Annotated in this window: 57 protein-coding genes and 1 riboswitch (1 of these 58 cut by a window edge); of the genes, 15 read left to right on the forward strand and 42 right to left on the reverse strand. The window is 57.5% G+C overall.

The annotated features are described in order from the left end of the window. From FKP33_RS09940 to FKP33_RS09975, 8 genes are all read right to left on the reverse strand, one after another. Positions 1–601: DNA-deoxyinosine glycosylase (locus FKP33_RS09940; protein ID WP_258313427.1), on the reverse strand; the 601-nt coding region annotated here is incomplete at its 3' end. Positions 602–665: 64 nt separating this feature from the next. Next, on the reverse strand, positions 666–1,568 hold the full coding sequence (locus FKP33_RS09945) for a DMT family transporter (protein ID WP_141334810.1): 903 nt from the start codon (positions 1,566–1,568) through the stop codon (positions 666–668). Positions 1,569–1,784: 216 nt separating this feature from the next. Then, entirely contained in the window at positions 1,785–3,002 is a 1,218-nt protein-coding gene (locus FKP33_RS09950; protein ID WP_141334812.1) for a class I SAM-dependent methyltransferase, read from the reverse strand. 267 nt (positions 3,003–3,269) lie between these two features. After that, positions 3,270–4,043 carry a sporulation protein gene (locus FKP33_RS09955; protein WP_127605108.1) on the reverse strand — a complete coding sequence of 258 codons (774 nt, stop codon included), beginning with the start codon at positions 4,041–4,043 and terminating at the stop codon, positions 3,270–3,272. A 96-nt stretch (positions 4,044–4,139) separates the two neighbouring features. Further along, on the reverse strand, positions 4,140–4,838 hold the full coding sequence (locus FKP33_RS09960; protein WP_373423860.1) for a serine/threonine protein kinase: 699 nt from the start codon (positions 4,836–4,838) through the stop codon (positions 4,140–4,142). Positions 4,839–5,132: 294 nt separating this feature from the next. Continuing rightward, positions 5,133–5,402, reverse strand: coding sequence for a hypothetical protein (locus tag FKP33_RS09965; RefSeq protein WP_054798306.1), 270 nt, complete (start codon positions 5,400–5,402; stop codon positions 5,133–5,135). A gap of 82 nt (positions 5,403–5,484) precedes the next feature. Beyond that, a complete protein-coding gene (locus tag FKP33_RS09970; RefSeq protein ID WP_127605110.1) occupies positions 5,485–6,531 on the reverse strand; it encodes a flavin-containing monooxygenase in 1,047 nt (348 codons plus the stop codon). Between the two features lie 28 nt (positions 6,532–6,559). Next, positions 6,560–7,732 (reverse strand): cation diffusion facilitator family transporter, encoded by a 1,173-nt coding sequence (locus FKP33_RS09975; RefSeq protein WP_127605112.1) that lies wholly within the window; start codon positions 7,730–7,732, stop codon positions 6,560–6,562. 209 nt (positions 7,733–7,941) lie between these two features. Between FKP33_RS09975 and FKP33_RS09980 the strand changes: the two genes are divergently transcribed. Next, complete coding sequence (locus FKP33_RS09980; protein WP_054798307.1) at positions 7,942–8,298, forward strand: DUF3889 domain-containing protein; 357 nt, start codon at positions 7,942–7,944, stop codon at positions 8,296–8,298. Between the two features lie 87 nt (positions 8,299–8,385). On the opposite strand, the gene FKP33_RS09985 is transcribed toward FKP33_RS09980, so the two are convergent. Continuing rightward, positions 8,386–9,231, reverse strand: coding sequence for a DUF72 domain-containing protein (locus FKP33_RS09985; RefSeq protein WP_141334814.1), 846 nt, complete (start codon positions 9,229–9,231; stop codon positions 8,386–8,388). A 182-nt stretch (positions 9,232–9,413) separates the two neighbouring features. Here FKP33_RS09985 and FKP33_RS09990 point away from each other — a divergent pair, with 182 nt between their 5' ends. Further along, positions 9,414–10,277: an EcsC family protein gene (locus FKP33_RS09990; RefSeq protein WP_141334816.1), complete on the forward strand. Its 864-nt coding sequence runs from the start codon at positions 9,414–9,416 to the stop codon at positions 10,275–10,277. 191 nt (positions 10,278–10,468) lie between these two features. Here FKP33_RS09990 and FKP33_RS09995 read toward each other — a convergent pair whose 3' ends face one another. Further along, positions 10,469–11,824, reverse strand: coding sequence for a DUF2252 domain-containing protein (locus tag FKP33_RS09995; RefSeq protein WP_141334818.1), 1,356 nt, complete (start codon positions 11,822–11,824; stop codon positions 10,469–10,471). Positions 11,825–11,997: 173 nt separating this feature from the next. After that, complete coding sequence (locus FKP33_RS10000; protein WP_141334820.1) at positions 11,998–12,405, reverse strand: 6TM ABC transporter family protein; 408 nt, start codon at positions 12,403–12,405, stop codon at positions 11,998–12,000. Positions 12,406–12,682: 277 nt separating this feature from the next. On the opposite strand from FKP33_RS10000, the gene FKP33_RS10005 reads away from it, so the two are divergent. Both FKP33_RS10005 and FKP33_RS10010 read left to right on the forward strand, forming a co-directional pair. Beyond that, entirely contained in the window at positions 12,683–14,356 is a 1,674-nt protein-coding gene (locus FKP33_RS10005; RefSeq protein ID WP_127605120.1) for a glutamine--tRNA ligase/YqeY domain fusion protein, read from the forward strand. A gap of 119 nt (positions 14,357–14,475) precedes the next feature. Continuing rightward, entirely contained in the window at positions 14,476–14,967 is a 492-nt protein-coding gene (locus FKP33_RS10010; protein ID WP_127605122.1) for a DinB family protein, read from the forward strand. 197 nt (positions 14,968–15,164) lie between these two features. On the opposite strand, the gene FKP33_RS10020 is transcribed toward FKP33_RS10010, so the two are convergent. The 5 genes from FKP33_RS10020 to FKP33_RS10035 form a co-directional block, all read right to left on the reverse strand. Next, positions 15,165–16,430 (reverse strand): MFS transporter, encoded by a 1,266-nt coding sequence (locus FKP33_RS10020; protein WP_127605126.1) that lies wholly within the window; start codon positions 16,428–16,430, stop codon positions 15,165–15,167. 121 nt (positions 16,431–16,551) lie between these two features. Continuing rightward, positions 16,552–17,061: an SRPBCC family protein gene (locus tag FKP33_RS10025; RefSeq protein ID WP_127605128.1), complete on the reverse strand. Its 510-nt coding sequence runs from the start codon at positions 17,059–17,061 to the stop codon at positions 16,552–16,554. Between the two features lie 156 nt (positions 17,062–17,217). Beyond that, positions 17,218–17,808, reverse strand: a complete 591-nt coding sequence (locus FKP33_RS10030) for a TVP38/TMEM64 family protein (RefSeq protein WP_141334822.1) — start codon at positions 17,806–17,808, stop codon at positions 17,218–17,220. Positions 17,809–17,870: 62 nt separating this feature from the next. Next, positions 17,871–18,023 (reverse strand): hypothetical protein, encoded by a 153-nt coding sequence (locus tag FKP33_RS27075; protein ID WP_181410105.1) that lies wholly within the window; start codon positions 18,021–18,023, stop codon positions 17,871–17,873. Positions 18,024–18,152: 129 nt separating this feature from the next. Further along, on the reverse strand, positions 18,153–19,907 hold the full coding sequence (locus FKP33_RS10035; RefSeq protein ID WP_141334824.1) for an ABC transporter ATP-binding protein: 1,755 nt from the start codon (positions 19,905–19,907) through the stop codon (positions 18,153–18,155). A gap of 310 nt (positions 19,908–20,217) precedes the next feature. Here FKP33_RS10035 and FKP33_RS10040 point away from each other — a divergent pair, with 310 nt between their 5' ends. Beyond that, the gene (locus tag FKP33_RS10040; RefSeq protein WP_141334826.1) at positions 20,218–20,853 is read left to right on the forward strand and encodes a DsbA family oxidoreductase; all 636 of its coding nucleotides are present in this window, start codon (positions 20,218–20,220) and stop codon (positions 20,851–20,853) included. A gap of 108 nt (positions 20,854–20,961) precedes the next feature. Here the strand turns inward: FKP33_RS10040 and FKP33_RS10045 are convergent, their stop codons facing one another. The 3 genes from FKP33_RS10045 to FKP33_RS10055 all read right to left on the reverse strand — a co-directional run bounded on the left by FKP33_RS10045 (position 20,962) and on the right by FKP33_RS10055 (position 24,322). Continuing rightward, positions 20,962–21,321 carry a response regulator gene (locus FKP33_RS10045; protein ID WP_054798312.1) on the reverse strand — a complete coding sequence of 120 codons (360 nt, stop codon included), beginning with the start codon at positions 21,319–21,321 and terminating at the stop codon, positions 20,962–20,964. A gap of 38 nt (positions 21,322–21,359) precedes the next feature. Further along, positions 21,360–22,334 (reverse strand): HD-GYP domain-containing protein, encoded by a 975-nt coding sequence (locus FKP33_RS10050; RefSeq protein WP_127605134.1) that lies wholly within the window; start codon positions 22,332–22,334, stop codon positions 21,360–21,362. A gap of 145 nt (positions 22,335–22,479) precedes the next feature. After that, positions 22,480–22,562, reverse strand: a riboswitch (cyclic di-GMP riboswitch). Positions 22,563–22,762: 200 nt separating this feature from the next. Then, positions 22,763–24,322, reverse strand: a complete 1,560-nt coding sequence (locus FKP33_RS10055; RefSeq protein ID WP_181410106.1) for an AraC family transcriptional regulator — start codon at positions 24,320–24,322, stop codon at positions 22,763–22,765. A gap of 302 nt (positions 24,323–24,624) precedes the next feature. Here FKP33_RS10055 and FKP33_RS10060 point away from each other — a divergent pair, with 302 nt between their 5' ends. Further along, positions 24,625–25,017 carry a hypothetical protein gene (locus FKP33_RS10060; protein WP_141334830.1) on the forward strand — a complete coding sequence of 131 codons (393 nt, stop codon included), beginning with the start codon at positions 24,625–24,627 and terminating at the stop codon, positions 25,015–25,017. 68 nt (positions 25,018–25,085) lie between these two features. Here the strand turns inward: FKP33_RS10060 and FKP33_RS10065 are convergent, their stop codons facing one another. The 6 genes from FKP33_RS10065 to FKP33_RS10090 form a co-directional block, all read right to left on the reverse strand. Then, the gene (locus FKP33_RS10065) at positions 25,086–25,526 is read right to left on the reverse strand and encodes a Dps family protein (protein ID WP_127605140.1); all 441 of its coding nucleotides are present in this window, start codon (positions 25,524–25,526) and stop codon (positions 25,086–25,088) included. A 35-nt stretch (positions 25,527–25,561) separates the two neighbouring features. Then, positions 25,562–26,011 (reverse strand): Fur family transcriptional regulator, encoded by a 450-nt coding sequence (locus tag FKP33_RS10070; RefSeq protein WP_054798661.1) that lies wholly within the window; start codon positions 26,009–26,011, stop codon positions 25,562–25,564. A gap of 322 nt (positions 26,012–26,333) precedes the next feature. After that, complete coding sequence (locus tag FKP33_RS10075; protein WP_141334832.1) at positions 26,334–27,164, reverse strand: winged helix-turn-helix domain-containing protein; 831 nt, start codon at positions 27,162–27,164, stop codon at positions 26,334–26,336. Further along, positions 27,137–27,535: a Fur family transcriptional regulator gene (locus FKP33_RS10080; RefSeq protein WP_054798516.1), complete on the reverse strand. Its 399-nt coding sequence runs from the start codon at positions 27,533–27,535 to the stop codon at positions 27,137–27,139. The genes FKP33_RS10075 and FKP33_RS10080 overlap by 28 nt, the downstream gene beginning before the upstream one ends. 272 nt (positions 27,536–27,807) lie before the next feature. Next, positions 27,808–28,443 (reverse strand): SdpI family protein, encoded by a 636-nt coding sequence (locus FKP33_RS10085; RefSeq protein ID WP_141334834.1) that lies wholly within the window; start codon positions 28,441–28,443, stop codon positions 27,808–27,810. Then, positions 28,436–28,717, reverse strand: coding sequence for an autorepressor SdpR family transcription factor (locus tag FKP33_RS10090; RefSeq protein WP_174817556.1), 282 nt, complete (start codon positions 28,715–28,717; stop codon positions 28,436–28,438). Before FKP33_RS10090 ends, FKP33_RS10085 begins: the two co-directional genes overlap by 8 nt. Before the next feature lie 249 nt (positions 28,718–28,966). On the opposite strand from FKP33_RS10090, the gene FKP33_RS10095 reads away from it, so the two are divergent. Continuing rightward, on the forward strand, positions 28,967–30,607 hold the full coding sequence (locus FKP33_RS10095) for a stalk domain-containing protein (protein WP_054798513.1): 1,641 nt from the start codon (positions 28,967–28,969) through the stop codon (positions 30,605–30,607). A gap of 124 nt (positions 30,608–30,731) precedes the next feature. Here the strand turns inward: FKP33_RS10095 and FKP33_RS27080 are convergent, their stop codons facing one another. The 3 genes from FKP33_RS27080 to FKP33_RS10105 form a co-directional block, all read right to left on the reverse strand. Then, positions 30,732–30,893, reverse strand: a complete 162-nt coding sequence (locus tag FKP33_RS27080) for a hypothetical protein (RefSeq protein WP_181410107.1) — start codon at positions 30,891–30,893, stop codon at positions 30,732–30,734. A gap of 67 nt (positions 30,894–30,960) precedes the next feature. Further along, entirely contained in the window at positions 30,961–31,194 is a 234-nt protein-coding gene (locus FKP33_RS10100; RefSeq protein WP_181410108.1) for a hypothetical protein, read from the reverse strand. A 615-nt stretch (positions 31,195–31,809) separates the two neighbouring features. Beyond that, positions 31,810–32,253 (reverse strand): aminoacyl-tRNA deacylase, encoded by a 444-nt coding sequence (locus FKP33_RS10105; RefSeq protein WP_141334838.1) that lies wholly within the window; start codon positions 32,251–32,253, stop codon positions 31,810–31,812. Between the two features lie 98 nt (positions 32,254–32,351). Between FKP33_RS10105 and FKP33_RS10110 the strand changes: the two genes are divergently transcribed. Continuing rightward, positions 32,352–34,505, forward strand: coding sequence for a YhgE/Pip domain-containing protein (locus tag FKP33_RS10110; protein ID WP_127605147.1), 2,154 nt, complete (start codon positions 32,352–32,354; stop codon positions 34,503–34,505). Here FKP33_RS10110 and FKP33_RS10115 read toward each other — a convergent pair. After that, a complete protein-coding gene (locus FKP33_RS10115; protein WP_141334840.1) occupies positions 34,502–34,990 on the reverse strand; it encodes a GyrI-like domain-containing protein in 489 nt (162 codons plus the stop codon). The genes FKP33_RS10110 and FKP33_RS10115 overlap by 4 nt on opposite strands. Positions 34,991–35,018: 28 nt before the next feature. After that, positions 35,019–36,983, reverse strand: a complete 1,965-nt coding sequence (locus tag FKP33_RS10120) for a dihydroorotate dehydrogenase (protein WP_141334841.1) — start codon at positions 36,981–36,983, stop codon at positions 35,019–35,021. A gap of 329 nt (positions 36,984–37,312) precedes the next feature. Here FKP33_RS10120 and nagZ point away from each other — a divergent pair, with 329 nt between their 5' ends. Beyond that, positions 37,313–38,524 carry a beta-N-acetylhexosaminidase gene (gene nagZ, locus FKP33_RS10125; RefSeq protein WP_141334843.1) on the forward strand — a complete coding sequence of 404 codons (1,212 nt, stop codon included), beginning with the start codon at positions 37,313–37,315 and terminating at the stop codon, positions 38,522–38,524. An 82-nt stretch (positions 38,525–38,606) separates the two neighbouring features. Here nagZ and FKP33_RS10130 read toward each other — a convergent pair whose 3' ends face one another. Beyond that, on the reverse strand, positions 38,607–40,043 hold the full coding sequence (locus tag FKP33_RS10130) for an HD-GYP domain-containing protein (protein ID WP_141334845.1): 1,437 nt from the start codon (positions 40,041–40,043) through the stop codon (positions 38,607–38,609). 168 nt (positions 40,044–40,211) lie between these two features. On the opposite strand from FKP33_RS10130, the gene FKP33_RS10135 reads away from it, so the two are divergent. From FKP33_RS10135 to FKP33_RS10145, 3 genes are all read left to right on the forward strand, one after another. Beyond that, positions 40,212–40,466 (forward strand): hypothetical protein, encoded by a 255-nt coding sequence (locus FKP33_RS10135; RefSeq protein ID WP_127605157.1) that lies wholly within the window; start codon positions 40,212–40,214, stop codon positions 40,464–40,466. A 176-nt stretch (positions 40,467–40,642) separates the two neighbouring features. After that, positions 40,643–40,972 carry a hypothetical protein gene (locus FKP33_RS27085; RefSeq protein ID WP_181410109.1) on the forward strand — a complete coding sequence of 110 codons (330 nt, stop codon included), beginning with the start codon at positions 40,643–40,645 and terminating at the stop codon, positions 40,970–40,972. A 164-nt stretch (positions 40,973–41,136) separates the two neighbouring features. Then, a complete protein-coding gene (locus FKP33_RS10145) occupies positions 41,137–42,510 on the forward strand; it encodes a sodium-dependent transporter (protein WP_141334849.1) in 1,374 nt (457 codons plus the stop codon). 166 nt (positions 42,511–42,676) lie between these two features. Here the strand turns inward: FKP33_RS10145 and FKP33_RS10150 are convergent, their stop codons facing one another. The 9 genes from FKP33_RS10150 to FKP33_RS10190 all read right to left on the reverse strand — a co-directional run bounded on the left by FKP33_RS10150 (position 42,677) and on the right by FKP33_RS10190 (position 51,207). Next, positions 42,677–43,480 carry a sugar phosphate isomerase/epimerase family protein gene (locus FKP33_RS10150; protein WP_141334851.1) on the reverse strand — a complete coding sequence of 268 codons (804 nt, stop codon included), beginning with the start codon at positions 43,478–43,480 and terminating at the stop codon, positions 42,677–42,679. Positions 43,481–43,519: 39 nt separating this feature from the next. After that, positions 43,520–44,350, reverse strand: a complete 831-nt coding sequence (locus tag FKP33_RS10155) for an AraC family transcriptional regulator (protein WP_141334853.1) — start codon at positions 44,348–44,350, stop codon at positions 43,520–43,522. A 34-nt stretch (positions 44,351–44,384) separates the two neighbouring features. Then, complete coding sequence (locus FKP33_RS10160; RefSeq protein WP_141334855.1) at positions 44,385–45,620, reverse strand: NAD(P)/FAD-dependent oxidoreductase; 1,236 nt, start codon at positions 45,618–45,620, stop codon at positions 44,385–44,387. Between the two features lie 12 nt (positions 45,621–45,632). Next, a complete protein-coding gene (locus tag FKP33_RS10165; protein ID WP_127605167.1) occupies positions 45,633–45,953 on the reverse strand; it encodes a MocE family 2Fe-2S type ferredoxin in 321 nt (106 codons plus the stop codon). Positions 45,954–46,028: 75 nt separating this feature from the next. Then, positions 46,029–47,123, reverse strand: a complete 1,095-nt coding sequence (locus tag FKP33_RS10170; protein WP_127605169.1) for a fatty acid desaturase family protein — start codon at positions 47,121–47,123, stop codon at positions 46,029–46,031. Positions 47,124–47,410: 287 nt separating this feature from the next. Continuing rightward, complete coding sequence (locus FKP33_RS10175; RefSeq protein ID WP_127605171.1) at positions 47,411–48,589, reverse strand: NAD(P)/FAD-dependent oxidoreductase; 1,179 nt, start codon at positions 48,587–48,589, stop codon at positions 47,411–47,413. Between the two features lie 29 nt (positions 48,590–48,618). Beyond that, positions 48,619–49,038 (reverse strand): helical membrane plugin domain-containing protein, encoded by a 420-nt coding sequence (locus FKP33_RS10180; RefSeq protein ID WP_054797213.1) that lies wholly within the window; start codon positions 49,036–49,038, stop codon positions 48,619–48,621. Between the two features lie 356 nt (positions 49,039–49,394). Beyond that, entirely contained in the window at positions 49,395–50,615 is a 1,221-nt protein-coding gene (locus FKP33_RS10185) for a multidrug effflux MFS transporter (RefSeq protein WP_141334857.1), read from the reverse strand. 136 nt (positions 50,616–50,751) lie between these two features. Continuing rightward, complete coding sequence (locus FKP33_RS10190) at positions 50,752–51,207, reverse strand: MarR family winged helix-turn-helix transcriptional regulator (protein WP_127605173.1); 456 nt, start codon at positions 51,205–51,207, stop codon at positions 50,752–50,754. A 183-nt stretch (positions 51,208–51,390) separates the two neighbouring features. On the opposite strand from FKP33_RS10190, the gene FKP33_RS10195 reads away from it, so the two are divergent. Next, on the forward strand, positions 51,391–52,755 hold the full coding sequence (locus FKP33_RS10195; protein WP_141334859.1) for an MFS transporter: 1,365 nt from the start codon (positions 51,391–51,393) through the stop codon (positions 52,753–52,755). Positions 52,756–52,858: 103 nt separating this feature from the next. Here FKP33_RS10195 and FKP33_RS27090 read toward each other — a convergent pair whose 3' ends face one another. Beyond that, complete coding sequence (locus tag FKP33_RS27090) at positions 52,859–53,032, reverse strand: hypothetical protein (protein WP_164751724.1); 174 nt, start codon at positions 53,030–53,032, stop codon at positions 52,859–52,861. Positions 53,033–53,411: 379 nt separating this feature from the next. On the opposite strand from FKP33_RS27090, the gene FKP33_RS10200 reads away from it, so the two are divergent. Then, positions 53,412–54,716 (forward strand): phytoene desaturase family protein, encoded by a 1,305-nt coding sequence (locus FKP33_RS10200; protein WP_306439346.1) that lies wholly within the window; start codon positions 53,412–53,414, stop codon positions 54,714–54,716. A gap of 70 nt (positions 54,717–54,786) precedes the next feature. Continuing rightward, positions 54,787–55,722, forward strand: a complete 936-nt coding sequence (locus FKP33_RS10205; RefSeq protein WP_141334861.1) for an RNA polymerase sigma-70 factor — start codon at positions 54,787–54,789, stop codon at positions 55,720–55,722. Positions 55,723–55,824: 102 nt separating this feature from the next. Here FKP33_RS10205 and FKP33_RS10210 read toward each other — a convergent pair whose 3' ends face one another. Then, positions 55,825–57,019, reverse strand: partial view of an ABC transporter ATP-binding protein gene (locus FKP33_RS10210; protein WP_196426928.1) — the 3' portion only. The gene runs 725 nt beyond the window's last position; the window shows 1,195 of its 1,920 coding nt (coding positions 726–1,920); the start codon falls outside the window, past its right edge; the stop codon is at positions 55,825–55,827.

Raw genomic sequence — 57,019 nt, forward strand, 5'->3', positions numbered from 1 at the left:
CGAAGCTCATCGCCCGGGCCGGGCTGGACGACGGCAGCGTCCGGTACGTCCTGCCGTCGCCGGCCGGCAGCTTTGGGCGGACATGCCGCCGGAACAGCTCGGCCGCCGCGCTGCCGTTAAAAAACACATGCCGGATGCGCGGATGCATCCCGAACATCGCGGCGAAATCGTTCGCTTCCGGCCGGCGGATCGCCGCGTCCAGACTGCCCTCGCGCTCGCAGGTGCGCAGCACGTCCCACAGCGCCACGCCGCGCGATAGCGCGAACTGTACGCGCGCTTTATAGTCCGCATCCGGCTCACCGCCGTCCAGCAGCGCATACAAGAGCCGCCAAAAATGATTGCGCGGATGCCCGTAATACTGGCCTGCCAGCAGCGAAGCTTCGCCAGGCATCGAGCCAAGGATCAGGAGACTCGACGCGTCGTCGGCGAAGGGCGCCAGCCCGGTAAGGCGGGGGCTCCCCAACTGGGCATGCGTCCGGTCCATGGCTCCGGGCTCGTCCCCGGCGGGGCCTTGCCGCGGCTGCCCGCTCCCGGCTTCGCCGCGTGCCGGTGACAGTTTCCCGATCCCGCTCTCCGCTTCGCCGTCTCCGCAATCCTTCACCCGAATCCCCTCCTTCCATCGGACTTTCATCCGAGCTTCAACGGAGTTTCAACCGGCATCAAGCCTATCGTCCATCCGATGCTTCCAGCCCACCCGCTTGACGCACTTTAGCCGGCCGCATCGGTAAGTTCAGCACCAGCAGCCCGACTACAAAAATCGCAGCGCCGCCCAATATGTACTCCGTAATCGGCTCCCGAAAAAATAAATACGACCATAAGATCGAAAACAATACGCCGCAATTGCTAATGATGACGGCTACCGGGAAAGAGACTACGCGGAGCGCCTGCGAGAACCAGTAAAAGCTGAGGCCCGTAATAACCCCGAGCAAGGCCAGAGCCAAGATGGGGTACAAGCCGACCGGGCCCGTTAAGGATGCCTGGAACGGAAGCGGAAGCGCCATCAGCAGCGAGCACCAGAGAAACACCGAGAAGTTCATGTTGCCCGCATCCATCTCCTTGATCAGCATCCGCTGGCTTAATACGTGAAACGCCGTTCCCAAGCCCGAAATCGCGTAAAGCACCGTCGTCCACGCCCCTCCCTGCAGCAGAAGCGCGAGCGGCAGCCCGTTCCAGCTGATCAGGAGCACTCCGGCAATACACAGAAGCGCTGCCGCCCAAGCCCGGACCGTCAGTTTCTCTTTTAGCCAAACGGCGGAAACGACCAGCAGAATGATGGTTTGTATCGGCGTCACCAAAATATTTCCGTAAGAATACCCGATAGATAACGCGATATTTTCAAAAAAATAATTGCAGCACTTCCCCGCCGCCCCCAGCCAAATCCACTTCATATCGAAACGAATTTTGATTGGATGCCTTTTGATCCACAGAAATCCGCCCAGGAACACAACGCCCAACGCGAACCGCATGAACGTAATCGTCATGCTATCCAGCATCATCGAGGCCGTCTTTACCAGTATACCGACGAAGCTCCACGACAGCGTCGCAAGCAGCAGCAGCACGTATCCCACGCCATAGCACCTCTTCCCACTTTAAGCAACAGCCTCATTGTAGCATATTTACGTCGGTCACCCCGCTGCTTTTCTTCGCCCGCCGCAATAAAAAGGAGCCGCCAAGGCTCCGGCCAACCGTATGAAATTCCCCTGCATGCGGAGCGCTCGCTATTCGCTGCAAACTTTGGATGTGTAACCGCAAAGTCGACGAATAAGATCCCCTCGCCTGCTTGCCTACAAAGCTCCGTCTTGTCCGGAATTTATAGTCAACGCAGGCAGCTCCGACGCCAAAGCGCGCTCCAAATACGGATCGGCATGCAGAAAATCCCGAAAACCGGCATACTCCGCCGCCAGCTTTGCCCCTTCGTCCGGCGAGAGCGCGGCGGCGTTCTTGACGGCGCGGATGAGCAAATTTTTGGGCGTGTGCTCCAGATCGATGAACTCCAGCAGCTGCGTCTTATAACCGGCCAGCTCCAGCAGCTTGGCGCGCATCGCATCGGTCGCCAGCGCAGCGAAACGCTCCTTCAGTATGCCGTGCTGCAGCAGCGGCGCGAGAGCCTCGCTCTTGACTTGACGGAACAGCTCGTGCTGGCAGCAGGGTACCGACAAAATAACGGACGCTCCCCAGCGGACCGCCTTGTCGAGCGCGGCATCGGTCGCCGTATCGCACGCATGCAGCGTAACGACCATATCGACTTGACGCAGCTCGTCATATTGGGCGATATCGCCCACCAGGAAGCGGAGCCGGTCGAAGCCGAGCTTGTCCGCCAATGCGCCGCAGAACGCGATTACATCCTCTTTCAGATCCAGGCCGACGATGCGCAAATCCATTCCCCGCATCTCGTGCAGGAAGTGGTACAGCGCGAACGTCAAATACGATTTGCCGCAGCCGAAATCGATGATGTTCAAGGTTCGTCCTTGCGGCAGATGAGGCAGCACGTCGGCGATCATCTCGAGAAACCGGTTGATCTGCCGGAACTTGTCGTATTTCTTGGCCAGCACCTTGCCTTCGGCGTTCATAATGCCGAGCTCCACGAGAAACGGGATCTGCGTTCCCTCTTCGAGCACGTAGTTTTTCTTGCGATTATGCTCCGGCGGCCTTGCCGTATCGGCCTTCTTGGTCGGCGGCTTGCGCAGCACGGCCAGCTTGCCCTTCTTGCTGAGCAGCGCCTGATAATCCGCCTCGACCGCTTGCAGCAGCCCTTGCCTGAAGTCGTCCGTCAGCCACTGGACGAGCTTGCCGGTCGTTTCCGCCGGGGATACGTTCTCGTGCTTCACCTTCGGCCCGAAGAAGGCGCTGAACTGGTAATGCAGCTCCCCCTTCAGCATGACGGGCTTCACCGTCACCTTCGAGCAGCCGTCCGGCTCGTTGCGGCGGGGCTGGCTCAATGTCGCTTGAATTAGCGTGTTTTCTCTGACCAGACGGTCAACAATCTCATAAAGCTCCTGCATAGGCTGTCGTTATCTCCATTTCCGGATGTTCGTCGTTACTCATTATACCCCGGATGCCCTTCCTTCGAAAACTTCACGGTACAACAGTCCCCTCGTCAGCTTATTTCGTTGCCTGCTGGTGAGTCTGCCGTATGCAAACCCTGACATTCAAATTCCGGTCGGAGGCATCCCGTCCCTCTTGCAAAAAGTCCGCCTGCTTCCGCAGACGGACTTGTTTCGCGGCCTGCCTGCCTTCATGCAGGCGGGTCGGTTAAGTTTCGGTGTCCCCTAGCTGTATCGAGAGATCAATTCTTTCAATTTAGACGCGACCGTTTGCGCACCGTAACGCAGCTCGCTGCCCGGAATCGTCAAGCGGACGAAGCTCTCATCCAGCCCCAGCTCTTCGGCAAACATGCCGCGTAAGCCTCTTGCCCGGCGGTCGATTTGGAGGAACAGCTCCAAGTCGCCGCCTTTCGGGAAGAAGAGCACCTCCAGCTCATCAAGCTTCCCGCGGAAATGCGTCGTCGGCACGAATTCGAACTCCTGCACGAACGGCAGTCTTCCGCCGAGGCGCGGCGCATATTCGTTCTCCACCTCGCGCAAGCGGAAGCCGAGTACATCCAGCGCGTCCAGTACCGTTTGCATCTCCTGGCTCGGCGTCACTTGAATATAATCGCGGTCGGTCGGGTTGACAGCCATCTCGATATCCAATCCGGTTTCGACCCATACCGGCGCGTTGCGCAGCGTAACCGGGGTTTGCTCCGGCAAGCGGAAGCTGAACGGAATTTCTTTGCGCTCATCCGGCCGCAGCAGGAACGCGTCCGTCAGCAGAAACTTGCCGATTTCGGCTTCCCGTGTAACTTTATGGTCGTTTTCCTCTTTGACGTAGCTTGTTTTGATATACAAATAAATACGGTCGACCTGCTGCTCCGTGCTCCCGCCCTGTACGCGAACGACCCCGCTGATTGCACCGCCCACACTCACCTGCGACGAATCCAGTTCCGTATCCACCTTGGCGGATCCAATTCCTACGCTTGCCAGCATTTTCTTAAAAAAAGACATCGAGCAAAGCCTCCTCATCGTATATATCGAACGGCTGCCGCATGGACTGCCGATGGCCAACCTTAAACGTTCATACGAGCCACCCAAAAGTTGGTTTCACCCTTTGCGGCAGACTGTGCGCTTACACTTTTTCCAGACGCGGTATCCTTTGCGAACCGAATTCAACAAAAAATCGGGAAACTCCACACGCCGCACCCAAGGAAAATAAAAGCGATAGTAGGCGCGCTTCAGATCGTCCCACATCTCGCACGGCTCTTCTTTCAAAAAATCCGAAACGTCGACCACTTTCCCCCGGCCGTCCTGCTGCATCACATTTTTCCCATGTACATCGTGGGGATTCAGCCCTTGCTTGCGCGCATATTTCAACGCTTCGTCGATATCCTCGATCACTTGTCTTGGAATCGGGATCCCCCGGCGCATGCAGTTATACAAGGTGATGCCCGTCAACCGGCGCAGCACCAGATACCCGGCCCCCGCATGCAGGCATTCCGAGTACGCCGGATGCCGGCCCAGCCGCCGGTACACTTCCGCTTCCTCTTCCAGCCCCGGACGCCCCGGCGCATATACTTTCACTACCCAATCGGGCCAAGCCGGATGCAGCAGCACAGCCGCGTAATTACCGACGCCAAGCGTCCGCCAAGGTCCGGGCACCTCATACACGGTGACCGGTTCATGCTCCCGCTCGCTCGCAATGCGCAGCCCGGGGAGCAGCTCCTGCTCAATGCACTCGATCAAGGCCGCATGCTGCATCCGGTTGTCCTGTTCTCCCGCACGTATGCGTTTGCCCTCCTTCATAAGCGTACGCGTCTTCCTTTCCCGCCAATCCGCCTGGCGCCGTTACACGAATATCGTTCCTGCTCATTGTATCATACGTGCGAAATCGGCGGCAGTATGAAATCGGTGTATGGCCCATCGGTTAACGCCCAAGCCCCTTTGTCGAACAAGGTTGTAAGCGCAACCAACATTTCGGAGGGGGCCTCGCGATAAGACCAAAGACCGTTGGTTCGCCTTGTCCTGACAAAAAGCCGCCGCGGCGCAAAGCCGCGGCGGCGGTCTCTTGGTCGATGTCGGCGACGGTACGCCGAAGCCTCAGGATTGCGAAGGCTTCACGCTTTGGAGCGCCGCTTGGTCCTCTGCGAGCGACTCTTGCGCCAGCTGCATCGGCTGCTCTGCGTGCTCATGGCCGACGGCTTGCGCAATGGAGCGCTGCGCTTTGTCGACAGCCGTCTCGGCCTGCTCGATCATCTGCGCGGTCGGATGGGACTGGGCTTGCGTGACGGCATGGTGAGCTTTCTCCACTGAATTTTGCGCTTGGGAAATCGGATTTTGCGATTGTAAGCTGGAATCGTATCTGGACATCTCACACGCCTCCTTTCCACATTAATCGCTGTTAATGTGGGACAATTGGCGGTGTTTTATGCGAGCTATGGAACAATCTGCGCTAGATGCATATGCGTTCCACGACAAATTCCGCATCTTCTCCCACCCCGCCCACCAGTGCGGAGCCGCGGGAATGCTGCCAGGGCAGCCCGACATAGTACAGTCCCGGATGGGCGCCGATCCCTCGCTTATGTACCGGAAGCCCCTGCGCATCCACGGCACCCGGGATGAGGATCCAGGCGAAGTCCGGCCGAAAGCCCGTCGCCCAGACCACGTTCGCCGCGCGCTGCTCCGATCCGTCCTCGAACCGGATGATGTCGCCTTCGGCGCTGACGGTTCGAGGCATTAAGCGCACGTTCCCTCGCTTGAGACAGCGGGCAAGCTCTCGGCCGAATATGGGATCCTTCCGCTTCCGAAGCCAGTTCCCGATCCTCGAGTCCCGCGGTGCTCCCAGAATGCCGAGGGCGTCCATCCAGCCGAATACGCTTCGGCCGAGCACATCAAGCGGTATAAACTTGAGCGCGTGCGCCGCAGAGAATGCGACTTCTCGTCCGGATGCTGCGAGCTCCACGGCAATTTGGGCCCCGGAGTTGCCTCCGCCGACAACCAGCGCCGGCCCGGGCTGCAGCTGCTCCGGACGCCGGTAGACGCTGGAATGCAGCTGCACAACCGAGGCGGACAGTCCGCCCGCCAGCGGCGGCACGGCAGGTCGTTGAAAGGGCCCCGTCGCCACAACCACCTGATTGGCGGTAATTATGCCTTGATCGGTACGGATCTGATAGCGGGCGCCGGCGGTCTCAAGCGCTTGTACGGAGGTGCCAAGCTGAACCGGAAGGTCGAAGTCCGTCACATACGCCTGCAAATAATCGGCGATCTCGTCCTTCGAAGGGTAACCGTTCGGGTCCCCCTCCAAGCTTCGTCCCGGCAGGGCGCTGTACCATCGCGGCGTAAACAGCACGAGCGAATCATACCGATGCCGCCACGCATCGCCGACCGCTTCGTTACGATCGATGCAAAGGAACGATATACCCCTTTTTTTCAAATAATAGGCAACTGCAAGTCCAGCTTGACCTGCTCCAATGACAGCCACATCCACCGACTTATTCATGCATGACCGCTCCTTCTTCTACGCTGCGTTATACCTTCAACTCTTCGTGTCGAATGGTCGAGTTTTCAATCTGAATCGTCGCATGCCCGATGCCGAACCGCTGCTCAATGAGTTGTATGGCCTGCTGCAGAATATGCTGGCCGTCCGCCTGATCCTCGACGACCATATGGCAGCTCAACGAATCGAGCCCAGAAGTAATCGTCCAGACGTGCAGGTCATGGACGTCGATAACGCCGGCAATGCCTTGCAGCGTCTGCTGAACGTCCGGCAAACGGATCCGCGAGGGCGTACCCTCCATCAAGATGTGCACCGTTTGGTTGATGACGCCCCAGGCGCCTTTCAAAATGAGCAGCGCGACGACAACGCTGATGATCGGATCGGCCGCGTACCAGCCGAACGCCCACATCACGAGCCCGGCGACGATCGCTCCGACCGACCCGAGCGCATCGCCGAGAATGTGCAGATAGGCGCTGCGCAAGTTCACATTCTCGTGCACGTTTCCCTTGCGCATCAGCGCCAGGGCGCTTAGTAAATTGGCGAGGAGGCCGATCGCGGCGATGCCCATCATCGTGCCGCTGGCGACCTGGGGCGGATCGAGGAGGCGTTCGTACGCTTCCCACATAATAATGCCGGCAATGACGAACAAGGTTACCCCGTTGAACAGCGCCGCCAAAATTTCAAAGCGATAAAAGCCGAATGTCTTCGCCGGGGAAGCCGGCTTGGCCGCGAAGCCGATAGCGATCAAGCTTAAGACAAGCGAGCTCGCGTCGCTCAACATATGCCCCGAATCGGACAATAGCGCCAAGCTGCCCGTCCACAAGCCGCCGAAAAACTCCAGCAGCATAATGCCCGCCGTAATTATCAGCGCGATGGTCAACCCTTGCTTATTGCCTTCGCGCCCGTGGTCATGGTGGCCGCCGATACCGTGGTGGTGACCGTGGTGATGGCCGCCGCCGTGGGCATGCCCGTGAGCGTGACTTTTCTCGTGCCGATGGTCGTGATTGTGTGCGTGATCGTTGTTGTGTTCATGCTTGTGTTCATGGTTGTGTTCGTGATCCTGATCGTGTTTACACGCTTGATCGTTTGTATGATGGCCTTCCGGATCGTGACGGTGTTTCCCGTTAGCGTCTTCCTCCTGCCGGCACGCGTCGTTCGTTTTGCCGCTCGTCCCTCCGGACCGAGGAGAATGCTCATTGCCCATAAGATCAGCCTCCCTTGCTCCGTAGCTTCTGGTCACAGCATATGCAGAATCATTACCACTACATATGAGCATGTATTCATATATTATGATAAGAGGATATGGCTTCCCTGTCAAGATATACCTTCACATCCACGCTTGCAAAGAAGTATCCAGCTCCTCGCGCATGGATTCGGATCAAGTATTAAAAAATAGAAGTGGAGGTGCATCCTATGAAATCTACCCGTCTGTCCCTGCTGGCTTTGCTCATGGCCGCTATCCTTGTTCCGGAGCGGGCCGAGGCGACCCGCATACTTGAACCTTTCTTGCCGTCGTCCGTATCCGTAAGCCAGGAGCCGTCCTATGCGAAGTGGAGCCGCTTGGCCGTTCAGGAGGCTCAGAAGCGGCAATATCGCGTACTCGATTACCGGTACATCGGCCTCAAAGAACTGTCGCCTTACGCCGCGGAGCAGCAATTCAAACTGTGGGTGCAACAAAACGAAGAGCCGTTCTCCCTCTACGTCACCGTTCGCTACAACCCGAAAAGCGACAAGCTCATTCGGATCTCCACCAAAGAATCGCATCCTTAAGACGGCGGCATGCCCAATAGCCTGGCCATGGGCCAGGTTATTGGGCGTCTATGGAAGTCGCTCGCTCATTGACATGCACGGGCACACCTAAAACAAATCGAGCTGGCGCGGCGCAAGCGGCTCGGTCGGCATGCCGAGCAGCCGCATCAACTCCAACGCATTATGCGCGGCGTCTCCGCCGGAATTGTTGTTGAAGATGACGCAAATTTCCTTCGTCTGCTGCTGCAGACCGGTCAGATGCGCCTTCCACTCAAGCAGCTCGGACTCGCTGTAACGGTACAAATACCGCACTTCCCGCCAGTTTGGACCGCCGCCCTGATTCCAGTTGGCCGCGTTCCGGCCGTGCATCCGAACGATCGTCAGCGCGTCGTCGGTCGGCTGCAGCACCGTCGGGATGGACCCCACGCCGGCTTGAGGCTCGTCGCAAATACTATGGACCCAGCCTTCCTTCTTCATGAAGGCAAGCGTCTTCTCGCGCATGTCCGCCGTAAACCAGCTTTGATGGCGGAACTCCAGCGCCAGCGGGAGATCGCCCATCAGTCTTTTCGCTTGCCGGAGCAGCTCTACGTTCGTTCGCGTACAATCAAACCACGGGGGATACTGGAACATCACGCAGGTCAGCTTACCCGCTTCGACCACCGGTCTTATCGATTCGCAGAAGGCGCGGAACATCGATGCCGCGTCCGGGTAAGGGATGCTGCCCCTCGCGTGTCCCGTCATTCCTTGATACGCCTTGATAACGAACGTGAAGTCGGGAGGCGTATCACCGACCCAGCGCGCAAACTGGTCCGGCGATTGAACCGCATAGAACGAGCTGTCCACTTCGACGGTCCGGAAATAGCGGCTGTATACTTTTAGCTTATCCCGCGCTGCGGCGCCCTGTTCGTACAGCACGTCATGGTCGCCCCAGCCTGCAAGTCCGATTCGTATCATCGTTTCGCTCCTTTCCAAGGGCCCGCCCTCCGGTAACGGGACCGCCGTAATTAGCCGAATTCATCCGTCGCGTCATAACTTCTTCCTGCTCATATCGACGCTTGGGACCGATTCCATGTTCAGCGCATCCGGCTCCGCGCTATTTCGTAGTACTCTAGTAAGCAAAGGAGTGTGTATGTATCATGACGACCGATCCGATCCAGCCCTACCCGCATACCCCGGAATCCCGAGAAGCGCTGCTCGCCATGCTGAACGATATCGAGACTTGGGAGAAGAGCCAGAAAGACCTGTGGTTTTGGGAAAAAATCGGGCGCTTGCCCTTTCAGCTGCTCGACCGCTTAACGCCCCAAGCCATCCAGAAGAAACTGGCCCAGGCGATGGACGAAGTCGGCAGCTACGTGCAGAGCGGAGGCCGGTATCTCGTGTCGGAGAGCGGGGTTCTGAGCCGGCTTCAGGAAGAGCTTGCAGCATCCGATGAGGCTCGCGGAGAGGCGAAGGAAGCGCCGCTCACGCTCGCGGACGTTCCCGGCCTGCCGCTTGCGGTCATGAACCGCGCCGCGGCGAGCCTCACGCACAACCGCATAAAGCTGGCGACCGCGCAGGGCGCGACTACCGGCTTCGGCGGCCTGTTCACGCTTGCCATCGATATTCCCGCCATCCTCGGGCTGTCGCTCAAGACCATCCAGGAAGTAGCCATGGTATACGGCTATGATCCGAAGGAGAAACCGGAGCGCGTTTTCGTCATCAAATGCTTGCAGTTCGCTTCCGCCGACATCGTCGGCAAAAAAGCGGTGCTCGAGGAGCTTGCCGACTACGGCAACGAAAGCCGCAAGCCCGAATCGCTCTCGCAGCTGCAGGGCTGGCGCGAGGTGGTCGCCGCCTACCGTGACAACTTCGGCTGGAAGAAGCTGTTCCAGCTCGTTCCGATCGCGGGCATGCTGTTCGGCGCGGTGCTCAACCGCAGCACCCTGCAGGACGTCGCAGAGGCGGCCACGATGCTGTACCGCAAGCGGCGCATACTGGAAAGGCTGCGGCAGCAACAATAACGATGATCTAGGACCGTCCGGACACCTGCCCGCGGACGGTCCTTCTCCGGTTGCGCAGCGGCCCCGCTGAAGGGCGGCAGAAGGCTCATGGATACTTTCAAATCGCGTACAGCCGTTCCGCTATGACCACGCGTCATCGTCCCTCCACTTGTGCGGCTTACATCATCCCCCCGCCCTCGCCCCGCACCGCCTTACTCCTGCGCGGCATACACCGCCGTCCGCTCCTGCGCCCATTCCGCGAACAAGCGATAATCGGCTTCCACTTGATGCGCGTAAGCCATCGACCAGTCGGCCGCATAATCGCAGAACGCCTCCACATCGTTCCCGATCGCAGCCGCGATCTCGTCCTCGCTGTGATAACGCATCAGCCCATGGTCCACATCCGCGTCCGCCCGGGCGTGCAGCTTCGCGGTGATCCGCCCCATGCAGTCCAGCACATCGAACAGCTCGTCGGCGTTAACCAGCTTCTCAGCCTTCAGCTTCTTCTTATACGGCGATCGCTCGCGCGCGTAGAAGTGCCTGTCGTTCATCGTCATATACCCGAGGAACGGATCGGCTTCATGGTGCATCGCCTGCTGCGTCATCGTCACCCGCTTGCCCTGATGGCCGAAATAAGCCCAGAACGCCTCATGATACGGCAGAAAATAAGCCGGGACCGGTGTGCGCACTTCCTTCACCTCGATGACGTGATCGTCTGGAGCATGCTCGCCGCCTTCCCCTTCGATCAACACGTAGTACCGGTCGAGCCCGATGGAAGCTGTCCCGGAGCCATGCTTAAGCGCCACATCCTTGATCGCGTAGTAGCCATCCGGCCGCTTGGCTTGCTCGCTGAGCGTCTGCAGGTAGCCGGGCCAAGCCGACTCCAGCATCCGGCGCTCCTCCGCGGTCGGAGCCACAAGCTCCGCGGATTTCGTGAAGCGGCGGGCGGAACGCGTCAATGTCGTAATGCCCTCCAGAAATTGCGAGGCCGCCCGCTTTTCCGACTTTTTCAACAGCTTGCGAATCGGGCCATGCGTATGCTCCTTATCGAAAACGAGCGTACGCGGATCTTCCTTCCGTTTGGCAAACTGCCGAATCTGCTTGTCGTATGCGCCTGCATAACGGACAATCGCTTCGTGCTCCTCTGCGGGCGTCAACCCCTTCATCCGGCATACGAGCGAGATGCTCACGGACATCCGCAATATATCGTACAGGTACGAGCCCAGGTACCCTTCGTCAAAATCGTTCACATCGTAAACAAACCGGCCGTGCTCGCTGCGGAATACGCCGAAATTTTCAAAATGCAGGTCGCCTTGTATCCATGTCGGACGATCGGCGGGCGTATGATAAGGGAACCACTCCCGGGTCGTATCGAAATAAAACAGGTAAGCGCTGCCGCGAAAAAAAGAAAAGGCGCTGCCCGCCATTTTGGCGTACTTTTGCCGGCGCCCCGCTTCTCCTATTTGCATCAACTGTCCGTCAAATTCGTCGAATACCCGCTGCAGCATATCTTTGCGCAGCCGCCCGTGCGTCTCTTGAACGCGAGCGATCAATCGTTCAATCGTCATGAATAGGCTCCCCTCCGTTTCAGGCTATCGTAGCCGATGCTTCATCCTGGTGTCAATGCAATGCGGCAATGCCGTCTCATGCTCGCAACCCCCGGATCCACGCATCCAGCCCCTGACCGGCGGCTTCCCGCCCACACCTACGAAACCGCCGGTGCTCCCGGCGGTTTCTGGCCTTACATAGCAGACCACAGATTCCGAATTGCTTCTTCAATCGTATCCGTCAGGCGGTTGACGCTGTTGGTCAGCCGCTTCAGCTCGTCGCCTGCCGAAGCCAGTACGCCGGTTTGCTCGCGCAGTGCCCCTGTTTGCTCCTGCACGGCACGGCCGACGCCGTCCATGCTCCCGGCCACCGCCCACAGGGCGGCGACGACCCCTGCGATCCCCAGCAAAGCGACAAGCAGCCACAGCCAGCCATGCCGGTACCACGGCTTCCGGTAGGTTTGGCTGCGGATCGGAAGCGGGGCGTACGGGTGCGACGGTCGTCTCGTCTCGTGAAAATAGGTTGAATCCGGATGCCTCTCATATTCGAATGGCAGGTCTTCCTTGCCGGGCTGCCCGTTCGGTGTTTTATTCATAGTCAAGCGAATCCCTCCTCGGTAATAGCGTTCGCAACGGTACGGGAGTGTTAAACCGTTCGCAGGCCTCCTCCGTTTTTCAGGGGATGTGATGGAAAATTCAGGATTTTCTTTTTCCGTTTCACAAACCACGATTAGCCGGTACTCTTCATTTACCGCGTTGATTTTCATAGAAACCGGTTTCATCCGGATTCATACGGAAAAACATTATAATTGCCGCCGATTTTGTGTATTATAAGTAGTAATAGTTTTGGCATTTTTTCAGAGAAAGGTTGATACCACCGTGGAGACTACGAAACCGGCATCTGCTTCATCCACTAATTTCATTAAACAAATTGTGGCCGACGACCTGAAAACGGGGAAAGTCAGCGAAGTCGTCACCCGCTTCCCGCCGGAGCCTAACGGCTACCTGCATATCGGTCACGCCAAGTCGATCTGTTTGAACTTCGAGCTGGCCGACGAATTCGGCGGTCGGACGCATTTGCGTTTTGACGATACGAACCCGTTGAAGGAAGACACCGAGTATGTCGAATCGATCAAGGAAGATGTGAAATGGCTCGGCTTTGATTGGGAGAAGCTGTTTTTTGCTTCCGACTTTTTCGAGGAAATGTACGACCGGGCGGTACTGCTCATCAAGAAGGGCAAAGCCTATGTCTGCGATCTGACGGCGGATCAAATCCGGGAAACGCGCGGAACGCTGACCGAGCCCGGCCAAGAAAGCCCGTTCCGCAACCGCAGCGTGGAAGAAAACCTCGACCTGTTCCAGCGGATGCGCAGCGGGGAGTTCCCGAACGGCCAGAAGGTGCTGCGCGCCAAGATCGATATGTCCTCCCCGAACATCAATATGCGCGACCCGGTGCTGTACCGCATCTCCCATGCGCAGCATCATAATACCGGCGACAAGTGGTGCATTTATCCGATGTACGATTATGCTCACCCGCTGGAGGATGCGATCGAAGGCGTCACACATTCCATCTGTACGCTTGAGTTTGCCGACCACCGGCCTTTATACGATTGGGTCATCCGTGAATGCGAAATGGAGTGCGTCCCGCAGCAATACGAGTTCGGCCGCCTGAACATTACGAATACGGTCATGAGCAAAAGAAAGCTGAAGCTCCTCGTCGACGAGAAGGTTGTGGACGGCTGGGACGATCCCCGGATGCCGACGATCTCCGGCTTGCGCCGCAAAGGATACACGCCGGAAGCGATTCGCGAATTTTGCCGCGAGATCGGCGTCGTGAAGAGCAACAGCACCGTTGACGAGAAGATGCTCGAGCATTTCATCCGCGAGGACTTGAAGCTGAAGGCTCCCCGTACCATGGCTGTGCTGAACCCGCTGAAGGTGGTCATCACCAACTACCCGGAAGGGCAGACGGAAATGCTGGAGGCGGAAATTAACTCGGAGAACGAAGCGATGGGCGTTCGCCATATTCCGTTCTCGCGTGAAATTTATATCGAGCAGGACGATTTTATGGAGGAACCGGTGAAAGGCTACCATCGCCTGTTCCCGGGAAATGAAGTGCGCCTGAAGCACGCTTATTTCATCAAATGCGAGGAAGTCGTGAAGGATGCGGCGGGCCATGTGATCGAGCTGCGCTGTACGTACGATCCGGCAACGAAAAGCGGCAGCGGCTTTACCGGCCGCAAAGTGAAGGGCACGATTCATTGGGTCGAGGCCACGCAAGCGCGCCCGGCCGAATTCCGCCTGTACGAGCCGCTTATTTCCGATGCAACGGCCGGGGAAAGCGACGACTTCCTAAGCAACCTGAACCCGAACTCGCTGGAGACGGTGCACGGATTCGTGGAAGACAACATGAAGGATGCGAAGGCCCATGACAAGTTTCAATTTTTCCGCCACGGTTACTTCAATGTCGATTCGAAGCACTCGGACGCAAACAAGCTCGTGTTCAACCGGATCGTCTCGCTGAAAAGTTCCTTCGATGTGAAGGGCAAATAATTTTTAACAAAACTTAATGCGTTGTTCCCCTTTCTGCGAAAGGGTTCCGGGCGTTCTTATGGAAGGTAAACAAGCAGGGATCTTCACCAATCATTCCATGAAACGGGAGAGTGGATTGCATGTTTATTCAGAGCATTTCCGCCTTTGAACAAGAATGGAAGCACGAGAGCGCCTCAACCTTGAAAATATTCCGTGCGCTGACGGACGCCTCGCTTGCACAGGAAGTAGCTCCGGGACACCGCAAGCTCGGTGAACTCGCCTGGCACATCGTGACGACGCTCCAGGAGATGATGTCGAGAACCGGCCTGAAGTTCGAATCACCGGACGAACACACGCCCCAGCCTTCGTCCGCCCAGGCGATCGCCGACGCTTACGAGCGGGCGAGCCAAGCGCTGCTTGAAGCGGTGCTCGGGCAATGGACAGACGCCTCGCTGCAGGAGCAGGTCAATCTGTACGGCGAACCGTGGCCGAACGGGGTGACGCTGCACATTCTCGTCAACCACGAGGTGCATCACCGCGCGCAGATGACCGTCCTGATGCGTCAAGCCGGCTTGAAGGTGCCAGGCGTTTACGGGCCTGCGAAGGAAGAATGGCAGCCGGCTGCGCAGTAAGCCGTGCTTCCGGGTAAGGAAAACTTGCAAATCACCAAAAAAACCAGCGCCGTTCCTCGGGAATCGGCGCTGGTTTTTTTGGTGAGTCAACGGCAGTACACCGCACGCGTCGCAAGAAAGCGGCGGGCATGGGCTTTCGCCCTTGCAAGCGGTGCCGTCCCGACGCAGCCGAGACACGGCCCGCTGCGCCGTCCTTCTCAGGAGACGCCCGCATCTCCGGGCCGCCGCCGGCGCATGCGGTTCGCTTCGCGAACCGCCAGCCATCCGGCTAAAGCCAGCGACAGCACGCCGTACCACAGCACCATCTGCCGCAGCCCGATCGTGTCGAGCAGCAGGCCGGTGCTGAGCAGCACGGCTTGAAACATGACGCGGTCGAGCATACTGCGGAACGAGAAGAAGCGGCCGTGGTACGCTTGGGGGACGTCCCGTTGAAACAACGTCGCAGCCGCAGGAAAGAAGCCGCCCACCGCGAAGCCGAATACACCGAAAGCGAGCAGCGACCACAGCTTCACATGCGCGAATACAAGCAGCAGCTCGGCTCCGGCGACGAACAGCGCGAACAGGAACAACCGGCTAAGAAGCGAACCTTTCCGGGCGAAGCGTTTCACCAGAAAGCCGGTGAGAATGATGCTGGTGCCTTCAACGGCGTACAGCCAGCTTTTGACCCCGGGATCGTGCTGCAGCTCGCTGATATTGATGACCATCAGGTTGAAGCCGCCGATAAACACCGTCGGGATGATCGTCAGCAGCAGCACCGTCAAGACCGTCGGCTGCGTGCGCAGCAGCGGTACGATCGCTTTAAAACCGCGCTCGGCCGGACCTTCCGCCCGTTCGTCCATGGCTTCAGCCTCCCGCTTCCCTGGACCCGCCGGAATCCCGTACTCCGCCGCTGCCGGCGTGTCCCGCTCGCGCACCTGCAGGAAGAAGGTAGAGACGAGCAGCAGCGCATATGCGGCCATCGCCAGCATGTACAGTCCATACAACGACATGACCGACAGCAGAAGTCCTGCCAGTGTCGTGCCCAGAATACGCGCCAGTGTGCCGGCATTCATATGCACGCCGTTCAGCGCCAGCAGATCCCGATCCGTCACGATCAGCGGAATAACGGACTGCAGCGCGGGGAAATAAAACGCCGCCGAGGCCTGCAGCGACACGAAGAACACGACCATCCAGCCGATCGAATCCTGCTGCAGGGCGATGAACATGAAGCAGACGCTGAGCATGCGGCCTGCACTTGCGTACAGCAGCACCCGTTTCTTCGAGACGGTATCGATCACCCGACCGGCCAGAGGGCCGAACGCGACGCCCGCCAGCAGCCCTGCAATCAAGATCAACGATTTCACAAAATCCGAAGGCACCCGCTGCTGCATAAACTCGAGATTGGCAATAATCGACATCCATAAGCCGAGTCCTGCGATAAATTCCCCTGTGAGCACGATCCATACGTTCCGGTTTCTCCACATGATATGTTCATCCGCCCTTCCATGACTGCCCGACCGCAAGTCTGTACGTCCTAGGGTACCATAAACTCCGCTCCGCAAAAAAGCCCCGACCCGCCGTTTACGCCAGGTAGGGACTTCCTTGTCAAAAGGGACGCTTTGAAGAACGCTTCATGTCGCTATGAATTTTCTCTGTCGCCACGACCTGCTCCTCCGCCAGCCGCTTCACGACGGCATTGCGCTCTGCTAATAAGCGGCGCATGTACCGCTCCAGAAACCATGCGTCCGCCAACCAACCGAGCGGGCCGCAAGGCGACGTATAGTCGAACGTATCCGTCATCCGCGTCCCCTCCGCCTCGGGCATAAACGTATGCTCGTGGTAAAATCGCGCAAACGCCCCCTTCACCATCTCGTCGACGAACCGGTGCGGCTTGTCCATCTCTGTAATCTTAGCCGTCAATTGCTGACGCACGCCGAAGTGGACGGCCTCCCACGTCACGGTTTCGCCGAGCTCGATCAAACCGCTCGTCCTCCCGCCGATTGCCCGTTCTTGCGACCCCGACATAGACAGCATATGAACGTCGATGCTGCGGGCCAAATCGAAGCAAAGCTCCGGTGGGGCTTCGATAAACAATTCCATCCGAATGACCGGCATTCCCCTTGCCACCTCTTTTCCTTTCTTACCCGGCGTAAGGCGGAAGCCTGAAGGCGGCGATCCAGACGCACACCCGGCCCTCGTCTCCCCCGCGCCGGCTCGCGATAACGAAACGCCCTCCTCCTGACCGATCGGCCGACGGAAGAGGGCGCTTGCTCATTTCATATATTTAGACTCGACTTTTTTGCCAAGCAGCCACATGAGACCGAACACGCCCAAAATAAGCGCGATTTTCCAAGGCTGCTTAAGAACGTCGGCCAAGTCGTTGCCCGCCAGCGAAACCAGAAAAATCATGACCCCTTTACCTAAAGCGGTCGCCGTGAAGAACGTATGGAATGGCATCCGCGATAACGCCGACACGACGGTGACGACAGCCGACGGCGTAAACGGGAAACAGGCAAGCAAGAACACCGAGCAAAAGCCGTGCTTCTCCAGCCAATGAATCAACTGGCCCGTTCTCGGCAGCTTCCGTTCCAACAGCCCGCGCAGCCGGCCTCCGAACGTCCGCACGACAGCAAATACACAGGACGCTCCGCCTACAACCCCAATCCACGAAAGCAGCACCCCTTCGCCCAATCCGTAAGCGTTGACATTGGCAATCAAGATCGCGACGAGCGGCAGCACCGGGAAAAACGACTCGACAAGCGGCGCCAGGATGCCCGGAATCGGACCGAGCGCCTCGTACTGCTTCAACCACCCCTGAATATCTTCCCATGTCAGCGCGGATATCGCTTGCGTCCACTCCATGCCCGTTACACGACCACCTTCTGCTTGTACTACTTTACAATATAGCCGAAATTCGCGCCGAATCAAAGAGGCGGGATGTTGCCCGGAGAGGGCGTCACGTCAGGGTCAGCCGCCGGATCAACTCGGTCCAGGCGGTCTTCCGGCTTATGAGAGTACGCCTGCCGTAAACCGCCGTTCGCCGCCCCGAATACAGGCTTGGCACGAATGCCGCGCACGGAGCGACTGCTCTGCCGCGTGAATCAGAGCTTCTCCGCGCTGAAGGCGAAGCCGCATGCGGTAGCGCCTGCCATGGGCGGTCCGGACACGCCTTCAGCATGCGCCAGACTCCCTTCCCGGGCACCCGCTCAGCTCGGCCGGTCCTGCAAACGCAGCTGCTGCGAAGCGAATTCGCGGTACAGCGGGTGCGAGGCGAACAGCTCGTCGTGCGTCCCGACGCCGGTGACCGTCCCCTTCTCGACAAAAACGATTCGATCGGCGTCAATGACCGTAGACAGCCGATGCGCGATCACGAGCGTCGTTCGGCCCCGCATCAAATTGTGCAACGCCTGCTGCACCACGATCTCCGACTTGCTGTCGAGGCTCGACGTCGCTTCGTCGAGCATCAAAATTTGCGGGTCGCGCAGCAGCGCGCGAGCGATCGCGATACGCTGGCGCTGGCCCCCCGACAGCTTGAGGCCGCGCTCCCCGACCTCCGTCTCGTAGCCGCCGGGCAGCTGGCCGATAAACTCGTCGGCATACGCCATCTGCGCTGCCCGGTCGAGCTCCTCCGGCGTCACTTCCCGATCCAGCCCGTAGCTTATATTCTCGCGAATCGTTCCCTCCACAAGCGGACTCTCTTGCGAGACGTACCCGATCCGGCTGCGCCACGAAGGCAGCGCGTACCGATCGATCGGAACCTCGCCCAGCTTAATCGTCCCCCCAGTCGGGCTGTAGAATCGCTCCAGCAGCGAGAACAGCGTCGTCTTGCCGCTCCCGCTCGGACCTACGATGGCTGTAACCTTGCCTGGCTCCGCCGTGAACGTCACCTGTTTAAGCACAGCTTCGCCGCCCTTGTAAGCGAATGACACGCCTTCCAGCACGATCGGCAGGTCGGCTCTTTCAAGCGGAAGCCCCAAGACGGACTCCTCTTCCGCCTCAAGCGTCTCGATGATGCGTTCGGTCGCCCCTTTCGCCTTCTGGAACTGTGTGAAAAACTGCGTAATCTGCGTCGTAGGCAGCACGATTTGGAACAAATACAGCAGGAAGGCCACCAGCGCTCCCGCCGTCAGCGCGCCGGACGATACCCGAAGGCCGCCGTAACCGATGATCAGCACGAACATCAGCATCATGACAAAGGACATGACCGGCGCGATCCCGGCCTGCACCTTACCTTCGCGGATGCCGTAACGGAGCAGCTTCAATATGCCGCTGCTCCCGTTCTCAAACTCCCGCGTTTCCGCGTTAGAGGCTTTCACCAAGCGAATTTCCGACAGCACACGGGTCAGTACGGACGTGAAATCGGCCGTCTCATCCTGCAGCCCTTTGGAAATTTTGTACATTTGCCGGCCCAGCGGCACCAGGACGGCGGAAGCGAGCGGAAGCGCGATGAGCAGGAGCAGCGTCATTTTCCAATCCAGATAGAACAGCATCACGAGCGAGCCGACAATGGAGATGATGCCCGTGAAAAAGTTGGCCGAGTGCTCGGTGATCAGCCCCTTCAATACCCCGGTGTCGTTGGTCATGCGGCTGATCGTTTCGCCCGTCTGGTGTTCGTCGTAGTAGGAAACAGGCAGCTTGAGCAGCTTCTGCCACAACCGGTGCCGCAGATTGGAGACGATTTGCTGGCCGATCCGGCTGAGCAAATACGTGGAAATGCCGGCTGTAACCGCCTGCGCGATGAAAGCGAGACCGATGCCGGCCATTTGCACGGCATTCAGGTTCGCGAGCGAGAAGTTATCGACTACATGCTTCGTCAGCAGGGGAATCACGAGTCCCGAGAGCGTCGTGACGAGATTGAGCGAAAGCGCCAGCGCGAGCAGCGTCTTGGACGGCTTCGTCTGTAGAATAAGCCGGACGAACGGTTTCCAGCCGGCTGTCGATGGAGAGGTTTCTTGTGTCATATAAAGGAAATTCCTCCTTCAGATCGGGTGCTGAATGGTGCGGCGCTCTTAGTTCGCCCGATGCTTCCAGTGTACCAGTGCGGCGTGAACGATATATGAACAAGGCGTGCCGTCTGTCCGGCAATCGGCAGCAGACTGTGCGCGGGCGCGGGTGGGTAAATGCTACTCCCCAGCATGCCATACTCGCGGTCGAAACACAAAACTCACGAACGTGCTTCTGCTTGTCCCTGATTCTAATCTTATATTGCCATCCGCCCCTAAATGTCCCATACTAGAGTTACTTATGAAATTAAAGTGGAGGTGCTGCTTTATGCAAATAGACGTCTACTCCGATATGGTGTGCCCTTGGTGCCGGATCGGCAAGCAAAACTTAAAGGACGCTTTGGCCGCATGGTCCGGCGGCAAGGAAGCGACGATTCGCGTCCGCTCGTTCCAGCTTGATCCGTCGCTGCCGCCCGAAGGACTTCCCTTCCACGACGCGATGGGCAAAAAGATGGGCGGTCCCGCCGGGGTAGCGCAGGTGACGGAGCGCGTCACGCAAGCGGGCGCGGCGGTGGGCGTCACCTTCCGCTTCGATCGGGTGACCCGGATGCCCAGCACGCTGCTGGCGCATCGGCTCGTCGCGCTGCTGCCGGAGGATCGGCAAGCTGCGCTCGTAGACGGGATCATGAAGGCCTACTTCGAGGATGGCCAGGATATCGCGCAGCTGGAGGTGCTGCTGGCTATCGCCGCAGCCCAGGGACATGCCGCCGAAACGCTGCGCAGCCGCCTGGAGCAAGGCGAAGGCGCCGAGCGGGTGAACGCCGATCAGGAAGAAGCGGCTCGCATCGGCGTTACCGGCGTTCCCTTCTTCGTGTTCGATAACAAGTACGCGCTCTCCGGCGCTTATCCCGCTGAGCAAATGATCAAGGTGATGGAGCAAATCGTCTCCGAAGCACAAGGCTAAGCCGTTAGCCAGGCGCAGCCGTAAAACAAAAAAGCAGCCGTCGTTCCCGAAGGGAGGCTGCTTTTTTCCGTTATGAAAATCAAATCCCTTGTTCTGGCCGGCGATGCGCTAGCCCAAAATTTTGGAGATCGCTTCGCCTACCCGATCTTTCTGAAACGGCTTCACGATAAAATCCCTCGCCCCTGCTTGAATGGCCTGCAGAACCATCCCTTGCTGCCCCATTGCCGAGCACATGATGATTTTGGCGCCAGCGTCTATGCTCTTAATGTTCTTAACGGCTTCGATCCCGTCCATATCGGGCATTGTAATATCCATCGTCACCAGATCCGGGCGAAACTTCTCATAAGCCGCAATGGCTTCTATGCCGTTCTGCGCTTCGGCCACCACCTGGTGCCCGAACTCGGTTATCATCTGCTTCAGCATCATGCGCATGAAAGCTGCGTCATCCACGATCATAATGTTAGCCATCCGTTGTCTGCTCCTTCGAAATTAAAATGAACTGCCGATCAACAGCAGCCGGCAATCATGAGCGTAGGGTTGTCGGCTAATGAAACTTCTTGTCCCGTCGTCAGGTAGCGAACGACCGGCCGCTGCATATGATCGGTGATTTTCGTCACGATCGCGTTATCGCCGGTTTGCATCCGAATTTTCGTTCCTGGCGGGTACGAGGGAACGGCTCTTACGAAAGCCTTGACCACATCCGCGTTATAGTTGATGCTGCTCGTAGCCATGATGCGTTCCATCGCATCGTGAGGAGCCGCATCCTGCACCGAGATCAGGTTCTCGTACAGATTGCACACGCCGCAAATTTGCGCATACTCGTGAAAGGTTGCCCCGGAGATGCCGCGCGGGTATCCATGGCCGTCGAGGGTTTCATGATGTTGATACGCAATATGCGCCGACAGCAGACTGAATTCGCGAATGCCGCGGATCAGGTTGAAGCCGGCCTCGGGATGCCCCGTCTCTTGTTGCGCCGTCACTTTGCCGATATCGTGAAGCAAACAGCCTACCGCCAAATCGCGAAGCATCAGGTCGTTGTAACCGAGCGCCTTGCCGACCTGGAGCGCCAGCAAAGCCACGTTGACGGCATGAGCGTAAGGCTTCAGCTCTTCCGCAAGCGTTCTCGAAGGCACCGGGATGACGACCGGCCGGCTTTGAACTTCTCTGATCAGACGGCTGACGCCTGTCAGCACATTTCGGATGGGAAAAGCTTTTTTCGCCTTGACGGCGGCATAAGCCTCCTGCACGTTGTCGATGACATCCATCCAGGTGGGCATGTCCATCATTTCTTCCAAGGTGATCCCCTTGGACTCGGCGTCCTCAATGATCAATTGCTTGATGCCGACCTGGATCAGCTTCTCCAGATACCTCGGATGAATGGTGTTGTTGGCCGCAAGCAGCATGCGCCGCTTGTTGTCGTATACGGGCTGAGCCAGCATCATGGCTTGTTCGTTGTATTCGGTAATCGGGATAAATCTCATCAAGCTCACTTCCCTTTTCATCAAAGTCGATTGGTTTGTCCGATGCGCCGCCGTTGAAGTTCCTTACCGCTGCTCCTCGTTACTCGACCTTCAAAAAAGAAACTACCTCAGCCAAATATCAGGTAGTTTGTCGCGATCTAGCCTCGATGGCAGCCCAGCCGTCATAGCTTCCGCATTAGACCTGTGGCTTTGCGTCCTTATCTTTCAATAAGTTTGCCTTTACATAGGTTGTTAGAACTAATTTCCATATAAACTCTTAGCTCAGCATAGCACATACGAACTAATATTGTAAATAATGATCACTTTTTGTCGAACAAAAAAACCGCCCGAAGCGTCGGACGGTCCTGCCGTATAAAACTTATGCGTTCGCACTTTTGGTTTTTCTGCCTGGAGCCACGAATTATGTTGCGTTTCTGGCAATCGCCGGGTCAGGTATACTGCACCAAGTGGCTTACCATTTGGTCGACGAGGCTCTCGTGCACAGCGGCGTTGTTCATCAGCGGTTGGCGGGTGCGGATGAAGAAGCAGTTTTTCTTCGGGCGGTCCCGGTTCAGGCTCCGCCAGTGATGCTCCAGCTCCGCGCAGCGATCCTCCGAATCGGCAATATCGACCAGGAACACCACATGGTCGCTGTCAAGCTCGGACAGCTCCTGCACCGAAGCGACATCGAGAAAGCTCATGTTCCGGACAAGTGCCGGTGGCGTCACCTGCAGATCGTCGTAGAACAAATCTTTCATCTTCCGCATCTGCATGCCGAATACGCGAAACCCCAGACCCGAAGCGTTGACAAGCAGCACCGACTCGTCCCCGAGCCGTTTGCGCACCAGATAACGCGCATTCTCCGTCTTCACTTCGAAATAGGACAGCCAACGCTCGGCTACCGTCGATATGTCGAGCGCCCGGCTAATATCGAGCAGGCGTTCTTTCCAGGAATAACGCTTCCAGTCGAGCATGACGACCGGAGCGATGCGGGACAAGGCGCGATACACATCATCCGTTACCGGCGGGATGAAGATGAGCTCCGGTGCCTCCACCGCTACCTTGCGCAGTCCCTCCTCCGGAGCTTCCCACCACCCGCGTTCCAGAACGAGATGGGGAGTAATGCCGAGCACGGATAGATCTCCGAGGAAGATCGGCGCCAGACAGGCGATCTTCCTTCTCGCCGACAACGCATATTCGGTCGGAGACATCCCCATATGCTTCTTGAACAACCGGCTGAAATAGTACTCGTCCGGATACCCGACCGAATGCGCCACATCAAGGATCGGCAGCGAGGAATCCGCGAGCAGCGACAAGGACATGTCGAGCCTGATTTTCGTCATGTATTTGTGCGGACTCAGCCCTGTATGGCGGCGGAACGCCTGATAAAACCGGCTCGATCCGACCCCCGACAAACGCGCGATCTCCTCCATATCGAAAGGATTGTTATACCGCTCCACCATATACTGACGTGTCTGCTCGACGTAATCCAGCAGCTCCGCCTCCGGCTGTTTCGGCTTTTGAATTGTCGTCATGTAGGCCGCGGCTAATCCGTACAGATGCGATTGCAGCTGATAATAATGAGCCGCGTCGTCGCCGGAGTCTCCGATGAAATCTTGAATCCAGCTCCGAACTTGAGGAATGCGGAGGCGGATCAGCTCCAGACGTTCCGTGAATATCGGCAGCGGTGAAGCCGGTAAGACGTGGAGCTTCTTCGGCACGCATTGGAAGCGGATGACGACCAGAGCGGCCGTATGATTGGCCGACAAGTTATCGAACGTGCATGCGCTGCCCGGAGGAATGAGGAACAAATCGCCGCCGAGCACGTTGCCCGAAAGCCGCTGACCGCGAGCGCGCAGCGTGACGCGAATCTTATCCTGCTGTACGAAGCCGAAGGCGTATTCGTCCCCTGTCGAGACATCCGCTTGCGAACGGCATGGGATTTTCAACTCTTCCGTGCTCATATATTCGAACAAAAGCTGGTGCAGTTGGGTGCTGTCGTACAACATTCTGCATTCACATCCTTCCGCGTACATAGAAAATAGTAGTGATAATAAAAATCATTGTCAACAAGCTGCTAAATGTTACCTGGAGGGGCAGAAGACATGGATCACGATCGGCACGACAGTTCGGAGCGATCCCTGGCCCCTCGGCCTCGGGCAGGCAAGGAACGCTTCTGCCCCGCTTACGGCTCCCTATGTGTTATGATTGATCATACCTACGCTCGAACAAGGAGACGATGCCGATGCGATGGAAGGCCCTATACGCCTTGTTCCTTATCCTAGGGTCAGCGATGCTCGGAGGGTGCAGCGTGACACACTCCGTGTCTACCCCTGCCGTGAAGGAGCTGCGCCAAGATCTGCGGCAGCTGAGTCCATCGGTGCAGCGCGTTCACGTTACATTCACGCGCCCCAACCTGACCATCCGGGCCGACACGGCAGGGTTGCCGGACCCGGCTGTGCTCGAAGCGATGCTTGAGCGGGTGAAAGCTTTCGCCACTGTCGAGCACGTCAACGAAGCCGCCCATTCCGTGAAGTGGGAGCTGGAAGTGTCCTACGTTCACTTCACGGTGAACAGCGACGGCAACGCGGAGACGGCGGAAGCCGCCTACTTCGCCCGCTATTTCCGAACGTCCGACGCCTCCGACGATTCCCCGGACAACATCGAAGCCTATCGGACCTGGTACGAAATGAAGAAGCCGTAAGCGGAGCACGATGAAATCGGCTTCGCTTACGGCTGGCTGCGGGGCTCGCCCCCGTCAAACAGTAAAGCTTATTTGCCCAAGAACGAATTTAACATCCAAACGTGCTTCTCAAGCGCCGAGTGAATACCGAGCAGCAAATCGCCCGTCGTCTCGTCCTGAATCGATTCGGCGTATTCCATGCCCAGCTTCAATTCGCCGATAATCAGGCTGAAATCGTTAACGATCACCTCCACCATCTGTTCGGCCGATTCCTCTCCGGCGGCTTCCCGGACCGATGCGATTTCCAGACTCCCCGTCATCGTTGCAACCGGCTTGCCCCCTAAGGCGAGTAACCGCTCGGCCAGTGCGTCGACGTGCAGCCCAGCTTCTGTGTACAGTTCCTCGAACTTCGTATGCAGCGTAAAAAATTGCGGACCCTTCACATACCAATGATAGTTGTGCAGCTTTACATACAGCACCGTCCAGTTGGCAATTTGTTTGTTGATCATATCCGTCAGTTGGTTTCTCATTTAAAATTCCTCCTCTTATTTTTCAAATCGGCTTCTTAGATCGCAATGCCTCGCTCCGGCCGCTGCAGGACGGCACATGCCTTACAGGTACCCGTTACTTCCAGGAAAATACTGTGCGCCTGAAACCCCGGACTCACCTCGATGGACGGCAGGGGCAGCGCCCCCGTATAATCCGTCACCCTTCCGCATCGGACACAATACAGATGATGATGCGGAAGCACGTTCGTGTCGTAACGGGCGATTCCGGTTTGACGTACATAAAACTCCTTCAATAAGCCCAAATCGCGCAGCACCCGCATATTTTTGTAAATCGTCGTAATGCTGACGACCCTAGGATAATCGGCATAAATGGCTTCATATAATTCCTCGGCCGAAGGATGGGACAACCTGGCATACAGGTAATCCAAGATGAGTTCACGCTGCGCCGTCATCCGGATACCGGATGCTTTCAAGCGCTCGACCGCTTCTTCGATCGTCACGTTCATGGTATCCCGCCTTTCCATTCGCAATTGCTGTTACCCTCCCGGTGTCATACGGCTTTCCGATATCGATACCCCGTTCGTCGGCCAATGGCACACTTTATCCCGAATCGGCCCGGTAGAAATTACAGTGATCTGCAGCAGGCGAGCCTTGATTCGAAGTTAGTCCAGGTTGTTGCGTGTTCATGGTTCCAACCTCCTTTTATATTTAGACTCAGTCTAAATCTATAAATTGATAATACCATCGAATACCCGTCCGTTCATGAAGGAAAGATGATGTTTTCATGAAGATAGGATGAAGATCCTGCTAACAAGCGTTAGCGGACGATTACTCGTCCGCCAACCGGTAGCCGACACCGCGTACGGTGACAATATAGATCGGAGCCGCGGCGGGATCGCCGAGCTTTTTACGCAAGCTTTTGACATGCACGTCGACGACGTTGCTGCCGCCGAAATATTGACTGCCCCAGACGCGATCCATAATTTCCTCGCGGGTGAGAACGGCTCCACCCTCCTGCATCAGCAGAAGCAGCAGCTCGAACTCTGTTTTCGTGACTTCGACGCGCTTGCCGCCGCGGGAAAGCGTCATCTTCTTCGGATCGAGGGTCAAATCCTTAAACGTGTAGACGGCGCTGTTACCATTAGCGGTTGCAACCGGCGTCGTCACGGCTTCGGCTTGCGCCGCCGACAGCAGCTCCTCCACCCACTGTACGGCATCGGAAAGCGGCATCGGCCAAACGATCGTTTCGGCATTGGCCAAATCCGCAGCCGGCGCATTCTCCTGCACGAGCCACAGGAAGCGCGCGCGGCTGCGCGTATCGGCGACGGCCGCCTGCAGCTCGGCCAGCTCGCCCGCTTCCGCAGCCGCGGCTGCGTCAATGACGACCAGCTCGAGCGGCAGTCCGTCCATGACGGCCGGATCGAAGCGGTGAAAGACGAGCACATCCAGGCACCGCGCCGTCAGTTCGCCAACCAGTCCGCGCAGCCTCTCGGGGAACAGACTGATGACCGCAACCCGCTGCGTTTCGCTGCAATAAGCGCCAATGGCTGTTTCGACGGGTCGCCCCATCTTTTCTGCCGTTTGGCCCGGTGATTTGAACCCCGGATGCCCGATGTCCAGCGACGCCCGCTTCATGAATGAATTGTCGATTTTCTGCATGTCGGACACACCCCTTCGAACACCACGTGCGAATGATCGACCAAGTACGCCGTTTCCTGCTCGACCGCCTGAACCCAGGCGGCAGGCGTCTGGGCTAACACTTCATCGACGCGGCCGCATCGCTTGCATAAGATATGATGATGATCGTCGGTCCGGGCGTCATATCGGCTGGCCGCTTCCCCGAGCTTCAGCTCGCGAATCAACCCCATATCGGACAAATAGCGCAGGGAGTTATATACGGTGCCGTAAGCAAAGTTATGGCCTTTGTCACGCAGCCGTTCGATCACCTCCGCCGCCGTCGGGTGATCGTCGCTATGCTGCAATATGTCATAGATCGCTTTACGCTGCGTCGTTAAATTGAGCTTGGTCATTAGCGTTCATTCCCTCTGATTATATTTAGATTTAGTATAAATCCATAGTGGAATAAGGTCAATACACACCCGGCCGCGCGTGCCCCGCCACTGGCGCCGAACGCTGATCGCAGCGGCAGAAAGGCCATGCCCCATCAAGTCCGATCGACTTGAGAGCATGGCCTTTCTGCCGCGCATTTACTGGCGGGCACCCGCCGGACGGGCGCTGATGGTTTGCGGGCTTCTCTGCTTCACCTTCCGCCAATGAACCCGGGTCGAGGCCGGCAGATCTGCTAGCCTCTTGACTTTCTGTAATACATATAGGACCCGAGATAAGGGACGATCGTCGTCAAAGCGATGAGTCCGATGAAGAAAACGAATTTCACAGCGTCTGGCAGGAAAACGCTTAGCAGCAGAAGTACGCCGCCTGCCACAAATACTCTGCCGCTCAAATAGTGGGTTTTACGCCAAACCTCTTCGCTCGCAAGCGTCCAGGGGGTGCGGACGCCCATGAAATAATTCGTTTTGAACCGCGGCATATAGTTGCCCAGGACGATGAACACAATTCCTGCAAACGGCAGCGCAACATAGTTCATATTGAAGGTGAATCCGTATCCGTAAGCAATTGTAAAGGCATGCAGCACCAGCAGCCCGATCATAATCACATTCCGGATCACATTCACCGAAGACTGGAATTTGCCGTAGTTTTCTTTCTTCGGATCCAATTTCGGCAAATACGTAAGCAAGCTGTGGACAACGATCAAAATGCCAGGGACGAGAAACAAAGCAACCGCCTTGTGCGCATAGTTGTCCGGCTGTCCGTCAACGCCCCAATGAATCGGCATGAGATCCGGCCTCGACGGATACAGAACAATGCCGGCAACAATAGACGCCGCAAGAAGCAGCCAAATAAACCATGGTTTATTCATGATGATCCTTCCCTTCCGGTAGTTGTTGGAATTGCAGCACCCATTTCAACAAATCTTGAAATACCGTCGTGTTCAGCGAGTAGTAAATATGCTGGCCTTCACGTTCGTCCCGGACCAGATCCGCTTGCTTCAATAAACTCAGATGGTGGGAGATGCTCGGTTTCGTCATCTGAAATTGATTGGCGATCTCGCCGGCCGTCAAATCCTTTTCCTTCAGCAGGTCGAGGATTTTCCTTCGAGTCGGGTCGGATAACGCTTTAAAGGCTTGATTGATCGACATCGGCACACCTTCTCTTGCAATTTAAAGTTAAATATTTAGATAAATATCTAACTATCTAGCTGTTTTTAATATACCTTTTGACGTCCAGCCTTGTCAATGCAATAAATGCCTACTCTTCTTCCCAACTCCGAATCCCCCGGCAACCCCCGACTTTATTCCTAATTTATGAGGAGATAAAAGGGGTTTTTGCGTAGAAAAGCGAATAGATAACAACATATGAAGCCAGTCACACAGGAGGTTCACATGAAACCGATGTTACGTTCATTGAAGCTGCTGCTCGTCTTTGGTATCGCCCTCGCTTTATTCGCAGTCGTTCCCGCCCCGGCCCAGGTCAAGGCGGAAACGTTCTATTACATCGCCTATCCGAAAGGAACCGTTGGTCTGAAGAAGCCGACCGTCGGGTTTGCCATAACGGACACCGAAGTCACGATGCTGCATGACATTTCGCTGAAGCTGGACGGTCAAGAGGTACAAGGAACGTTCGACCCGAAATCCATGTCCTACCGCTATACGCCGGCCGGCAACTTATCCGTCGGCGAGCATACCGTCAAAGTTTCCGTCAATTTCACGGGATACGAGCCGATCGAGCAGCAATGGACATTTACAGTTTCCCCGCTCGCCATCGATGAGCCTCCGTCCGACTACTCGGACAAGCAGCTGGAATTGGTGAAAGCCGTCAACGATTATCGGACCTTGTACGGCTTGCCGCCCTTGCAAATCAACCGCCATTTAACGATGGCCGCCAAGATGCACGCCGAATACCTGCACGTCAACCAGATCGACCCGAACAAAGTGTCCCTGCATGACCAAAGCAAGTCGGTGCCCGGGTATACCGGCAGCACGCCGGGCGAACGCGCCGTCTATGCCGGTTATTACGAGGGAGTAGCCGAGGACGTATCCTATAACTACGGGACGCCTGTCGAATCCGTCGACGGACTGTTCGACGCCCCGTATCACCGCATTCCGTTCTTGTACGCAACCGTCAAGGAGGTCGGAGTTGCGGTCGCCGGTCCGATCGTCGTACTGGAATTCGGCTTTCAAGACGAGAACCAGATGGAGCTGCAGGTCACGCCTGCTCCCGGGGACAAATACGTCCCGGTTGCGTTCGAAGGCAATGAAGTCCCGGATCCGATCCGCATGCATACCGCTACCGCTTCGTATCCGGTCGGATATCCGATTCTGGCCCGGTTGACCGGCGCCGACCTGGAGGAAGTAACGCTGTTGGATGCCAAACTGACGGACGCCGCCGGTCAACCGGTCGAGCTGCTGCGCAATTCGCCGAAGAACGACAACCATCTGAAGCAGGAAGTGATTCTGACGCCGGTTAAGCCTCTGCAGCCGGATTCCGCCTATACGGCTTATGTGAAACTATCCGCCAGCCGCAATGGGACGGTCAGCACCTTCGAGCGGAAGTGGGATTTCCGGACGGAGCCCGTTCCAACTGTAGGCAAGGAGAAGCTTCACCAGGATGCCGCGGCTTACAAGAAGCTGGCAGAGCTTCAAGGCGACGCGGCGCACACGGTTTCCTTCGCGCTGAACGGAGACAAGTACGTGCTCGACGGCGTGACGTTTGATATGCATGTGGCCCCGGCCGTGGTCGACGGCTCTGCCTACTTGTGGGTACGCGATCTGGCTTCCGCCCTTGGCGCCGCGGTCACGTGGGATGACGCGCAGAAGGCGGCCATCTATACGAAGAAGGACCGAACGATCACCTTCTACACGACTCGCGGCGCGTATGCCGTCAACGGCCGGGAGTACGTAACCGGGACGGCCGCCAAGCTGATGAACGATCATACGATGATTCCGGTCCGGCTGCTGTCGGAGGTGCTCGGAGCTAAAGTCGAGTACGTGCCGGAGACGCACAGCGTCAGCATCCGGTACTAACCACAACAAACAAGACAAGACCCTCGCTGCAAAGCAGATGATGATCGCCATCCGCTTGCAGCGAGGGTCTTCTTTGTGGGCTTATTTGACGGCCGCTTTGGACCTTCGGTCTTATTCCTCGAGCTTAGGAGACGTTACTCAGCTCAAGCTCGTCTTCTTCGTCGCGGTTAAACGCTTCGCGGTTGAATTCGCCTTCGGCATTCGCTGCGACTTGCTTGACAGTTGGTAAACTTTCACTTTGGTTATTACTGATGTTTTCCGAACCCCGGTTATCACTTTTACCCATGTCTCAACCTACCTTCGGGCAAGATTATGAGACAATTATACCCCGCCGCTAGGACGGGGCACAATGACTAATGGGTGCGGCTACGTCGGGCCGCGCCTTCTCGAAGGATTTGTTCCGTCTTGATGAAATTCGCTTCTGTAGACGATACCCGTGCCAGTATCATTACTGCGCCGATCCTCACCAAGTCCGGATCCTCGCTCCTCATCATATTCATGGCCGTATCTATTCCGGCGTGTGCCAGCTCCAAACACGCCTTCAGCCGGTTAATTTCAATCTGTAGCCATTCCATTTCACCCGACATATTCAACCTCCATATTCACCCGTTTTGGGCTGTATTCGTCGATTTTGCTTCCGTGGAACAATTCAGTTTTCTGTACCATTCTCAATAGAGCCGAAGTCCGGTTTTCTCCTATTTTCTCCCGATTAATACCTAACCTTGTCCGAAAACCCCTCGGACATGTTCACAAAATCAGTTATTTTGTACAGAAGTCCTTGCCGCTGCCGCCAATCCAACGGCAAAGACTCCCCTAAGTAACTTGCTGCCGATCGTGCTGACACTCTTGAAGTCGAACTTGTATGAGTTAAAGAAAATCCCGGCGGCCAAACCGAGTCCGAGCGCGATCCATACCCGATAGCCGAAACCGAGGCGTCTGCGGCCTAAAGCATAAGCAAGCCGATGACCGCCAAGGAAACCGCTAAAGAAACCCCGTTCGTCTGAAAAGCCGTGATCAGGTTGTTCTCCATGGGATCCAGCTCATTTATATATTGTCTATCCGAATAGGTTGATTTCGAATAAAACCGAGTTTACTCCCCGCTATACCGGATGTCCATGTAAAAAGTTGCCGTCGGCTCCGGCCTTGGATACTCGGCCTTCAACACGGGAACACTGGCATTTATGGACATAAATTTTCTCACCTTAATCCAAAAAAGCAACAACTTGATTTATTTTTTCTAAAGCATTTGGGACAATTTTCAGCGTCGATGTCGGTTCTCCCGTACCACCGTAAATAAATGGATAGCGGAAAAGTCCTCGATCTACGATACAAGGCAAAGAAAGCACTATAGAGACACTGCCAACCGTGCAGCCGGTTATCTGTTGGACTTCTTTTGGAGTTGCCATTTTCAATTGATTGCATCCTAAAATTCCCGACACTTCTTCTAAATTTACACGCCCGCGACTTCCAGAAACTATCATCGCAAAGTAGCCTTTTTCTGACTTGAGAACTAATGTAGGTGCTGTCTGACCTATTTCAATTCCAAAATAATCCGCACCTTCCTGTGCAGTACGAATCGGTTTTTCGTGATGAATCATTTCAAATTGAACTCCACTTTCTTGCAAAATGGTTCTTAAATTATCCATGAGGGTTCCCCCGTTTAGAAAGTCTTAAGCAAAGCAGCCGCTTGAAAAGACGATATTTTGTATCACGAATACGAAGCAATAACGTCCAGGAGGTAGCCATGAAGCGAATTTGGTCCATCTACGCCACAGATATGCGAAATGTCGGCCGCAACTGGGCCGCTTCGGTCATCGTCCTCGGACTGATATTCCTGCCTTCGCTCTACGCTTGGTTCAATATTCTGGCCTCGTGGGATCCCTATTCGAACACCGGCTCGCTAGCGATCGCCGTAGTCAATCAGGATCTGGGCACGACCGTCAACGGCCGCGAGCTGCACATCGGGGATGAAATCGTCGCCTCGCTGCGAGCCGATCACCGCATCGGCTGGACGTTCGTCGAAGCGGAGCAGGCGATGAAGGGCGTGCGACGCGGCGATTATTACGCCAGTCTGACGATTCCGCCGGACTTCTCCGAGCGTATCGCGTCCGTGCTGACCGAATCGCCGCGCAAAGCGGAGATCGTCTACGACGTCAACGAGAAAATCAACGCCATTGCTCCGAAGATTACGTCAAAGGGCGCCAGCGGCATTCTGGAAGAGGTCAGCCGCAGCTTCATCAAAACGGCGAACGGCGCCATCTTCGAAATCATGAATAAGGTCGGGCTCGAGCTGGAACGCGGACTGCCGACGATCGAAGCGGCGAAAACCGTCTTGTTCAGGGTAGAGGCGCTGCTTCCCGAAGTCGAACAGGCCGTCGGCACCGGACTTGCCGATATCGAGAAGGCGCAGGACATCGTGCGCCGAACGGAATCGTACTTGCCCGAAGTCGCCAAGCTGGCCGATACGGGTCAAGCCGTCACCGCCCAGCTCGGCCAATGGCTCGAACGAAGCGACGAGGCGCTCAATTCGCTGGCGCCCGGCATCAAGCACGATCTGTTCCTGCTGCAGCAGGCGGCGATCGCCACCGAGCAGCTGACCGGGCTGCTGCAGGACGCCAAACTCGATCCGGCGGCCTTACAGGCCGAGCTGGAACGCGTCAGGCATCGCTTGACGGTCGCCGGGGACGTGACCTCCCGCATGCTGACGCTGTTCGAGCGGCTGAACGGCCTGACCGGCGGCAAGGGCTCCGCGTGGGCCGCGGGAAAGCTGCAGCAGCTGCAAAGCAGCCTGCAGATGCAGACCGCGATCGTAGGCCGCATCGCGGACGCGATCGCCAAAGGCGCCAAGCCTGCGGATGCGCTTGTGAACGACTTGGCGCGCGTGTCCCGGGATGTCTCCGCGGTGCTGGGCGACGTGCTGGAGCGCTACGACGGCGAAATCGCCCCGGGCATCGCGGACGGCGTAGAACGCGCCAAAACGGCGGCGCGTAAGGCGCACGACGCGCTCATCGAGGCGCAGAGCAGCATGCCCGACGTGACGCGCATCGTAGGCGACGCCAGCCGCGGCTTGGCAACCGGGCGCGAGGAGCTGCTTGCCGTTCAACAAGCGCTGCCGCGCATCGGAGCGAAAATCAAGGAGCTGGCCGATCGGGTCCGCGCATTCGAGCGGGAGGGGAATTTGGGCGAGATTTTGCGATTGCTGAAGCTGGACGCGCAGAAGGAGAGCGAATTTTTCGCCGAACCGGTCATTTTGAAAGAAAACAAATTGTTCCCGATTCCGAATTACGGCTCCGCCATGTCGCCCTTCTTCACGACGCTGTCGCTGTGGGTCGGCGCGCTGCTGCTCGTCTCGCTGCTGTCGGTGGACCTTCACGCCGGTGAGGCCGCCCCTTATACGAGCCGCGAGGTTTATTTAGGCCGCTACTTGACGTTTCTGACGTTCGCGCTGCCGCAATCCTTGTTCGTCACGCTCGGCGATCTGTACCTGCTGCACACGTACGCGGCCAATCCGTTCTGGTTCATTGCGTTCGGACTTGTGTTAAGCGCGTTGTTCATGCTGATCGTGTACACGCTTGTGTCGGTGTTCGGCAACGTCGGCAAGGCGATGTCCATCGTGCTGCTCGTGCTGCAGCTTGCCGGGTCGGGCGGCACCTTTCCGGTGCAGCTGACGCCGCCCTTTTTCCAAGCGATTCACCCGTTCCTACCGTTTACGTATGCGATCGGGCTGATGCGGGAAGCGGTCGGAGGTATATTGTGGGAGCTCGTGTTCGAAGACTTGCGGATGCTGGCGCTCTACGCCGCCATCGCCCTGCTGATCGGACTTGCGTTGAAGGAATGGATCAACGCCTCCTCGGCGAAGCTCGTGAATAAAGCCCGCGAAAGCAAGCTCATCCATTAATAAACGCGCTCCACGGGGATCAAAATCGTAAACGCCGGATCGGGGTCGTACGGATCCTGACGCATCGGGTACAGCTCGAAGTGAGTAAGCGTTCCGGGCACGGTCCGGTACCCCTCGCGTTCGATCCAGGCGAATAAGCCGGTGTACGACCGTTCGATCTGCTGCCCTTTGCGGTGCTCCGTCTGGACATAGGTATGTGAAGGGACGGAGAGCCGGGTCATCCCGGACGGAACGTCCTCCGCCCGCTCGACCTCCACGGCCGCATAATGGGTGAAGCTGTCCCTTGCCGGCGTGACGTGATAAGACAGACCTAACAGCACGGCCGGGTCCGCGACATAGCGAATTTCGTTCAGTCTGCTCTGCAGCGCCCGTTGAAGCCCGCGTATCTCCCCGGCGCCCGCTTGCGCGAACGTGCCCTCCCAGCGCAGACCGACCGCTTGAAAAGCCGGACGCGTCACCAGCGTTTTGACTTGCGTCTGTTCCATAAGCACCCTCTCCTTGGCTTTCGTTCGGTTAAGCGTCTTGCGTCTGCGGGCTTCTCATCAGATATGGATAAAGCAGAATCAGTCCGGCGACATATAGTGCCAAAGCAAACAACGCGGGCAGCAGGTGCCAGAAATCGGTGTATCCGATACCGAGATGAACGCCGAAGCCCGCAATAAACCCGGGAGCCCCGCCCACAAGCAGCGTCTTCCACTGCCAACGCTCGCCCTGCTGCAGGCCCCAGAGCGCCATAATAAGAAGCGCCAGCGCATCGGACAGCAGCGCTCCGCCGAAGCCGGCGCGATCATGCGCGATGAGCGGAATGAGATGCGGATTGGCCGCCTCAAGCTCGGCCGGCGTAACCTGCATGAACGCCAAATCCTCCGGCACGAACACCTGCGTCATGCCGACAACGGCGATCGTGATGGCGCCGGCTGCGAGGGCGAAGCCCAGTACGACGAAGCAAAGTTGCCCCCACATCGCCAGCCGCCACACGCGGTCATTGCGCCTGTTCACCGGCTTGCGGTAAGGCCGGTCCGGATTGTTCCGCATGGACAAGACGAACATCGGAAGCAGCGCCGCAGCCGCGATGGCATGAAGCGGATCGAAGTACCCGTAGCCCAAATATAAGAAAAAGCTCGAGAATCCGACGACGCCGGAAACCGCCAAAGCGGTTTTGCTCCAATGCAGCCCGTGCTGGAGTCCGTTCGCGGCGATTTGGTAATACAGGATGCCGATCGAGATCATCGTCCCCGCCAGCGTAATCCGGTCGTGCGACATGAAGTGCAGAAGGTTGGCGTTGATCCGCGACAATTCTTCGAGATCCATGCCTAAATACGCTTCGTCGTAAGGCAGCAGCACGGTCGTCGTCGCCACAAGCCACGCCAGAATACCGCCGAAGATCATCCCCAGCCCCAGCAGGCACATCCAGCCCCAATGCTTCCAGAACGACGGCGGCAACGGCTCGGGTTCCCCGCGGATTTTCTCGTAGAGAACCGCCTCGTTCACCCGCTTGGGCAAGCCCGGTCCGGCGTACACCAGACCGCTGTGCAGCAGCACGTAATCCGCCCCAGCCCGCATCAGGTCGACCGCATCCTGCGGCTCGTGCACCCCGCCCGCTGCTTTCACGGCAAATCCGTTCACGTCCCGGCTGCCCAACCGGTCGAAGCTTGAGCCGGGGCCGAGCACACGGCGGATCGCCCGAAGCTTCTCCAGCGCCGCCGCTTTGCACGCCTTGCCGATACGGACGCCGCCGCCAGCCGCGGGAAGCGCTTCCCCGACAACGATGCCCGCCCATGCCGATCGATCCAGCCGCTCCAGCAGCCGCTCCAACTGCTCGTTCGGGTAGTCGAGCGGAACATATAGAAACAGAGGCCGGCCGGCCTCCGCAGCGCCCGGGATGCGCTCCAGCAGCGCCAGCGCCTCCTCCGTCCCTTCGCAGTCCCGCAGCACATCGATGTAAAAGCCCGCCGCTCCAGCCTCGGCCAATCGCGCCCGCAGCAGCCGCAGCTCTTCGAGCGCCCGCTCGCCGCGGGTACCGGGCATCGGCGCGATGCGCACCAACTGCGGCAGCGTGTGCCCCGGTTTCGCGATTCGGCGGGCGGCCGCCTTCAGGCCGGGGTTCTCCGCGTACGCCGGATAGACGATCGATTCCGCGGCAGCCTCGCGCACAATCGGCTGGCCGCTGCGCACGGATGAAACGGTCACCGGGCCCACTTCCATGAAGCCGAAGCCGAACTGCGACATCGCCTTGTGAGCCGTCCCTTCCGGATCCAAGCTGCCGGATAATCCGACAGGCGTTGGGAACGTTAGCGCGGTTACGCGGCTCTCCAGCAGCGGCGAAGGCTCCATATGCCCTAACGTGCGGATAACGAAGGCGCCTCCGGGCAACCGGCTCAGCCGCCCCATCGCGCGAAGAGTCAGCTCGCGTGCCAGCCGGGACGGGAGACGGAACAGCAGCGGGCGAAATATCGTTTGATACGACCAATCGGGCATGACGGCCACCTCTTTTTTCCGAGATCTAGTTAGAAACCGTAACCAACACATCATCCTTATACGTTCCATTTTAACAAATAACGGGAACGGCACAAAAAAGAAAATCGCTTGGGCTTCAAGATCGAACACCGCAACCTCGTACATTCCTTCTCCGTCTAGGGGTAAACGGATGGATTCCGCAGAAAAGCCAGGTAGGCGATGCCGCGTCATGCCGTCAAATGGTTTCGCCGGCATCCGGCAGGGACGAAGCTGAAGCATGGTTGCAGGAAAATTACGGCATACTGGTTGGTAGGTTGAAATAGGCTGCGGCCTAAAAAGGAGGGCTTCTTTTGCGGCAATGGCGTCACTTTTATCGACTTGGTCTTCTCTTGGGGTGCCTCGGTCTGGCAGGCGGGTGCACGGGCCCGCAGAACGACGTCCCGCCGCCTCCCGCCGCGACGCCCGACCCGATTCATGCACAAATCCAAAGGATGAACACCGACGAGAAGATCGGACAGCTGCTGCTGATTGGTCTGGAGGGGAGGACGCTGGACGCGCCGGTTCGCGAGCTGATTGCGAACCGGCATATCGGCGGAATCATTCTGTTTAAACGCAATGTCGGATCGCTGGAGCAAACCATCGGCCTTCTCAACGCCTTGAAGGCGGCGAACAGGTCGAATGCCGCTCCGCTCTTCTTAAGCGTCGATCAAGAGGGCGGCGCCGTCAGCCGGCTGCCTGCGGCCTTCGCGGCGCTGCCGGACAACCGTCACATCGGGCAGGCGAACAATCCTCAGCTGGCGAAGCGTATCGGGGAGCTGCTCGGGGAAGAACTGCGTTTGCTGGGGATGAACATGAATTACGCCCCGGTGCTCGACGTGGACAGCAACCCGGACAACCCGGTCATCGGTCCGCGATCCTATGGCGCCAGCGCCGCTCTCGTAGCCGACCTCGGCACGCAGGCGATGAAAGGCATGCAGGGGGCCGGCGTCGTGCCGGTCGTGAAACATTTTCCCGGTCACGGCGATACGGGGGTCGACTCGCATCTGGAGCTGCCGGTCGTAAGCAAGCCGCTCGAGGAGCTGCGCAAGCTGGAGCTGCTTCCGTTCCGGCGTGCGGTGCAAGAAGGCGCGGACGCGGTCATGGTCGCCCATCTGCTGATACCGGCACTGGATAACGCCGCCCCCGCCTCCTTCTCGGAGCCCGTTATCGACGGACTGCTTCGCCAGGAGCTCGGGTTTCAAGGCGTGGTCATGACCGACGATTTGACGATGGGCGCGATCACGAAACACTTCGACATCGGCGAAGCGGCCGTACGCACCATCCTGGCCGGCGGCGATCTGGTCATGGTCGCCCACGGCGCCGACCGCGTGCTGCACGTCCTCGATGCGCTGAAGCAGGCGGCGGCGGACGGCACGCTGACGGAGGAACGCCTGAATACGAGCGTCTCCCGCATTCTCGCACTAAAAAAGAAATACGGCCTCTCGGACAAAGCCGTCTCGACGCCCGACCCCGGCACGCTCAATGCGGCTATCCGCAAGCTGCTCGAAGCGAACAACCTCTGATCCGGGACTCCCTGAACCTGAAGAGCCCCGCACCCGAATGGGAGCGAGGCGCAGCGCGGGAGTATGGAGCCCGGGCCGGGAGTCAAAGCACGGGAACCGTCTTTTCTTCCGTTACGACTTGAGACGGATACTGATACACGCTGGCGTCGCGTTCGCATAAGCGGACCCACGCGTCCACACAGCCGGGGTCGAAATGCGTCCCCCGCCAATCCTTCAAGAACCGCATCGCTTCGCGATGGGACATGGCTTGCCGGTACGCGCGGTTCGACGTTAGCGCGTCATACACGTCGGCCACGGCCACAATGCGCGCCATCAGCGGAATCTGTTCTCCCCGCAGACGGTCGGGGTAGCCGCTGCCGTCCCATTTCTCATGATGCCAGCGGATGATGCCGAGCTCTTCTTGCATAAAACCGAGCGTACGGCACATCTCGTAGCCGCTCACCGGATGCAGCTCGATCACGCTTCGTTCCTCGGGCGTCAGCCGTCCCGGCTTGTTGAGAATCGCATCGGGAATATTGATCTTCCCGACGTCGTGGACGATCGTACCCTGCGCCAGAGCGCGCAGCTCGTCCGGCCGAAGCTGAAGCTCCTCCGCCAGTTTCAGGGCATACATCGTGACCCGGAAATTGTGTCCGGCCGTATACGGATCCTTCTGTTCGGTAGCGGCCATAAGCGCTTTCACGCTGGGCGAGATGCTGCCGGTAATCCGTTCGATCGGGTCGCTCGTGTACAAAGCGCGAATCGCATCGGCCAACGACCGGTTGGATGCATACTGGCGGATTAATCCGGCCACCATGACGATCATGGAAGCAAGCAGCAGGAAGTGGTACAGCCACCAGCTCGCGCGCCATATCTCGCCGGTCACCATAATGAGCTGGGCCACGATTAACCAGCCGGAGCTGTATACGATGGCGATTTGCAGCGGAAACCGCGAATACAAGTAAGATTGATAATAGCGGTACATGACGATCCCGTTCAAGGCGATCGTGAGGGCGACCATCGCCCCGTTCAGCGGATGGACGTTCAGCGGAATGAACGCGGCCGTGTGCGGAAACAGCATGCCTGTCACGCCCATGACGGCAAGCGCCGCCGTCCAAGCCGGAATAAGCCGTGACTGGTGCTTGGACAAAACCCTCACGAGACGATGATCGGTGGAGAATGCCGACAGCCACAGCCAGAAGGAGGCAAGCAAGACACTCATTTGCGCGGCTATGCCCGGCAGTTTAGTGGCGTGAAGGATGAAATTGGGCGTCGACAAGCCATGAACCATAAACAACTCGGCTATGGAGACGAACGATAACGCCAAGAAGCTCACTTTAATATTCCGCAGCCGGCTGCCGGCGACGCCTACAGCGATAGCGATCACCAGAGCCAAGCAGGCTACAGCGCTGACGATATAGAAGTGCCCCCTCGGCATGGCGAAATGCCCGTCGATGGAAGCATGACTGCGTAACAGCAAATACGCCGCATACGGCAAGACGATGCCCGCCATAGGCCCTAAGAGGCTGCGATAACGCATGGAACGGTCTCCTTCCCCCTGCCAAAAGTCCCCAAGATTCATGCCCTTATTCTAACATAAAGCGTTATATTCGAACATGCCCCGGCTTGCTGAAATGGCTTGTACAATTTCATTGCATTTACAACTTTTGCATCAAATCCGGGCATTATAGGGGTGGAGGTGTTGGCGTTGTCTTCTTATGTTTGCAGCGTGTGCAACGGTCTGGAGGCGCTGGGAGGAAGCTGCCCGTCCTGCCGTCAAGCGGCGGAGGACCGCGGGAGGCTGAGCGATTATGACGATCCGTATTCACCTTACCGATCGATCGACGATATGAAGCTGACGAACGGCTTCGCCGATCTCGAACGGCATCAATGCGTCCATATGGCTTACTGTCCCGGCTGCGGCGCCACGTTTACCTTATCGGTGCAGGAGCAGGAGCGTTAGTCCGGGGAGGACAGGAGCAAGGCGGTCCGGTCAGGACGAACGATCCTTCGTCTCCCCTCGGCCGGGCACAAGAGGACAACTGTCCACCTTCCCGGCTGCCCGCGCCGTATGACCGAATGCCCGAAACGGCTTCCACCCCCCCTTCATTCCCATCATCGAAAGCATTCTGCGCAGCCATGAACCGGTTAGAAATCCAACCGCCGTATAGACGGACCGGAAACGCCGTGAACGGCAGCGGCACGAGCGAAGCGAGCGTCAGCTTCCACGAGACGAACACGGTCATCGGCACGAGCAGCATCGTCATCCGCAGATCATGCCCCATCAACCAAGACCGTATCAGGCCGCTCCACGACGAACGAGCCGCCGAACAGGTCGTGGCCCCAACCCTACGAAACCACGTACACGATAACGGTAATGCCGCCCAACTGCAGCAGCGCGCGGTTCGGGAATCCCATCATCTTCATCTTGAGGTCTCCCCTTTTCCGCTGATGAGTCAGCTTGGATAATTATGTAAGATTTTATTGGAATGAAACCCCATATCAATGGTTCCTGGGACGAATAAATGGTAATCATAATTTTTTACTTTTCAATTAATGCGCCATTGGTTAATATATTTGTTGTTGCTATTAACAGGATTCTAATTTTATAGAAAGAAAGCAGGGTTAATGACGTGAAAAAAAGCAAGGTTTCCCCCTCTTTAGACAACCAGCCCGCATCTTCTGACCGCTTTAGCTCGTCCGGCTTTATTTTAACCGCCATCGGCAGCGCTGTCGGACTCGGCAACATGTGGAAGTTTCCCTATATTACCGGACAATACGGAGGGGCGGCCTTTTTCCTGCTGTTTATCGTGTGCTTGCTGCTTGTCGGCCTTCCGGTTCTGATCGCGGAAATGACGATCGGGCGCAGCGGACGCGGGAACGCCTCGTCGTCGTTCTTCCTCTTGTCGAAATCCAGAACATGGGGCGCTTTCGGCTTTGTTTCGGTATTCGCTTCGTTCATGATCATGACGTTCTACGCCGTCGTAGCCGGATGGACGATGCACTATGCAGCGCTGTCGTTCACCGACAGCTTATATGCGGACAACATGTATAAGGAGCGCTTCGTATCCTTCACCTCGGGGTACGTTCCGCTGTTCTGGCAAGCCGTCGTCATGATCATTACCGGCTGGGTTGTGGGCAAAGGGATTTCCGGCGGAATCGAGAAATTCAACAAAGTGCTGATTCCCGGACTCGTCATCCTCCTGCTTGGACTGATGATTCGTTCGCTTACGCTTCCGAACGCGATGGCCGGCGTCGAATTTTTCCTCAAGCCGGATTTTAGTAAATTGACCGCTGAATCCGCCCTGGTGGCGTTAGGTCATGCCTTCTTTTCGTTATCGCTCGGGATGGGGATCATGATCACCTACGGCGCATACACGCATAGGAGTCAGTCGTTGAAGGGCGCTACACTGGCCATCGGAGCGGGGGATTTGATTTACGCATTCATCGCCGGGCTCATTATTTTCCCGACGTCGTTCGCCTTTGGCATTGAACCCTCGCAGGGGCCTGGACTCGTATTTATGGCGCTGCCGGCCGCTTTCGCCGCGATGCCGTTCGGCCAGTTGTTCGGCGGGCTGTTCTTCGTGCTGTTAGCCATCGCTGCGCTGACGTCGGCCGTCTCCATCCTGGAAGTGCCGGTTGCTTATGCGATGGGCAAATGGAACTGGTCGCGCATCAAAGCCACGACGCTGGTCTCGGCCGCTTGCTTTGTGCTCGGCGTTCCTTCCGCACTGTCGGCCGGCGCCATTCTCGGCGGCTTTACGATTGCGGGCAAGCCGATTATGGACCTGATCGAATACGTGGCGTCCAACGTGCTGCTCCCGTTCGGCGGCTTGGTCGTCACGCTCTTCGCCGGATATGTGTGGACAAAGTCCGCCAAGGAAGCGGGGCTCGACGGCTTCGGACACAAGCTGCTGATGTTCATGCTCCGCTACGTGTCGCCGCTGCTGACGCTGCTCGTCCTTCTGTATACGGCGGGCCTATTCGACCGGTTCTTTAATAAATAAAATGCGCAAGCTTAAAAGAACCGTCCGGCCCGGACGGTTCTTTGACGTGCGTATTGGCCAAGCCCTGCGCGATCCATAGCGGAGCCTGATTGTGCGATGGATGGCTTGTCGCGCGTGTCACCGGCCGGCCTTGTTTATTGGGTCAGGGTCAGGTTCAGCTTAACTGTCAGCCGAATTGCCGCATGAACCGATCACGGAACCGTTGGCCCATCGCGTAGCATATTTCCCATAAATCAACGACAGGCTGACGGGTGAACGGCAGCGTGTGCATATATCCCGGCGGTCCGAACTCCGGTGTAAACGTCAATATCGGACGTCCGGCGGATTGATGACGGGCGCAAATTTCGTCCCACCATTGCTCGTGCTTCAACAAAGCATATTTGTATTCAGGCGCACGGAAATCGGGCACCTGGGGCCCCTGCTCATAACCGACTCTGCCATGAATGTGGATGGCATGACGCATCGCGAGGGACAAGTTATCCGCTTGGTCCGGCAGCATGGACTCGCAGACACAGCACCAATGGCTGAAATCGGCTACAAGATGGAGGTCCGGCAAATCCCGAAGCAAGCGGGCCGTGCTCCATGGCGTAAACATCGCCCGGCCCCGATGGGTTTCGTGACCGATCGGAACGCCCAGCTGCCGTTCAAGCCGGATCGCATGCTCGAAGAAAACGAGCTGATCGTCGTACGGCATGGAGTCCTTCGCGCTATGAGAGTTGATTAATTGAGGCTTGAACGCAGTTGCCCGCTGCACTTGCTCTTCGAACGAAGCGATGTGATTCCCCTCCGTATACACTTGCACAATGAGCTCCAGCTGATACTGATCCAGCAGTTCCCTGAAGTGCGACTCGTCCTCGGGGGCGGGCACCGGGCATTCCACCCCGTTGTAACCGGCTTCCGCAATTTGCTTCAGCATCGAGTCCCAGCTTCCCGGCATCCCCCACACGGCTTTGTACATCTTCAATTCCATCGTCTGTTCACTCCCAATCCGGTATCAACACGCACCCGTTCACTCAGCGAGTGTACCTCTCCAGCTGCTGCGACGGATGTCAGTCGGTGTTTTTCCCGAGAAATTTTTAATCATTCTGGAAAGGTGGTACGTGCTCTTAAAGCCGGTTTGTTCCGCAATTTCATCTAACGTCAGGCCCGTGCTTTGCAGCAGCTCCAGGGCGCGGTCCGCTCTAACTTTCCATAAATAACGCATCGGCGTAACCCCTTCGTACTGATTAAAAAGCCGGATCAAGTATTCGGCGGATACATTCGAAATAGCCGCCAGCCGGTGCAGGGTTAACGGATCCTCATAGTTTTTGTGAATTTCCGCTTTGGCTCTTACGACAGAGGGGTGCTTCCCTTTCTCCAGCCATCCGTTCTGACTTTCCGTCTGGTACAGCATAATCGCCGCCACCGCCAGCGTACATCTCAGCTGATCCTGATTGTCCTGCGTCGAGCTATGGGTTAACGATTGTAAGGCGTCGGTCAAGTGGTTCATCGTATCGGACAGCGGAATATATCTCGGCAGGCCCTCCAGCTTCTGTCCAATCTCCGGGTTAGACTCGTTAAGCTGAATATGAATCCAGCGGTGCCGGGTCTCCATATTGTCGGCAAAATAAAACATTTCACGATGACCCGGATGCAGCAAAGCCACGTACCCGGCGGGCACAAAACAGGCCTCATCATCGACATGGATATGTGCGTGTCCGGTATGGACAAGTACGAACTGCAGGTTCGGTTGAATACGCGGCCCCCAGCGCCCGCCAGGGGGATATATACTGGCGCCGGCCGTGGCGTTGTAGACCATGGACAGGAGCTCCCGGTTATCTTCCCAGAAATTCACGGTCATCGCAGCGTTCCCCCTTCTGCTCCTGTAGTAAGGTTCATGCTTGAAGCAGACTCTTCAGCTTCACGTTAGCATTAGCCAAAGCGTCAAGCTCGGGGCTAGCCTGCCGCTCGATCAGCATTTCCCCGAAACGGATATCCTTCGCGATACCCGGGGATCCAATGCCGCTGACCGCGACCAGCCGCCCTTCACCGGACAGATGGAAGTAGAGCTTGCCTGCGGCGCCCATATCGCGTATAACGGTTTTCTCGCCGCTATCCGCCAGCCCCGTTACCTGCAGGGTGAGCTCGTATTGATCGGACCAGAACCAAGGGACGGCGGCATAAGGCTCGGCAGCGCCCAGCATATTCCTAGCGACATGCAGCCCTTGATCCTGCGCATTGCGCCACGCTTCAAGCCGGATGCGCTTGCCTCCATAGAGACGGTGCGGGAAGGAGCAGCAATCGCCCGCCGCGTAAATATCCGGATCGCTCGTGGCCAGCATCTCGTCGGCTCGTATGCCGTTCTCGATCTCAAGGCCGCATGCGGCAGCAAGCGTCGTCTCGGGAATTGCCCCGATTCCGGCAATAATTTCATCGCAAGCGACGATAGAACCGTCGGCAAGGACGATGCTGCGCTCATTGCCTGTGCGCTGTATACGGTCAATAGCGGTACCGAGCTTAAACCGGACGCCGGCCTCACGATGCCGCGCGTCGACGATGCGGGCAATGTCCTCGGGAACACCCCGCATCAGAATGCGCGGGCCGACCTCGATGAGGGTCACGGAGCAGCCCCTCTTCACAGCGCTTGCCGCAACCTCAAGTCCGATAAAACCGCCGCCGATGATAGCGATACGTTTACCGCTTTGCAGCCTTGCACGAAGCGCGAGCGCATCGGAGTAGGTGCGAAGATAGCTTACATGCGATGGATCAGAGCCTTCGACGGCAAATGGCCGCGGGCGCGCTCCCGTAGCCAGCAGCAAGCGCTCGTACCGGATTTGCCTTCCATCGGCAAGTACCGCGGAATGACGATCCCTGTCGATCCGCTCTACAGCCGTCCCGGACAAGAAGCGGATATCATGCCGGGCCAGTATCTCGTTGCTCAGAATAAACACCGGCGACGGCTCCTCCTCCGCAACCAGCTGCTCCTTGGAAAGCGGCGGGCGCTCATATGGCGCCCACTTTTCTTCCCCGATTAACGTAATGGACCCGGCCCATCCTTGCGTGCGCAGCTCGGCGGCCGCCCGCGCGCCGGCCTCGCCGGCCCCAACGATGACCATCCCCAGATCAGTCATAGCACACTCTCCTCAGTCGATCTTGACGAACACTTTATCGGCTTCAATTTTTACGGGATACGTTTTCAGAGCGACGCAAACCGGGGCGCGTTTCGGCTCGCCTGTCGTCACATCGAATCTGCCGTTATGCTTCGGACATTCGATCGTACTGCCCATCACAAGGCCGTCAGCCAAATGAAATTTTTCATGCGTGCAATATCCGTCCGTCGCATAATACTCGTCTTTGTCCGTGCGATAGATGGCGAAGGTCCGATCTTCATGATCAAACCGGATGACGTCCTCATTATCGATATCGTTAACTCCACAGGTTTCGATCCAACCGTTAAGTGCCAAGAGCTATTCCTCCAGAAATTCAGTATTTATTGATGGATATACCGCTTAACTTGCTTGCCGCCGTCCCTTTGCGAGCTAGCCGACCCGTTCCGGAGCCATCGTTCCCGTATCATGGCCGTACTTGTAGGGACGAGCGGTGCTCGGGAGAGGTCGATCAATCGTGTAGGCAGGGTCTTTTCCTTGCTTGATCAGCGCGACGACCACGTCCTTGAGCGCCGCCGGGAAGCTGCGGGAAGCCGGCGGGCAATCGGCCTTGATCTCTTCATGCAGCTTAGCCAGCGCGTGGTAAGGAACCATCGGAAACATGTGATGCTCGATGTGATAGTTCATATTCCAATAAAGAAACCGAAGAACCGGGTTCATATAGATCGTGCGCGAGTTCAAGCGATGGTCAAGAACATCTTCATGAAGGCCCAAGTGCTGGGTCATCCCGAAGAGAAGCACGATAACCATGCCGTAAAAGGAAGGCAGGCCGATAAACATGGCGGGCAAAATGCTGCCCATTTGTATGCACAAGGCGATAACCGATAAATAGATGATCAGGTAAATACGGGCTTCCAGGAAGACTTTCCGGTACTCTGAAGTCGGAATATATTCCAGTTCCTCTTTATCCAGCTTGCCGAAGCAATGGAGGAAAAACTTGTAGAACTCGCGCGGTCCTCCGTATAAGTGAAAGATTTGCATGAAAATGATTTTCCAAATCGGCGGCCGCTCCATCACAATCTCAGGATCCCGGCCCACGATGATCGTATCGGTATGGTGGCGCGTGTGACTCCAACGCTTAGGCGTTGCCGACCTCAGGGCCATGAAGGAGGCGATCTGGTAAACGACTTCATTCATCCACGGCGTTTTGAAAGCGGTTCCATGACCGCACTCATGCCAGCGTGAATCGGAAGGCGTGGCGTATACGATGCCATAAAGCGCGAATGCGGGAATCGCCCACCACGTGCCCCAGCTGTAATAGGCCAGAACCCCTAAAGCGATAACCAAGCCGAACCAAATTAGCGTATCGCGTATGGCCGGCCCGTCCTTTCGCTTCATCAGCTCCTTCAGGCGTTGACGGGGTACCGGACTTGTATACCACTCGGCTGCTACGAGCCCTCTTTCGTACGCCCGCTGTTTCTCGGGACCGACGACACTGTAGTCTCTTCTGGTCTTTGTAGAAGACAACTTGACTCTCCTCCTCTTGATTTGGCTGCCAGGCTTGAGTCCGAATTGCCCGCGGCTGCAAGCCCCATATTTGAATTGATAATCACATCCTCAGAGTACATAATTTTACAGCTCATAGCAATGCATTGAATTGACATCGTTTTGTCTGAAATTGATAAGTTACCCAAACATCCCGAACATCCTTTCTGCCGGTGACGCTCATCCCCTGTTCTCTTAACGTTCCTTTAAACAGAGAAAGGCCCCGCTTCTCTATATGCAGAGAAGCAGGGCCTGCCCGATCGATGATTCTAGTACGCCAAGGTGAACAGTCCGTTGATGTGCGACAAGTAACGCACGTTGCTCGCTTCTTTCATCAACGTCGCCGGCAAGCCTTTCAATTTCGTTTGGTTGCCGCCGATTGTGCCGATTCCGTCTTTGCGGCCAAGGCTCGCGAGCGTTCCGGAGAATACCGGCTCGAACGACTGCATCGGCGCGCCATTATACGACGCGAAGATGTTGTAACCGATCGTTTCGCCCATTTGCCAAGCCAATTGCGCTGTCGGCGGGTATGGACGGCCTTCTTTGCCCATGACAACCGCGCTGTCGCCGGCCACGAATACGTCCGGATGCGACGTCGATTGGAGCGATTCGGTCACGGTTGCGCGGCCGCGGTTCACTTCGATGCCGCAGTTTGCGACAACCGAATTACCTTGAACGCCGCCCGTCCATACGAGCGTGCTTGTCTCGATGACGCTGCCGTCTTTCAACGAAACGGACGTCTCCGTCATTTCCGTAATCGCCACGCCGGTCAGGAACTGCACACCGCGCTTTTGCAAGCTTGTTTGGGCGCGCTCGATCAATTCAGGCGCAAAGCCCATCAGAATCGAAGGGGCCGCTTCTACGCAGTACAACGAAACGTCGTTGAAATCGACGCCTTTCTTCTTACACAGACCCGGCAGCATATCGGCAAATTCGCCGACCAGCTCGATGCCGGTCAAGCCGCCGCCGCCTACGACGAACGTAACGTCCGCTTTATTCTTCGATTGCTTGTAAGCTTCAACCCGCGCTTCAACGTGCGCACGCAGACGGTTCGCGTCGTTAACGGATTTCAGCGTGAAGCTGTGCTCCTGCAGGCCAGGAATGCCGAAGAACGCCGTTTCACTGCCGAGCGCGATGACAAGCGTGTCATACTCGTAGGTTTTACCGCTTTTCAGAAGCACGCGCTTCTCGTCGAGTCCGATCGTTTCGACCGTATCGATGCGCAGATCGATGTTTTTACCGCGAAGCAGCTTCTCGAGCGGAAGCGCTACAGCTTGCTCGCTCAAGTTGCCTGCAGCCAAACGGTGCAGCTCGGTAATAATTTGGTGAGAAGGGAATCGGTTCACGACCGTGATAGTCGCTTCTTCCGCCGTCATATATTTACGCGCCGTCAGCGCGGTTAACAACCCGCCGTATCCGCCGCCTAGAATCAAAATTTGCTTCGACATAGTTATCCTCCGTCCGGTATTGATGCTTCTTAAGATTGACGCTGATTTTGCTGACGCTCTGCCGATACTTCCAGGAACGCTTGGGCAAAACGGAACATCTTCTGCACTTGCGGATCCTTCAGCATTTTAAGCAGACCGAACAAGCCGATAGTCGCCGTTTCCGCTTGCGCACGGTCGCTTGCTTCAATCGCGGTCGCGGCTACGCTCTTAACTTTCTCTTGGATCGGCTTCACGAATTCTTCCATGCCGCCCTTCAGATCGTCGATCAGGACGCGGTCGGTGGCCACATTTTGCACCAAATCGTACGTTTTCGTTAAAAGGGTTACCATTTCGGCCAGCTTCGGCAGGTTGTCGACCAACACCGTAAGCGACTGTTGGACCTCGGGCTTCATCAATTGATCGAGTACATCGAGTGATTCGCGCGAGATCGTTTGCGTTGTTTGTGACATAAGTAAACGTCCTCCTATACTTTGCATAGATGTCCCTTGTGCCGGCTGCCTGTTCTTTTCGAGCGATGGGAGGTTCGTCTTCTTCAAGCCGTCTCTCTGACAAGCTTATCGTCCATGAAGATCCATGACCATCCAATTGTAACATTTTTCACATGCTTGAGAATAAGGCAGTGCCTGAAAGGGAACGCTATATGGACTCTATTATACGACCATTCCCTTCATCTTTGAAAAGCCAATTTCCTACAATTGTGAACATTCTGTTAACACTAATTTCAAGCAGCCGATTCCTTTTTGAAAAAAAAAAAGCGCGGCCGCCGCTTCACCCCCTGGACTCAGCCGCGACCGCACTTCAAACCTTACGCGTTTACCGAACGCTTGCGGCCGATCATGACCGCGTACAGCACAATCGCGCTGACGTTCGCGGCGGCAATGACAATCCCCATCGGGACAGTCGCTTCGCTACCGCCCAGACCGACCAGCGGCGCCACCAATCCGCCGAAGATGAACGACAGCACGCCGAGCAGGGCTGAGGCCGTCCCCGCCGACTTCGCCTGATTGCGCATCGCCAGCGGGAACGACGCCGTTCCGACGATGCCGACGCACGAGACGACGATGAACAGCGGCGGCAGCACGGCGGCCAGCCCCGCTCCGGCGATAAGGCCGACGAGCAGGATAATCCCGCCGAGTGCGGCGAGCACGAGTCCGCTGACGAGCAGCGTCGTTTCCTTGATTTTACCGGCTAGTTTCCCTGTGACTTGGCTGGCAATAATGATGCCAAGTCCGTTTATGGCGAATATGAAGCTGAACGTTTGCTCCGAGACGCCGAACGCATTCTGAAGGACGAAGGGCGATCCGGCGATATAAGCGAACATGGCCGCGGTCACAAGCCCTTGCGAAAGCGCATAGCCCATAAACAGCCGGTCCTTCGCTATCGCGCGCATCGTCGACAGCGATTGCGCAATACCGCCTTGCGACCGGTGCTCGGGCTTCAAGGTTTCCGGCAGCGCGAAGAGGACGGCGATGAATACGAGCACCCCGATGAGCGACAGCACGAGGAACACGCCGCGCCACGACGTGAACTGCAGGAGCTGACCTCCCATAATCGGAGCCAGGATCGGAGCCGCACCGTTCACCAGCATCAGCAGCGCGAAAAACTTCGTCAGCTCCATCCCCGCATAGAGGTCCCGGGCCACCGCCCGCGAGATGACGATACCCGCCGAGCCGGCCGCGCCTTGAATGAAACGCAGCGCGACGAACGCCCAGGCCGACGTGCTGAACATGCACAGCAACGAAGCTACGGTGTACAAGAGCAGCCCCGCCAGAAGCGGCCCCCGTCTGCCGCGCACGTCGCTGAGCGGCCCGGCAAGCAGCTGTCCGAGCGACAGCCCGAGCAGACAAGAGGTAAGGCTTAGCTGCGCCATCGAGGTGCTCGTGTGCAGGTCGCCTTCAAGCATGGGCAGCGCCGGCAGGTACATATCGAGCGATAACGGACCGAAAGCCGACAAAATGCCCAGCACAAAAGCGATCCAGATGCGCCTGGACCGGGCGGGCGCTTGAATAGCCGCAGATGATTTCATGAATGAATGCCTCCTTGATTCCGGACAGTAAACCTAATAACGGAACAGCCGTGCGCCATCTGAGCGGTTGGCGAATTTTCCGGCGGAAAATTGGCGTATAAGAAACCGGGGTGCGAAGTTTCCGTAACCGCAACCGCTAACGCTTCTTCTCCAGCTCCACGTTGTAGGCGCTTAAATATTGGCTGAGCCGCTGAATTTTATCGTCGAATTGCGCAATTTCCGATTCCGGCACCTTCGCAAAAATCAGATCCGCATGCTCGGCAAAATGCTCCCTCCACCGCAGCAGCTGCTCCATCCCCAGCCCGGTTAACCGCACGTACATGATACGCCGATCCTCCTCGGAACGTACGCGTTCGACCCACTGCTTCTCCTCCAGTTTATCGATAAGATTGGAAGCCGCGCCGATCGTAATGCCAAGTACGGTGGCAACGTCGTTAACCTTCAGCGAGTCTTCGTGTTCCAGCTTAAAAACGAGCGCCACGGCGGACGCGGGAACTTCCGCTTCCTGACTTAACAAGCACAGCGTCTGCTTCAGCCCGCGATCCAAATCAAGAAGGCTTCGCCACAAGCGGTTTATAGATTGAGAAGGCATGGATGCTTCACCTCAGAACGGTTCGAATATATTCCATCTTACATGAAACCGTCAGGAAAGGAAAAAGTTTCAGCGCGCGGCATTGACAACGAGACGCAAGCAAGTTATATTTTACCAAAATACTTTCACAAGAATAGTATTTTTATAAAACAATTTCAGTTGGCTCAAGGAGGCTGTGCCTGTATGGAACGATTCAATCCTTCATTTCGAGAATCTCTGATCATCCCGCTTTGGAGCATCACGGTCATGTTGGTCGTCATGAATACAACGATGTTTAATGTCGCACTGCCGACGGTCGCTCAAGCCCTGCATTTAACGGCTACCAGCGCTTCGTGGATCGTCACGGGATACTCCATTTTGTTTGCCATATCCTCCATCACCTACAGCCGCCTCTCGGACTTCATCCCGATTCGGACGCTGCTGACGCTCGGCTTGCTCCTGCTCGGTGGAGCGTCGATCGTCGGCATGCTGGCGACGAATTACTACATGCTGATGGCCGCCCGCCTGCTGCAGGCCGTCGGCGCCGCATCGGCGCCCGGTCTCGGCATCGTGCTCGTGACGCGTTACATTCCGGTCGAACGGCGCGGACGCTCGATGTCGGGCATCGTCTCCGCCGCTTCGTTCGGCTTTGGCTTCGGACCGATCGTCGGCGGGATACTGACGCAATACATCGGCTATTCCTCGCTGTTCGCAGTGACGGCGCTCGTCCTTCTGGCGCTTCCCGTCTTCCTGCGCCATCTGCCCAAGCAAGCTGCGGCCCCCGTTCGATTTGACGGGTGGGGCGCGCTCTTCATCGGGGTCGGTGTAACGGGGCTGCTCCTGTACTTGACCGGACATCAATGGCTGCCTCTCGCGCTTGGCCTTGCTGCGCTCTTCGCGTTCTGGGTGCGCATTCAGCGCGTCGAGCACGCGTTCGTTCAGCCCGCCTTATTACGTAAACCTAAATACATGAGCTTGATCGCCATCAGTTTTGTCTCCTATGTACTGCACTTCTCCACCTTATTCCTGATGCCGGTCATCCTTACCCACTTATTCGGCAAAAGCTCTTCCGTCACCGGGCTGCTCATCTTTCCCGGGGCCATCTTAACCGCTCTCCTGTCTCCGCAGATCGGACGCTGGATTGACCGTCTGGGCAACGCTCCCGTCATGGTAAGCGCGCATGTCCTGCTGCTGCTATCCGCTGCCGGGTTCGCCCTGCTGTCCACGCAGTCGGCCTATTTCATCGGTGCCGCCTATCTCTTCATGAGCGTGTCGGTCTCGGCCATCGGCTCCAGCGTATCCAACGAGATGTCGCGCATTTTGGACAAAAGCGAGATTGGCGGGGGGATGGGGCTGTCGCAGCTCGCGCAATTTTTCGGCGGCGCGCTCGGCGTAGCCCTGACGAGCGCCTCGCTGGTTTGGCAAGCGGCGCGGCCGCTGGAGGCCGCCTATGCAGCCATCTTCTGGGTCATGCTCGCTGGTGCAGTTCTCTCTTTGCTGCTGTCCGTTCAATACGTGCGCGCCGGTCGCCGTAAACCGGCAGCAGCGCCGCTTGCCGCCTCCGAGTGATCCATGCGGCTGGTATGCTCATGAAAAATCCCCATAAAGCGAAACCATCCGTTATTCCGGATGTCCGCTTCATGGGGATCGCCTTGCTTAACCGAGGGCGATGTTATTGTTCTTGCTGCTGTCCGGTGTTGATGACGGCACAGCTTCCCGGATACCCGTCGTTCTGCATCGTTTCTTCCAAGTGCTCCCGCATCTCGCCGTCTCCCGGCAGGTCGGCTGCAAGCTTGGCCGGAGACTGATTAAACTCGACGTGACCCTTCGGTTTACGATCCGTCATTCGCCCTTCACTCCTTTTGGACTGTGTCAACTGCTCCGTAAAGCTGTATGCTCCCTGCCTAACCTGCAAACCGCAGGATAGGCAGGGAGCATACTTCCTTTACGGGAGGTATTGTTGCCCATAAGGCCGGAAATCATCACGTTCATCAGGCTGCGTATTGAGCCCGCCCAGGCCGGGAGGCCCTCCGCCGGTATCTCAGGCAAGATAATCGTTCTACCCGTGCCCAGCCCGGCAGGAATATTCCGTCGACATGTGGAAGTTAGGCCCTATACGATCTTGCCCATAACGACCGGCCTTCGCCCAACTTTTTTCGCTTGCTGTCACAGATTGCTCCTCCTCTCCGTCCTATGCTTGAACCGAATAAACGGAGGGGATTCCTATGAAAATGTATGATGCAGCTGTTATCGGCGGCGGTTTGGCGGGTCTCATCGCAGCAATCGATCTGGCGAGGGCCAAAAAGTCGGTCATCTTGTTGGAGAAGTCCAGCCGCGTCGGCGGCCGGGCCGTGTCGACCCGCAAGGACGGGGCCATTTTCAACCTTGGCGGCCATGCGCTTTACCCCGGCGGCGAAGCGTATCAAATCCTGCAGGAGCTGGGGGTCAAGCTTGAAGGCGGTTCGCCGCCGGCCAAAGGATTGGCTCTGTGGCGTGGACGCCTAACGACGTTGCCGGGCGATCCTGCCTCGCTGCTCGCCTCCAAGCTTCTCTCGTGGCCGGGCAAAATCGAATTGGGCCGCTTCATGTTAAAGCTCGGCAAGCTCGAGACTCACGCCCTTCCGAACATCGCCTTGCGGGACTGGGCCGAGCGGGAGATTCGCGACCCTATGGTGCGGCATTTGTTCTATGCGCTTTGCCGGACGTCCACCTACGTGCAAGACCCTGACCGCCAATCCGTCGGTCCCGTGCTTCGGCAAGTGCAGCGGTCTCTAAAAAGCGGCGTCCTGTACCTCAACGGAGGGTGGCAGCGGGTGGTCGATCAGCTTCACGATCTGGCCGCTCGGGCCGGGGTCACGGTGCTGAATAACAAGAACGTGACCGGCCTTTTGCAAGAGAACGGCGTCGTTCGGGGCCTTCAATGCACGGACGGCGAGCTCGTCTGCACGCCGAACGTGATCGCAACCGGCTCCCCTGCTGATACGTATCGGCTGCTCGGCGAGGCCGCCGAACGGACGGCGCTGCGGCGCTGGAAGAATGACGCGCGACCAGCCTCAGCCGCCTGCCTCGATCTCGGGCTGAATCGGCTGCCCGTGGCGGACCGGCATTTTGCCATCGGGCTGGATCAGCCGATCTTTTTCTCGCATCATTCGCGGGTGGCGAAGCTGAGCCATAACGGCACGCTGGTCATGCATCTGATCAAATACAACGGCAGCGGTGACAGCCATCCGCAAGCCGATGAACGGGCGCTGGAGCAGACGATGGATCTGCTGCACCCCGGTTGGCAGCAGGAGGTGGTCGCCCGCCAATATTTGCCGAACATCACGGTCGTGCACGACTATATGCATATCGGCCGCCAGGATTCGCAGCCCGGTCCAGCCGTATCGGAGGTGCGCGGACTGTATGTAGCCGGAGACTGGGCGAGCCATGGCGAAATGCTCGCCGATGCGGCGGCTGCCAGTGCCAGACGAGCGGCCTTGCGGTTGCTGAAGGACCTCGCCGCGACGGCGAATCACGCTATAACCGTATAACGAACTGGCGCGGCGCTTGCTTCCAGGAGGCGGTAGGCGGCGAAGCTATGGAAGAGGAAGGGTGTTAGCTATGGAACCTGAGCACACGACCGAGCAATTGTATGCCGCCTACAAGCCTTTGTTATTTTCCCTGGCCTATCGGATGCTTGGCCGCGTCATGGATGCCGAGGATATCGTCCAGGAAGCTTTTCTTTCCTTGAACGGAGCCTTGCCCGAGCATGTGCGCCATCCGAAGGCGTATTTGTGCAAAATCGTCACCAACCGCTGCATCGATTTGCTCCGTTCGGCAAGCAAGCAGCGCGAAGTGTACGTAGGGCCTTGGCTGCCGGAGCCGCTTGTTGCGGAGGAGGACGGTTCCGGCTCCGGCTTAGGCGACCCGTCCCGCCACTATGTACAGAAGGAGTCCGTCTCCACCGCTTATTTGCTGCTGCTTCAGCAGCTCTCTTGGGTCGAGCGGGCCGTCTTCCTGCTGCGCGAGGTGCTGCAGTACGAGTACGACGAGATCGGCGAGATCGTCGGCAAGAGCGGCACAAACTGCCGGCAAATTTTTCATCGGGCCAAACGCAGCCTTGGTACGCATGCGGCGCCGGCCGCCGGGGACCTGCCCTCTACGGGCTCCGGCGTTCAACTGCACACTCCGGCCGCGGGGTCTGCAGCCGGCGGCCTGGTGGAGCAGTTCGTGTCGGCGCTCGCCAGCGGCGATATGGCGAAGCTGCTGCGTCTCCTGTCCGAGGACGCCGCGCTCTACTCGGACGGAGGCGGCAAAGTCACCGCCGCGGTTCGCCCGATCTTGGGAGCGGAGCGCATCTCCCGCTTCCTGGCAGGCCTTCTTGAGAAGGTGCAGGACGGCTTCTCCTATCGCTTCGCCGTCGTCAACGGGTATACCGGTATCGTCACCTACGTCCACGGGCGGCCGTTGAACGTCTTCTCGTTCCACGCCGAGAACGAACGGATCGAAGCGATCTATATCGTAGTCAATCCGGAGAAGCTGAAGCATGTGAAGTGAAGCGTGCGCAGCCAAAAAACCCCCATTGGACCCAAGTCCGACGGGGGTTAAATGTTATAGACGACTGCTCCGGCCGGCCGACCTAGCGGCCTTCCCGGCCTTCTACCCGACTTCCTTCCGCATGCGTCCGCTGAACTGGCTCTCGTACAGCTCGGCATAGAAGCCGCGCTGCGCCAACAGCTCCTCGTGCGTACCCTGCTCGATGACCGAGCCCTGGTTCATGACGAGGATCAGGTCGGCATGCCGAATCGTCGACAAACGGTGGGCGATGACGAAGCTCGTGCGCCCCTGCATCAGCTCGTTCATCGCTCGCTGAATGTGAATCTCCGTCCGCGAATCGACGCTGCTCGTCGCCTCATCGAGGAGGAGGATCGCCGGATCGGCGAGAATCGCCCGCGCGATGGTCAGCAGCTGCTTCTGGCCTTGCGAGATGTTCGACGCTTCCTCATTCAGCACGGTGTCGTAACCGTCCGGCAGCGTGCGGATGAAGTGGTCCGCATAGGCCGCTTTCGCCGCTTGCACGACCTCCTCATCCGTCGCTCCGGAACGGCCGTAGGCGATATTGTCGCGGATCGTGCCGTTGAACAGCCAAGTATCCTGCAGCACCATACCGAACAGCCCGCGAAGCTCGCTGCGCTGCATCTGCGTGATGTCGACGCCGTCAATCGTAATGCGTCCGCCGTTCAATTCGTAGAAGCGCATCAGAAGGTTGATGAGCGTCGTTTTGCCGGCGCCCGTCGGCCCGACGATGGCTACCGTTTGCCCGGACCGCACATCGATATTCATGTCCGCGATCAGCGGCGCATCGTCCTTGTAGCCGAACTTCACGTGCTCGAATCGGACGCGGCCCTTCGCCTGGGCGACGCTGCCGCCAGCCGCCTCCGCCACCTCTTCCGGCTCGTCGAGCAGCTCGAACACGCGTTCCGCCGCAGCAATCGTCGACTGGATGATGTTGGCGATTTGCGCCGTCTGGGTAATCGGCATCGAGAACTGCTTCGAATACGAGATAAACGCCTGCACGTCCCCGATCCGAATCGAGCCCCGCATGACGAGGAGCCCGCCCGCGACGCAGACGAGCACATAGCCGATGTTGCCGATAAAGTTCATCAGCGGCATGATTGTGCCCGAAATAAACTGCGCGCGCCAGCCCGCTTCATACAAGCGGTCGTTGACCGCATCAAACTGTGCGATCGACTTGCGCTCGTGACCGAACGCTTTCACGATCGGGTGTCCGGTGTACATTTCCTCCACATGTCCGTTCAGCTCGCCAAGCGACTGCTGCATCCCGCGGAAATGC

Origin of the sequence: Paenibacillus sp. tmac-D7 (assembly GCF_006519665.1) — a bacterium.
In the GTDB taxonomy this organism is placed as follows: Bacteria; Bacillota; Bacilli; order Paenibacillales; family NBRC-103111; genus Paenibacillus_G; species Paenibacillus_G validus.

Coding starts and splice junctions, on each gene's coding strand:
- FKP33_RS09955 (WP_127605108.1), bottom strand. CDS start 4,043: ATGTCTTTTTTTAAGAAAATGCTGGCAAGCGTAGGAATTGGATCCGCC.
- FKP33_RS27080 (WP_181410107.1), bottom strand. CDS start 30,893: ATGGGTAAAAGTGATAACCGGGGTTCGGAAAACATCAGTAATAACCAA.
- FKP33_RS09965 (WP_054798306.1), bottom strand. CDS start 5,402: ATGTCCAGATACGATTCCAGCTTACAATCGCAAAATCCGATTTCCCAA.
- FKP33_RS10130 (WP_141334845.1), bottom strand. CDS start 40,043: ATGCGTTATCGCAGCCTCTTAGGGCCTATGGCGGGCATCGTCTTGCCG.
- FKP33_RS10180 (WP_054797213.1), bottom strand. CDS start 49,038: ATGTCACAAACAACGCAAACGATCTCGCGCGAATCACTCGATGTACTC.
- FKP33_RS09980 (WP_054798307.1), top strand. CDS start 7,942: ATGAAATCTACCCGTCTGTCCCTGCTGGCTTTGCTCATGGCCGCTATC.
- FKP33_RS10155 (WP_141334853.1), bottom strand. CDS start 44,350: ATGACCGTGAATTTCTGGGAAGATAACCGGGAGCTCCTGTCCATGGTC.
- FKP33_RS10120 (WP_141334841.1), bottom strand. CDS start 36,983: ATGCCCGATTGGTCGTATCAAACGATATTTCGCCCGCTGCTGTTCCGT.
- FKP33_RS10160 (WP_141334855.1), bottom strand. CDS start 45,620: ATGACTGATCTGGGGATGGTCATCGTTGGGGCCGGCGAGGCCGGCGCG.
- FKP33_RS10050 (WP_127605134.1), bottom strand. CDS start 22,334: ATGAGATTTATCCCGATTACCGAATACAACGAACAAGCCATGATGCTG.
- FKP33_RS10190 (WP_127605173.1), bottom strand. CDS start 51,207: ATGCCTTCTCAATCTATAAACCGCTTGTGGCGAAGCCTTCTTGATTTG.
- FKP33_RS09975 (WP_127605112.1), bottom strand. CDS start 7,732: ATGGGCAATGAGCATTCTCCTCGGTCCGGAGGGACGAGCGGCAAAACG.
- FKP33_RS10040 (WP_141334826.1), top strand. CDS start 20,218: ATGCAAATAGACGTCTACTCCGATATGGTGTGCCCTTGGTGCCGGATC.
- FKP33_RS09995 (WP_141334818.1), bottom strand. CDS start 11,824: ATGACGATTGAACGATTGATCGCTCGCGTTCAAGAGACGCACGGGCGG.
- FKP33_RS10185 (WP_141334857.1), bottom strand. CDS start 50,615: ATGAAATCATCTGCGGCTATTCAAGCGCCCGCCCGGTCCAGGCGCATC.
- FKP33_RS10195 (WP_141334859.1), top strand. CDS start 51,391: ATGGAACGATTCAATCCTTCATTTCGAGAATCTCTGATCATCCCGCTT.
- FKP33_RS10175 (WP_127605171.1), bottom strand. CDS start 48,589: ATGTCGAAGCAAATTTTGATTCTAGGCGGCGGATACGGCGGGTTGTTA.
- FKP33_RS09970 (WP_127605110.1), bottom strand. CDS start 6,531: ATGAATAAGTCGGTGGATGTGGCTGTCATTGGAGCAGGTCAAGCTGGA.
- FKP33_RS10075 (WP_141334832.1), bottom strand. CDS start 27,164: ATGCAGAAAATCGACAATTCATTCATGAAGCGGGCGTCGCTGGACATC.
- FKP33_RS10055 (WP_181410106.1), bottom strand. CDS start 24,322: ATGTTGTACGACAGCACCCAACTGCACCAGCTTTTGTTCGAATATATG.
- FKP33_RS09950 (WP_141334812.1), bottom strand. CDS start 3,002: ATGCAGGAGCTTTATGAGATTGTTGACCGTCTGGTCAGAGAAAACACG.
- FKP33_RS10150 (WP_141334851.1), bottom strand. CDS start 43,480: ATGGAATTGAAGATGTACAAAGCCGTGTGGGGGATGCCGGGAAGCTGG.
- FKP33_RS10105 (WP_141334838.1), bottom strand. CDS start 32,253: ATGGATAATTTAAGAACCATTTTGCAAGAAAGTGGAGTTCAATTTGAA.
- FKP33_RS10065 (WP_127605140.1), bottom strand. CDS start 25,526: ATGAGAAACCAACTGACGGATATGATCAACAAACAAATTGCCAACTGG.
- FKP33_RS10010 (WP_127605122.1), top strand. CDS start 14,476: ATGTTTATTCAGAGCATTTCCGCCTTTGAACAAGAATGGAAGCACGAG.
- FKP33_RS10070 (WP_054798661.1), bottom strand. CDS start 26,011: ATGAACGTGACGATCGAAGAAGCGGTCGAGCGCTTGAAAGCATCCGGT.
- FKP33_RS10200 (WP_306439346.1), top strand. CDS start 53,412: ATGAAAATGTATGATGCAGCTGTTATCGGCGGCGGTTTGGCGGGTCTC.
- FKP33_RS10110 (WP_127605147.1), top strand. CDS start 32,352: ATGAAGCGAATTTGGTCCATCTACGCCACAGATATGCGAAATGTCGGC.
- FKP33_RS09990 (WP_141334816.1), top strand. CDS start 9,414: ATGACGACCGATCCGATCCAGCCCTACCCGCATACCCCGGAATCCCGA.
- FKP33_RS10085 (WP_141334834.1), bottom strand. CDS start 28,443: ATGAATAAACCATGGTTTATTTGGCTGCTTCTTGCGGCGTCTATTGTT.
- FKP33_RS10115 (WP_141334840.1), bottom strand. CDS start 34,990: ATGGAACAGACGCAAGTCAAAACGCTGGTGACGCGTCCGGCTTTTCAA.
- FKP33_RS10045 (WP_054798312.1), bottom strand. CDS start 21,321: ATGGCTAACATTATGATCGTGGATGACGCAGCTTTCATGCGCATGATG.
- FKP33_RS10030 (WP_141334822.1), bottom strand. CDS start 17,808: ATGGAGTGGACGCAAGCGATATCCGCGCTGACATGGGAAGATATTCAG.
- FKP33_RS10095 (WP_054798513.1), top strand. CDS start 28,967: ATGAAACCGATGTTACGTTCATTGAAGCTGCTGCTCGTCTTTGGTATC.
- FKP33_RS27085 (WP_181410109.1), top strand. CDS start 40,643: ATGAACCGGTTAGAAATCCAACCGCCGTATAGACGGACCGGAAACGCC.
- FKP33_RS09960 (WP_373423860.1), bottom strand. CDS start 4,838: ATGAAGGAGGGCAAACGCATACGTGCGGGAGAACAGGACAACCGGATG.
- FKP33_RS10205 (WP_141334861.1), top strand. CDS start 54,787: ATGGAACCTGAGCACACGACCGAGCAATTGTATGCCGCCTACAAGCCT.
- FKP33_RS10080 (WP_054798516.1), bottom strand. CDS start 27,535: ATGACCAAGCTCAATTTAACGACGCAGCGTAAAGCGATCTATGACATA.
- FKP33_RS10035 (WP_141334824.1), bottom strand. CDS start 19,907: ATGACACAAGAAACCTCTCCATCGACAGCCGGCTGGAAACCGTTCGTC.
- FKP33_RS10100 (WP_181410108.1), bottom strand. CDS start 31,194: ATGTCGGGTGAAATGGAATGGCTACAGATTGAAATTAACCGGCTGAAG.
- FKP33_RS10020 (WP_127605126.1), bottom strand. CDS start 16,430: ATGTGGAGAAACCGGAACGTATGGATCGTGCTCACAGGGGAATTTATC.
- FKP33_RS27090 (WP_164751724.1), bottom strand. CDS start 53,032: ATGACGGATCGTAAACCGAAGGGTCACGTCGAGTTTAATCAGTCTCCG.
- FKP33_RS10025 (WP_127605128.1), bottom strand. CDS start 17,061: ATGCCGGTCATTCGGATGGAATTGTTTATCGAAGCCCCACCGGAGCTT.
- FKP33_RS09985 (WP_141334814.1), bottom strand. CDS start 9,231: ATGATACGAATCGGACTTGCAGGCTGGGGCGACCATGACGTGCTGTAC.